General features: G+C 69.0%; 36 protein-coding genes and 6 pseudogenes. 23 read left to right on the top strand and 19 right to left on the bottom strand.

Going from position 1 to position 42,523, the window contains the following annotated elements:
• The 3 genes from ABZT06_RS46140 to ABZT06_RS46130 form a co-directional block, all read right to left on the bottom strand.
• Window positions 1–650 (bottom strand): sugar ABC transporter permease (locus ABZT06_RS46140; protein ID WP_355754926.1); only part of this gene is annotated, 650 nt, incomplete at its 3' end.
• Between the two features lie 25 nt (window positions 651–675).
• Window positions 676–1,920 (bottom strand): extracellular solute-binding protein, encoded by a 1,245-nt coding sequence (locus tag ABZT06_RS46135; protein WP_355754923.1) that lies wholly within the window; start codon window positions 1,918–1,920, stop codon window positions 676–678.
• A gap of 169 nt (window positions 1,921–2,089) precedes the next feature.
• On the bottom strand, window positions 2,090–3,145 hold the full coding sequence (locus ABZT06_RS46130) for a LacI family DNA-binding transcriptional regulator (protein ID WP_355754921.1): 1,056 nt from the start codon (window positions 3,143–3,145) through the stop codon (window positions 2,090–2,092).
• 591 nt (window positions 3,146–3,736) lie between these two features.
• Between ABZT06_RS46130 and ABZT06_RS46125 the strand changes: the two genes are divergently transcribed.
• Together ABZT06_RS46125 and ABZT06_RS46120 are read left to right on the top strand one after the other, a co-directional pair.
• A complete protein-coding gene (locus tag ABZT06_RS46125; protein ID WP_355754918.1) occupies window positions 3,737–4,339 on the top strand; it encodes an AbfB domain-containing protein in 603 nt (200 codons plus the stop codon).
• Between the two features lie 96 nt (window positions 4,340–4,435).
• A complete protein-coding gene (locus tag ABZT06_RS46120) occupies window positions 4,436–6,310 on the top strand; it encodes an RICIN domain-containing protein (RefSeq protein ID WP_355754916.1) in 1,875 nt (624 codons plus the stop codon).
• Window positions 6,311–6,451: 141 nt separating this feature from the next.
• Here ABZT06_RS46120 and ABZT06_RS46115 read toward each other — a convergent pair.
• A pseudogene (locus tag ABZT06_RS46115) lies at window positions 6,452–7,797 on the bottom strand (IS630 family transposase).
• A 42-nt stretch (window positions 7,798–7,839) separates the two neighbouring features.
• On the opposite strand from ABZT06_RS46115, the pseudogene ABZT06_RS46110 reads away from it, so the two are divergent.
• Window positions 7,840–8,745: pseudogene (locus ABZT06_RS46110) on the top strand (IS982 family transposase).
• Window positions 8,746–8,762: 17 nt separating this feature from the next.
• Here the strand turns inward: ABZT06_RS46110 and ABZT06_RS46105 are convergent.
• Both ABZT06_RS46105 and ABZT06_RS46100 read right to left on the bottom strand, forming a co-directional pair.
• A complete protein-coding gene (locus ABZT06_RS46105) occupies window positions 8,763–9,107 on the bottom strand; it encodes a DoxX family protein (protein ID WP_355754913.1) in 345 nt (114 codons plus the stop codon).
• A 323-nt stretch (window positions 9,108–9,430) separates the two neighbouring features.
• Window positions 9,431–10,378 carry a zinc-binding alcohol dehydrogenase family protein gene (locus tag ABZT06_RS46100; protein WP_355754911.1) on the bottom strand — a complete coding sequence of 316 codons (948 nt, stop codon included), beginning with the start codon at window positions 10,376–10,378 and terminating at the stop codon, window positions 9,431–9,433.
• Between the two features lie 637 nt (window positions 10,379–11,015).
• Between ABZT06_RS46100 and ABZT06_RS46095 the strand changes: the two genes are divergently transcribed.
• Window positions 11,016–11,678 (top strand): TetR/AcrR family transcriptional regulator, encoded by a 663-nt coding sequence (locus ABZT06_RS46095; protein ID WP_355754909.1) that lies wholly within the window; start codon window positions 11,016–11,018, stop codon window positions 11,676–11,678.
• A 578-nt stretch (window positions 11,679–12,256) separates the two neighbouring features.
• On the opposite strand, the gene ABZT06_RS46090 is transcribed toward ABZT06_RS46095, so the two are convergent.
• Both ABZT06_RS46090 and ABZT06_RS46085 read right to left on the bottom strand, forming a co-directional pair.
• The gene (locus tag ABZT06_RS46090) at window positions 12,257–12,898 is read right to left on the bottom strand and encodes a polysaccharide deacetylase family protein (RefSeq protein ID WP_355754906.1); all 642 of its coding nucleotides are present in this window, start codon (window positions 12,896–12,898) and stop codon (window positions 12,257–12,259) included.
• A complete protein-coding gene (locus tag ABZT06_RS46085; protein ID WP_355754904.1) occupies window positions 12,895–13,560 on the bottom strand; it encodes a TetR/AcrR family transcriptional regulator in 666 nt (221 codons plus the stop codon). The genes ABZT06_RS46090 and ABZT06_RS46085 overlap by 4 nt, the downstream gene beginning before the upstream one ends.
• A 41-nt stretch (window positions 13,561–13,601) precedes the next feature.
• On the opposite strand from ABZT06_RS46085, the gene ABZT06_RS46080 reads away from it, so the two are divergent.
• From ABZT06_RS46080 to ABZT06_RS46055, 6 genes are all read left to right on the top strand, one after another.
• Complete coding sequence (locus tag ABZT06_RS46080) at window positions 13,602–14,534, top strand: alpha/beta hydrolase (RefSeq protein WP_355754903.1); 933 nt, start codon at window positions 13,602–13,604, stop codon at window positions 14,532–14,534.
• Window positions 14,535–14,550: 16 nt separating this feature from the next.
• Window positions 14,551–15,237 (top strand): VOC family protein, encoded by a 687-nt coding sequence (locus ABZT06_RS46075; protein ID WP_355754900.1) that lies wholly within the window; start codon window positions 14,551–14,553, stop codon window positions 15,235–15,237.
• Window positions 15,238–15,306: 69 nt separating this feature from the next.
• The gene (locus ABZT06_RS46070; protein ID WP_355754898.1) at window positions 15,307–16,161 is read left to right on the top strand and encodes a fumarylacetoacetate hydrolase family protein; all 855 of its coding nucleotides are present in this window, start codon (window positions 15,307–15,309) and stop codon (window positions 16,159–16,161) included.
• A gap of 59 nt (window positions 16,162–16,220) precedes the next feature.
• On the top strand, window positions 16,221–16,574 hold the full coding sequence (locus ABZT06_RS46065; protein WP_355754895.1) for a DoxX family protein: 354 nt from the start codon (window positions 16,221–16,223) through the stop codon (window positions 16,572–16,574).
• Between the two features lie 339 nt (window positions 16,575–16,913).
• The gene (locus ABZT06_RS46060) at window positions 16,914–17,861 is read left to right on the top strand and encodes an alpha/beta hydrolase (RefSeq protein WP_355754892.1); all 948 of its coding nucleotides are present in this window, start codon (window positions 16,914–16,916) and stop codon (window positions 17,859–17,861) included.
• Window positions 17,862–18,033: 172 nt separating this feature from the next.
• A complete protein-coding gene (locus tag ABZT06_RS46055; RefSeq protein WP_355754889.1) occupies window positions 18,034–19,200 on the top strand; it encodes a lactate 2-monooxygenase in 1,167 nt (388 codons plus the stop codon).
• 177 nt (window positions 19,201–19,377) lie between these two features.
• Here ABZT06_RS46055 and ABZT06_RS46050 read toward each other — a convergent pair whose 3' ends face one another.
• Window positions 19,378–19,593, bottom strand: coding sequence for a hypothetical protein (locus ABZT06_RS46050; protein ID WP_355754887.1), 216 nt, complete (start codon window positions 19,591–19,593; stop codon window positions 19,378–19,380).
• A 205-nt stretch (window positions 19,594–19,798) separates the two neighbouring features.
• On the opposite strand from ABZT06_RS46050, the gene ABZT06_RS46045 reads away from it, so the two are divergent.
• Complete coding sequence (locus ABZT06_RS46045) at window positions 19,799–20,059, top strand: hypothetical protein (protein WP_355754885.1); 261 nt, start codon at window positions 19,799–19,801, stop codon at window positions 20,057–20,059.
• A gap of 112 nt (window positions 20,060–20,171) precedes the next feature.
• Here ABZT06_RS46045 and ABZT06_RS46040 read toward each other — a convergent pair.
• The 5 genes and pseudogenes from ABZT06_RS46040 to ABZT06_RS46020 all read right to left on the bottom strand — a co-directional run.
• Window positions 20,172–20,414: pseudogene (locus ABZT06_RS46040) on the bottom strand (winged helix-turn-helix domain-containing protein); the annotation flags it as partial.
• A 130-nt stretch (window positions 20,415–20,544) separates the two neighbouring features.
• On the bottom strand, window positions 20,545–22,539 hold the full coding sequence (locus ABZT06_RS46035) for an acetoacetate--CoA ligase (protein ID WP_355754883.1): 1,995 nt from the start codon (window positions 22,537–22,539) through the stop codon (window positions 20,545–20,547).
• Complete coding sequence (locus ABZT06_RS46030; protein ID WP_355754880.1) at window positions 22,536–24,119, bottom strand: bifunctional 3-(3-hydroxy-phenyl)propionate/3-hydroxycinnamic acid hydroxylase; 1,584 nt, start codon at window positions 24,117–24,119, stop codon at window positions 22,536–22,538. Before ABZT06_RS46030 ends, ABZT06_RS46035 begins: the two co-directional genes overlap by 4 nt.
• Before the next feature lie 19 nt (window positions 24,120–24,138).
• Entirely contained in the window at window positions 24,139–25,077 is a 939-nt protein-coding gene (locus tag ABZT06_RS46025; protein WP_355754877.1) for a fumarylacetoacetate hydrolase family protein, read from the bottom strand.
• Window positions 25,074–26,219: a VOC family protein gene (locus tag ABZT06_RS46020; RefSeq protein ID WP_355754875.1), complete on the bottom strand. Its 1,146-nt coding sequence runs from the start codon at window positions 26,217–26,219 to the stop codon at window positions 25,074–25,076. Before ABZT06_RS46020 ends, ABZT06_RS46025 begins: the two co-directional genes overlap by 4 nt.
• 138 nt (window positions 26,220–26,357) lie before the next feature.
• Between ABZT06_RS46020 and ABZT06_RS46015 the strand changes: the two genes are divergently transcribed.
• The 3 genes and pseudogenes from ABZT06_RS46015 to ABZT06_RS46005 form a co-directional block, all read left to right on the top strand.
• A complete protein-coding gene (locus ABZT06_RS46015) occupies window positions 26,358–26,993 on the top strand; it encodes a TetR/AcrR family transcriptional regulator (protein ID WP_355754873.1) in 636 nt (211 codons plus the stop codon).
• Window positions 26,994–27,116: 123 nt separating this feature from the next.
• On the top strand, window positions 27,117–27,266 hold the full coding sequence (locus ABZT06_RS46010; protein WP_355754871.1) for a helix-turn-helix domain-containing protein: 150 nt from the start codon (window positions 27,117–27,119) through the stop codon (window positions 27,264–27,266).
• 291 nt (window positions 27,267–27,557) lie between these two features.
• A pseudogene (locus tag ABZT06_RS46005) lies at window positions 27,558–27,806 on the top strand (ISAs1 family transposase); the annotation flags it as partial.
• A gap of 94 nt (window positions 27,807–27,900) precedes the next feature.
• On the opposite strand, the gene ABZT06_RS46000 reads toward ABZT06_RS46005, so the two are convergent.
• Together ABZT06_RS46000 and ABZT06_RS45995 are read right to left on the bottom strand one after the other, a co-directional pair.
• Window positions 27,901–28,674, bottom strand: coding sequence for a hypothetical protein (locus ABZT06_RS46000; protein ID WP_355754869.1), 774 nt, complete (start codon window positions 28,672–28,674; stop codon window positions 27,901–27,903).
• A gap of 750 nt (window positions 28,675–29,424) precedes the next feature.
• On the bottom strand, window positions 29,425–30,030 hold the full coding sequence (locus ABZT06_RS45995; protein ID WP_355754867.1) for a TetR/AcrR family transcriptional regulator: 606 nt from the start codon (window positions 30,028–30,030) through the stop codon (window positions 29,425–29,427).
• A gap of 343 nt (window positions 30,031–30,373) precedes the next feature.
• Between ABZT06_RS45995 and ABZT06_RS45990 the strand changes: the two genes are divergently transcribed.
• Entirely contained in the window at window positions 30,374–31,591 is a 1,218-nt protein-coding gene (locus ABZT06_RS45990; RefSeq protein ID WP_355754865.1) for an oxygenase MpaB family protein, read from the top strand.
• A gap of 131 nt (window positions 31,592–31,722) precedes the next feature.
• Complete coding sequence (locus tag ABZT06_RS45985; protein WP_355754862.1) at window positions 31,723–33,231, top strand: MFS transporter; 1,509 nt, start codon at window positions 31,723–31,725, stop codon at window positions 33,229–33,231.
• A gap of 359 nt (window positions 33,232–33,590) precedes the next feature.
• Here ABZT06_RS45985 and ABZT06_RS45980 read toward each other — a convergent pair whose 3' ends face one another.
• The 3 genes from ABZT06_RS45980 to ABZT06_RS45970 form a co-directional block, all read right to left on the bottom strand.
• Window positions 33,591–34,112, bottom strand: coding sequence for a hypothetical protein (locus tag ABZT06_RS45980; protein WP_355754860.1), 522 nt, complete (start codon window positions 34,110–34,112; stop codon window positions 33,591–33,593).
• A 95-nt stretch (window positions 34,113–34,207) separates the two neighbouring features.
• Entirely contained in the window at window positions 34,208–35,887 is a 1,680-nt protein-coding gene (locus ABZT06_RS45975) for a molybdopterin-dependent oxidoreductase (protein WP_355754858.1), read from the bottom strand.
• Between the two features lie 26 nt (window positions 35,888–35,913).
• Complete coding sequence (locus ABZT06_RS45970; RefSeq protein ID WP_355754855.1) at window positions 35,914–36,117, bottom strand: hypothetical protein; 204 nt, start codon at window positions 36,115–36,117, stop codon at window positions 35,914–35,916.
• 217 nt (window positions 36,118–36,334) lie between these two features.
• Here ABZT06_RS45970 and ABZT06_RS45965 point away from each other — a divergent pair, with 217 nt between their 5' ends.
• From ABZT06_RS45965 to ABZT06_RS45935, 7 genes and pseudogenes are all read left to right on the top strand, one after another.
• Window positions 36,335–37,582 carry a sensor histidine kinase gene (locus tag ABZT06_RS45965; RefSeq protein ID WP_355754852.1) on the top strand — a complete coding sequence of 416 codons (1,248 nt, stop codon included), beginning with the start codon at window positions 36,335–36,337 and terminating at the stop codon, window positions 37,580–37,582.
• An 18-nt stretch (window positions 37,583–37,600) separates the two neighbouring features.
• Window positions 37,601–38,236 (top strand): response regulator transcription factor, encoded by a 636-nt coding sequence (locus ABZT06_RS45960; protein ID WP_355754849.1) that lies wholly within the window; start codon window positions 37,601–37,603, stop codon window positions 38,234–38,236.
• 46 nt (window positions 38,237–38,282) lie between these two features.
• A pseudogene (locus ABZT06_RS45955) lies at window positions 38,283–38,929 on the top strand (IS5 family transposase); the annotation flags it as partial.
• Between the two features lie 346 nt (window positions 38,930–39,275).
• Window positions 39,276–39,881, top strand: a complete 606-nt coding sequence (locus ABZT06_RS45950) for a cadmium resistance transporter (RefSeq protein WP_355754846.1) — start codon at window positions 39,276–39,278, stop codon at window positions 39,879–39,881.
• An 88-nt stretch (window positions 39,882–39,969) separates the two neighbouring features.
• Entirely contained in the window at window positions 39,970–40,641 is a 672-nt protein-coding gene (locus ABZT06_RS45945) for a hypothetical protein (RefSeq protein WP_355754844.1), read from the top strand.
• Between the two features lie 32 nt (window positions 40,642–40,673).
• Window positions 40,674–40,905: pseudogene (locus tag ABZT06_RS45940) on the top strand (IS256 family transposase); the annotation flags it as partial.
• A gap of 61 nt (window positions 40,906–40,966) precedes the next feature.
• Window positions 40,967–41,950 (top strand): GNAT family N-acetyltransferase, encoded by a 984-nt coding sequence (locus ABZT06_RS45935; RefSeq protein WP_355754842.1) that lies wholly within the window; start codon window positions 40,967–40,969, stop codon window positions 41,948–41,950.
• Window positions 41,951–42,523: the final 573 nt, after the last annotated feature.

Raw genomic sequence — 42,523 nt, 5'->3', positions numbered from 1 at the left:
GGAATGGACTGCAGGCCGCTGTAGAGGACGACCAGGTTGAAGGGGACGCCGATCCAGATGTTCGCGATGATCACCGAGGCGAGCGACCAGGACGGTGAAGTCAGCCAGTTCACCGGGCCGATCCCCACCGCGTGCAGGACGGCGTTGACGATGCCCGAGTCACTGTTGAGCATCCACGACCAGGTCGAGGCCGACACGATCAGCGGCAGCAGCCACGGCACCAGGAACAGGGCGCGCAGGGTGGCGGAGAGCCGGAAGTTCTGGTGGAAGAAGACCGCCAGCGCCAGACCGATCGCATACTGGAAGACCAGGCACACGGCGGTGAAGACGGCGGTGTGCAGCAGCGCCGGCGCGAAGGTCGGGTCGTCGAAGACCTTCCGGTAGTTCGCCAGCCCCGTGAACGGCGCGTCGCCCCGCACGAAGGAGCGCACGGTGTAGTTGCGCAGGCTCAAGTCCAGGTTGCGGTACAGGGGATAGGCGTAGAACAGGACGAGGTAAAGGGTGACCGGGGCGAGGAATGCCCAGGCGGTCCACTGCGGGGAAACAGGCCGGCGCCGTCTGCGGCTGCCCCGCCGGGCCGGGGCGGCCGAGGCCGCCCCGTTCCGGGCGGGCGCGGACCGGAGGTCCGGCAGCTGTGTCGAGTGCGTCATCTGTACGATCCGGACAATCCTGGGGTTACTTGACAGCGGACTGGGCCGCCGACAGCGCGTCCTTGGCCGACTTCGAGCCACTCAAGGCCGACTGCACGGCCTTCCACATCTGCTCGGAGATCTTGGGGTACTTGGTGCCCAGGTCGTCACTGGTGCGTCCCTTGGCCGCCTTGACCGCCTCGATCCACGGCGTCAGCTCCGGGTTGGCCGCCTTCTCCTTGGCCTGGATGGTGCTGGTGGGCGCCACGTAGGACAGCGTTTTGTCGGTGAAGTTCAGGTTCTCGTCGCCGGTCAGGCAGGAGACCAGCTTCTGCGAGGTGGTGTAGCGGCCGGTGTCGTCCTGGACCGGCACGGTGACGAACTCGCCGCCGGTGGGGGCGGAGGCGTTGCCTCCTGCGGCGGCGGGTATGGGCAGGACGCCGTAGTCGAGGCCGCCCTTGTCGGCGGCTGCGAGCTGCCAGGTGCCGTTCTCCGCGAACGCGTAGTCGCCGCTCGCGAACTCCTGCCAGCTGGTGGTCTGGGTGTTGTTGATCACCGAGTTGGGCGCGTAGCCCTTGTCCAGCCAGTTCTTCCACAGCGACAGCGCCGAGACGCCCTGAGGCGAGTCGAGCTCGGTCAGCTTCGCACCCGAGCCCCAGAACCAGGGCAGGAACTGGAAGCTGCCCTCCTCCGTGCCGATCGCCGAGAACGTGATGCCCTTCTTCCCCGCCTGCTTGACCTTGGCGAGCGCCGCAGTCAGCGACTTCCAGTCCTTGACGGAGGCGATGTCCACGCCGGCGGCCTTCAGGACCTTCTTGTTGTAGTACAGCGCGAGGGTGTTGGCACCGATCGGCGTGCCGTACGTCTTGCCGCCCGACTGACCGGCCGCGAGCAGGTTGGGGTCCACCTTCGAGGTGTCGATCTTGTTGTCGTCGGTAGTGGTGAGCACTCCCGCCTCCGCCAGCGTCGACACCACGGGGTTGTCGACGATCAGCACGTCCGGGGAGTTGCCCTGCTGCGCCGCGAGCAGAGCCTTGTTCGTGAGGTCACTGGTGTCGAAAGCAGTCCGCTTGATCTTCACGCCGGCGCCCTTGCCGCAGGTGTCCAGCACCTGGGCCCAGGCCGAGGTCTTGTCGAACTGCGGGTAGGGGTCCCAGATGGTGTACGTCTTGCTGTCCGCACCCTTCGCCGAGGAACTGCCGGAACTCGACGAACAGGCAGTGGCGCCGGTGGTGACGGCGACCACGGTCAGGACTGCGGCGGTGAGATGCCGTCTGGCGGATCGGTTCATGGCGTCTTCCTCACGGGTTGTGGCACAGGTGTGCCCTGGGATCGGCACAGGTGTGCCCTGGGAGAGGTGTTCGGGAGCTGCCGGGCTCGCCGGACCCGGGCGGACAGCCCGGGCCGGGTTGAGGAGCCGGGCTGGTATTGGGTGCAGAGAGTGAGGGGGCGGGCGACGGTCAGGGATTTGTGGGGACGTCGAAGTCCGCAGCGGGGTCGTTGGGCCTTGCACCGACGGGTGCGGTGCTCGCTCGCAAGGAGATCGGCGGTGCGAGCAGGTGGTGCCGGGGCGGTGCGTCGGGGTCGTCGAGCCGCTCGACCAACAGATCGACTGCGAGGCGGCCCATCTGTTCCGCCGGCACGTCCGCGGCGGTGAGCTGCGGGGTCACCGTCTCCGCCCATCGGCCGGCCACCACCCCGGTGACGGAGAAGTCGCGCGGCACATGACGACCGGCCTGGGCCAGGCCGCGGTAGAGACCGCCGAGCGCGGCCTCGTTCAGGGTGACCAGGGCCGTGGTGGCCGGGTCGTCGTGCAGGATCCGCTCCAGACAGGCGAGGCCCGAGGCGGCGTCGTCCCCGCAGCAGTACGTCCGGACGGTGAGCCCGCGTTCTGCCGCGGCTTTGGTGAAGCCGTCCAGACCTCGGTGGGCCGACTCGTAGCCGGCCCGCAGGAGTTGTTCGGGCCGGTTGACGAAGGCGACTCGGCGGTGGCCGAGGTCCGCGAGGTGGTGCACGCAGGCCGCCGCCAGCGCCGTGTGATCCAGTCCCACCCACCAGCTGCCCTCCGGGTGGGCGGTGCGGCCGATGGCGACCGAGGGGAAGCCGACCGCGGTGAGGTGGTCGAGCCGGTCGTCCTCGAGCCGGATCTCCATCAGGATCGCGCCGTCGACCCGCCGCTCCCCCAGCAGCCGCTGGAACGAGCGGTCGCTGTCCACCCCGCTGGGAGAGAGCAGCACGTCGTAGTCGTATGCCGCGGCGGCCTCGGTAACGCTGCCGATGAAGTCCAGCTGCATGCCGGTGTAGTGGTTCCCGGCCGGCGGGAAGACCAGACCGATGGTGTTGGTCCGGCCATTGGCCAGGGCCCGCGCACTCGCATTGGGCTGGTAGCCCAACTCGTCGATGACCCGCTGGACCTTGTCGCGGGTCTCCTCGGACACGGGACGCTTCCCGCTCAGGGCGTACGACACGGTGCTCCGCGAGACACCGGCCCTCTTGGCGATCTCACCGATGTTCACGGGAACTCCTTCCTGAGAGATGTCGAACCGATTCGATGACACCAGAGAAAGGTATTGGCTGGATCCCGAGTATCGAACCGGTTCGCGTGAAGTGAAGGTAGGAGGGGGCCGGACGGGTGTCAATGCCCCATGCGAAACTTTTCGTAACGCCTCGGAAACCTCGCATGCGGGGACGCAAGGCGCAGTTCGCCCAGCTGGTGTCCTTCTCACCGACAGACCAGGTACCGGATTCGGCAGGGAGACAGCCTGCTCCCATCCGGGCGGCCAACCGTTCGGGAGCTGAGCAACCCTCGTCAAGTCTATTGATGGCCAGGTTTCTCGGTGCTAGCTTCCCTCGAACCGATTCGATGACCATCGAGGAGCCATGACCACGATCGCGGCGACAACACATCCCCCCTGGCGCAGTGCACGGATCTTGAGGGTCCTTCTCTGTGCCACGCAACCTCATCGGGCCTAGTGCGTCGAGCACGTCGTCACGGTGGGCGGCCCGTATCGAGCCACCTGACCCCGCACCGACCAGCCACCGAACTGCCCGCCTGCCGTACACCACCGTCCTGACGGCTCCTGGCGCGGCACGATCCGGCGCCCGCAATGATCCTGTTCGCGGACGGACCGCGGCCGCGACGGTCACCACCGTCTCGCGGACGAGCTCGGTATTCGATTCCGCCTGTTCCCGTCTTCCCCGCGTGCAGCAGTCTCATCGGAAGACTCCCCACGGCTTCGCGAAGCACTTCAACGCCGTCACGGCAAGGAGTCTGCGCGACCGCGCCCGCACCAAGACCACTGCCGACCACCTGCTCCTGGCCGAAGCGATGCCCCCCGACAGCACATCGCGCCCGGCCTCCCCTACCCGCACCGGCCGATGAGCCGCCCTCGGCACACCCCCAGACGGCCACACCCATCCGGGAATCCCGCCATGCACTCAGCCCCCGGCCTTCCCGACCGGACGCACGAGCAGACCCGCCCGCGCCAAATCCCGCCCGCGCACGACGCTGCACACCCCGCTTCAGTGTTTTCGCCAAGGACGCCACCTTCTGCACCCGCCCAGGATGGGGCTCGGTGAGGTTCGAGTTGTACGACTTCCCTGGCCGCTACATCCGTCACCGCAACTACGACCTCTGCCTGGACCCGTACGAAGCGACCGGTCTCTTCCACCAGGACAACTCCTCCCAGCCGGTCTCGCCCTGGGTCTGACCCCAGGCAGGCACCCGCGCCGCCGGTACGGCGGCTCCCCCCAGACCGCCCGAACCTCCCAGGGCTCGGGCCCCACCCACCCTCCCGGAGATCAACATGCCCATGCTCGCCACCCTCACCACCCACAGACGCCAGGGCCGGCCCGGCTTTGCAGGAGGCCGCCGCCTGCACCGGAGCACCACTCTTGCCGCGCTGTTCGCTTCGGTCGCGGCCGTCGTCGTGCTGCCCGGCACAACGGCCCACGCCGCCGACACCAGCGTCACCGTCGACTTCTCCACCGCCGGAAGTGCCCCCACCTACCGGGCCTCCGGCACCATCTACGGGATGACACCGGACGGTTCCCTGCCGCAGGACCACTTCTACAAGGACATCAAGTGGAAGTTCATGCGGGCCGGCGGCGCACAGCTCAACAGCGGCGGCTACGCCACAAGCCTCGCCGACTACCAGACCCGCTGGAACGCAACCCTGGCCCAGTACAAGCGGACCGCCGCCCTCGGCGGCACCTTCGTCCTCCTGCCCCATGACCTGTGGGGCGCCGACGGCACCACCAGCCAGGGCTGGCCCGGCGACAACGGCGACTGGACACAGTTCGACAACTTCATCACCCAGCTCATCAGCGACGTCAAAGCCAACAACATGACCGTCGACTGGGACCTGTGGAACGAACCCGACGGCAGCAACTTCTGGGGCCGGACGCAGACCCAGTACCTGCAGATGTGGTCGCGGTTCTACGCCCGCGTGCGGTCCGCCTTCCCCAACCAGCTGATCGTGGGCCCCAGCATCTCCAAGACACCGAGTTCCTCCAACACCTGGTGGACCGCCTACCTGGCCTACGTCAAGGCGAACAACGTCGCTCCCGACATCTACAGCTGGCACGACCTGCCCGGCGACCCGGTCGCCGACGCCTCCGCCGCAGACTCCACCCTCGCCGCCGCGGGCCTGACCAACACCCGCCCGTACCAGATCAACGAGTACGCCCTCCCCGGCGAACAGACCCCGGGCACCGGCGGCTGGTACATCTCACGTCTCGAGCGCGCGGGCATCGACGGGCTGCGCGCCAACTGGGCCGGCGGCACGAATCTGCACGACTACGAGGCCGCCCTCCTCACCAGGAACAGCGCCGGCCAGTACCTGCCGCTCGGCGAGTGGTTCACATACCGCTACTACGGCTCACAGACCGGCAGCGTCGTCAAGGTCACCCCTGGCACCAACACCGACGGCTTCGCCACGAAGGACAACACCGCAGGCAACGCCAAGATCCTGCTCGGCAGCAACGGCAACACCGGCACCGTCACCGTCAGCCTCACCGGCCTCAACACCACCTCGGTCGTGCAGAACGGACAGGTCCGCGCCGTCGTCCAGCGCAACCCCTACGACAACGGCAACGCCGTCAGCGGACCCACCACTGTCTCCGACACCACGCTGACGGTCAGCGGCAACGCCGCCTCCCTCACCGTCCCGTGGACGAACGCCAAGGACGCCTACACCGTCACCCTGCTCCCCCCGTCCAACACCACCATCTCCACGATCGCCATCAGCCCGAACAGCCGCCATTGCCTTGACGACACCAACCTGTCCACGGCCAACGGCACGCAGTACCAGCAGTACTACTGCGAGGGCGGCTACCAGCAGATGTTCGACTTCAAGCCGGTCGCCGGCCTGACGAACACCTACACCGTCGTCAACGAGCTGAGCGGCAAGTGCCTCGACGTCTCCGGCTTCTCCACCGCCGACGGCGCCGCCGTCCAGCAGTGGACCTGCACCGGCGGCACCAACCAGGAGTTCACCCTCAACCCCGTCGCCACCGGCAGCCATGACTACCAGCTGGTCGCCGTCCACAGCGGCAAGTGCGTCGACGTCTCCAACGTCTCCACCACAGCACGCGCCCTGATCCACCAATGGACCTGCGACCCCGCGAGCGCCCTCACCACCAAGCAGAACCAGATCTGGACCCTCCTCGGCAAGAGCTGACCTGCTCCCCTACCTCACAGGGCTCCCGGGCACAGGCCGGGAGCCCCCCATGATTTGCGGTCTCCCTGTCCCGGGGCGGCTCAGCAGCCGAACTCCCGGGCCCTCCGCAATCCCTAGTGTCCTGCGCCTGAAATCACGGGCTTAAATATGTCGCTGGTTATCGCTGGCTGGAGGAGTGACTTTGGCGAGGTAGTCGGCGAGCGAGTTGAGGATCTCGTCGGCGGTCTTGGTCCAGGTGAAGGGCCTGGGGTTCTCGTTCCACGAGTCGATCCAGGCTCTGATGTCGTCCTCCAGCGCCTTTACCGAGGTGTGGACGCCGCGGCGGATGAGCTTGTCGGTCAGCAGGCCGAACCATCGCTCGACCTGGTTGATCCAGGACGAGCCGGTCGGAGTGAAGTGGACATGGAAGCGGGGGTGCTTGCCGAGCCAGGTCTTGATCTCGGGGGTGTTGTGGGTGGCGTAGTTGTCACACACCAGGTGCACATCGAGCCCGGCGGGAACCCTCTTGTCTATCGTGACCAGGAACCCTTGAACTCGACGGCCCGGTGACGGCGGTGCAGTTCGCCGATGACCGTGCCGTCGGCGATGTTGAACGCGGCGAACAGACTGGTAATGCCGTGCCGCAGGTAGTCGTGGGTACGCCGCTCGGGCATGCCCGGCATCATCGGCAGCACCGGCTGCGAGCGGTCCAGCGCCTGGATCTGGCTCTTCTCGTCCACGCACAGCACCACCGCCTTCTCTGGCGGGTGGTGATACAGGCCGACGACGTCGACGACCTTCGCGACGAACTGCGGATCGGTGGAGAGTTTGAAGGCATCCTGCAGGTGTGGCTTGAGGTCGAACCGCTTCCAGATCCGCCCGATGGTCGACTTCGACAGCCCGGTGCGCTCGGCCATGGAAGCCCGCGACCAGTGCGTGTCCTTACCCGGGGTCGATTCCAGCGTCGCCACGACAACATCCTCGACCTGGTCGAGCAGGATCGAGGGCGGCCTGCCGGGCCGCGGCTCATCGGTCAGCCCGTCAAGCCGCCGCTCGACGAACCGGGCCCGCCAGCGGCTCACCGACTGCTCGCGCACCCCGAGTTCGGCCGCCACCTGCTTATTCGTCCTGCCTTCCGCGCACCGCAGCACGATCCTCGCCCGCAGAGCCAGGAACTGAGCGGTCTTGGCGCGCCTGGCCCAACGCGTCAGCTGAGCCCGCTCCTCATCACTGAGCACCAGCTCCGACTTGCGCCGGCCCGGCCGCGGCTCATCCGCCAGTCCGGCCATCCGCCGGGCAGCAAACCGCGACCGCCACTTCCTCACCGTGTCCGCGGTGACCTTCAACTCCGCTGCCACACGCGTATTCGGCTGCCCGTCCGCGCACGCCAAAACGATGCGGGCCCGCTCGACAAGACGGGGCGCCACCGCCCCGCTCGCCCAGCGCACCAACTCGGCGCGCTCCTCATCGGACAGCACAACTTCGACGGCACGCGGACCCCGAGACATGAAAACAGGCTACAGATTTAAGCCCGTGATTTCAGGCGCAGGATACTAGACATCCTCGCGGCCGCACTCTACGCGACGACGGATGACCTGCTGAAGGAGCATCCCGGCCTGGCGCCTCGGCGTCCGCAGGTCGGGATCGCTCCCCGCCTGAGCGATGCCGAACTGGTCACCCTTGCGATGATGCAGGCCGTGCTCGGCTTCACCTCCGAGGCCAGGTGGCTCCGCCACGCCCGCGCCCACCTGCGACACCTCTTTCCCTACCTGCCGCAGCAGCCTGGCTACAACAAGCGGCTACGCAAAGCCGCCGACCACATGCGCCGGATCACCCGCATCCTGGTCGTCAGCACCTCGATATGGAGCGACGACGCATGGGTCGTGGGCTCCACCCCCGTCGAGTGCGGACGGTCCCGGGAGACCGTCAAACGCTCCGACATGGCCGGATGGGCCCAACACGGCTACTGCGCCAGCCACAGCCGCTTCTTCTGGGGCCTGCGCCTGCACCTGGTGCGTACCCTCCACGGCCTACCCATCGCCTTCGCCCTGACCGGAGCGAAAGCCGCCGAACGCGAAACCCTCCTTGACCTCCTCGCCGCCGAACGCGACCTCCTCCACAGCCGCCCCGGACAGACGCTGATCGATGACAAGAACTACTTCGGCTGGGCCTTCGAACATGAACTCGCCGAGCACGGCGTCAAGTTGCTCAGGCCAGCCCGCAAAGGCGAACGCGAGCGGCCAGGAGCCCACCTGTTCTAACCCCTGCGACAGGTCATCGAGTCGATCAACGAAACGTTCAAGGGCCAGCTCGACCTCGAACTGCACCGCGGCCGCACACCCGGCGACGTCATCGCACGCATCATGCAACGCATACTCGCGCTGACCGCCGCAATCTGGCACAACGACGCCACCGGACAAACCGTCCTACGATCACTGATCGCCTACGATCACTGACTGCTTGGAATAGATCACTAGGCGAACAGAACCGCGAGATAGGCGGCGACCAGCGCCGCGCAGACCATCGCGGGCGCCAGTTTCGCCACCCCGTCGCCCTGGCGGAGGTGCACGACCACCGCTCCGGCGAGTAGCAGCAACAGACCGGTGCCGGCGAGGCCCCCGAGCAGCGGTACGGCCGGGCCGAGCGCCACGCCGACGGCGCCCGCCAGCTGCAGCACTCCGATGCGGCGGTAGGCCGTGACAGAGAACCCCGTCTCCGCGGCCTTCTCGCGCATCATCGGCAACGCCAGCGCTCCGGCCAGCCCCAGTACCGAGAAGACCAAGGCCAGGAGACAGGTGAGCACGATGGAACGGATCATGAGGCTGTCCCGGGGTCTTGGACTTCGGTGGCGGGCGGGCATGGCAGCGGCTGGTCCGGTTCCGGCCAGCGGTGGGCAGGTCGGATTCGTCGGGCGTGGTTGCGCGCGTCGCCCTGCGGGTCGCGGGGCAGCATCGGTCAGGTAGGTCCGGCACTCGCCACGAGGACCCCGGTGCGGTCGTTCATTCCGGCCAGGTCAGTGATGTCACAGACGCTCGACCAGCCACGTGCCGGGGCGGCGTCGCCCGCAGGTTCGACAAGTCCGGCGAGGTCGGCCGGTCGGAGAGTCAGGCCCCCGGGCGATGCCATGGTCGAGTGCCACCGTCAGCCGGCGATCAGAACCGGGCGGGGGCCTGCGGTGGCCGCCCACGCCTCGCTGATCCGGGAGAGCGGGTAGGCCTGGGCGTCGACCTCCACCTTGCCGTCGGTGATGAGTTGTACGTAGACGCCGACCTCGGCGAAGTACCGGCGCATGTCGACGGAGCCGATACCGCTGCCGCGGAGACGGAAGGGGCGGCTGCGCAGCAGCGAAGCCGGCACGGCGGCCTGTTCGCTGATGACGGAGCCGATCTCCACGTAACTGGTGGCACCGTTGCCGGGAACGTCCGCCAGTGCCTGGAACGCGGACTCGGCCGCGCCGCCCCACAGGAAGTCCAGGACGAGATCGGGCGACTTGCCGTCGAGGGCCGCACCGATGGCCGCCGCGTCCGCGTCCTTGTCGCCGGTGATCTCGACGGTCTCGGCACCGAGTCCGGCCACGCGCTTGAGGTCGTCGACACCGCGGCCCACGCCGATCACGCGCCGTACGCCGAGGGCTCGGGCGTTCTGGACCGCGAGACCGCCGGCCGCGCCGGTCACCCCGATGATCATCACGGTGTCCGGGGTGCCGTGCTCGTCCTTGTGGGTGATGAGCGGCATCCAGGACGACATGCCCGGGTTGATGCCCGCCGCGACGGCGACGGGGTCGGCGCCGTCCGGAAGCGGGAGGGTCAGGGCGACCGCCATCCGCTCGGCGTACGTGCCCCAGGGGGCCTCGATCTCTCCGGTGTACACCAGCGTGCCGTCGGCGGTGCGGGCCACCGCGTCCACGCCGGGCACGAGCGGGTACTGCCCGGTGCTGCTGTAGTGCTTGCCTGACGCCTTGTGGCGCACGATGGGGTGGATCGCCGAGGCGACCAGGTCGACGATCTGCAGGCCCGGACCGGCTTGGGGCTCGGGAAAGTCCAGGTACTCGGGGGCCGCGCCTGCCGTCGTCACCACTGCTGCTTTCATCACTGCTCTCCTTGGGCTGGGGGAATCCCACTGCGGTCCCACATCACTCCAGGCTGGAACCGGACGCCGAAGACCGGCGTCAGATGCCGAAGCAGTGCGACGACCACCTTACGGATACACTGTAGCCATAAAAACGGAAGCGTGGCTACTCGACCGATCCGCAGGAGGGAGAGTCCGCAACGGGACCGCCAGAGAGTTTGACGAGACCCGGGCCCCTGGCGTCAACAGCGCGTCCAGCACGGCAGCCCAGACGCCCTTGCCGTCACAGCCCGCCACCCACACCCCCTCGCGAGCACCGATCCACAGGACGCTCTCGTCGAAGTCGACCTCGGTCACGGGCAGCCCGGACAGAGCGATGACCCAGCTGCACCGAGGACACTCCCGCCGTGCTTCACCCCGCCCCAAAGCGATCACTCACCCGCCGATGCGACAAGGCCCAGGCGTCGGATCGGAGCCCCCAACGACAAAACGGATACACTGACACCGTAATTCTACTTTTCCTGACGCTTCGCATGTCAGGACGGCGACTGACAGGGGGTTCCGTTTCATGGCTTCCGAGGCACCGCCTGTTCCCGGCAGTCCTGCCTGGTGGGCGACGCGGGCACCCGCTCCCGCGTACCGTCGCGGACGTCCCCCGTTGGACATCGACCGGATCGTCGACACGGCCCTGCGGCTCATCGACGAAGTCGGGGTGCAGGCGCTGACCCTGCGGATGCTCGCCGAAGCCCTGGAGTCGGGCACGGCCACGCTTTACCGCCACCTCAGAAGCAAGGACGAACTCCTCGTCCTCGTGGCCGACAGAATCCTGGGCGATGTACGCGTCCCGTCCGAGCAGATGGATGGCCTGTCCTGGCGGGAAGCCGCGACCGTTGCCGCGCACTCACTTTACGAATCCCTCCACAGGCACCCCGATGCGCTGCCCCTGCTGGCGACCCAGGTGCACGTCGGCCCCAACGGCCTTCGCGTCAAGGAACGACTCATACGACTGCTCCTGAGCCACGGATTCACCGTCGGCCTCGCCGCCCGCACCTACACCGTATTGGGGCACTACGTGATCGGCCTGGCCATCCAGCAGCACGGACCCGGAACCCCACGCCCCGAAGACCAGGCGCACTTGCGCGATTTCTACCGTTCCCTGGACCCGGCCGCCTACCCGGCCACGTCGGCCGCGGCCGACGACCTGACCTCCGTACCCCTGCACGAGGAGTTCCGGTTCGGCCTGGACCTGCTCCTCCACGGCCTCGAGCAGGCCAGACGCACACGGTCCGAGGTACCCGCAGCAGAGTCAAGCCGCTGCTGACCCAAACTCGTCATCATGGATGCTGGATCGGACGGCCTGGCGGACGCCGAAAGAGAGCCAGGCCTTTACGGTCCCAGCGGGTTCACACAGGAGCCGGGCTCGCGGGCGGTCGGGCTTGCCATGGCGTTCAAACTCATCGAGTCAGCGGAAGCCCGCCGGTCTCTCGACGGATTCCGGTTGCCGGTGCACGAGACGACGCCCGCTCCCGCCGCACGGCGGCCTGTCGAAAGGAGCGCAACCGTGAGCCGTCGACCTCGTGGGCATACCGTCGCGCGACACTGGCGCGCACTGTCAACCCAATTCGACGCACGCCGCAGGAGCCACACCCGAAACTGCCGATGTCGTCCGTAGGTCCTCGGCCCACTCAAGGGCCCAGGCCACACCGGCTCGGTTCGGTTCGGCGGGCAGAGCATGACGAACAGCACTTCGGCGGCCAAGCCCAGGGAAGGTGCCCGAGACAGCGAGGTAAGCGCTCGAACCACGGGCCGTACTCGCCGGTGGTCGGCAGGTACAAGACCTACCGGTCCAGACCTCACCCCGAGGGCATGAGACACACTGATCACGACCCGATACGCGCGCTAGCAGGGCAGCAGGTGTCCGACCGAATGTTCCAGACGCCCCCGGTGCAGCGGGACGCAATCGGGCGGGAACTCCTGGACGATGTCGGCGTCGAGCGCCCGTAGTCCGGCGAGCAAGCGGGGCAGATGATCCATGGCCCCGGTGGGCAGGTCGTGGAGCACCACAAGGCTCCAGTCCCGGGTGGCGACGTCCGCCAGACAGCGCTCGGTCCAGCCGTCGGGGTCGTCCCAGTCGTGCGGGACGCTGTTCCACAACACGGTGGTGAACGCGTTCTGTTGGAGGTAGGCCACAGCCGCCGGGCTGAGGAGCCTGCGGTCCAGGACGCCGCCTCCACCATAGGGGCGGAACAGCCGGTCGGGGTGGGCGAGTTCGCCGATCAGGCGTTGAGCTTCGCCGATCTCCCGCTCCGGGACACGTGGGTCGTCCGCGTCGCCGAACTGCACTGTGTGGGTCAGTGTGTGGTTGCCGATCCAGTGCCCCTCCGCTGCAGCGCGCTCGGCGACGGCGCGGTTTTCGGGCTGCTTCAGGTTCTCGCCGACTACGAAGAAGGTGCTGCGTATCCGGTGCTGGGCGAGGACGTCCAGCACGTGGGCGGTGACGGGGGCGGTGGGGCCGTTGTCAAAGGTCAGGGTGACTTTCATGCGGGGTCCCCTGGCTGAGGGCGGTGCTGCAGTCCGGCCAGGATCAGGTCCGCGACGACGGTGGCGTGCTCGGCGATGGCCTGCGGGTCGAGGGGGTCGCCGGGGTCGATGCGGCGGGAGAGGCCGATGAGGCTGAAGGGGGCACTGGCGCCATGCGCGATGAGGAAGTGCAGGGTGCGCTTCGGCACCGGGGCGATGACGCCTTCGTCCATCAGTTTGAGTAGTGGCGTGCTGACAGCAGTGAGCGTCGGCTCGATGTGACGGTCGTAGAGGTAGTCGAGGCGGGGGGTGTCGGCGACGCCTTCGACGGTGAGCAGCCGCAGGATCTCGGGGCGGTTTGCATGGATGTGGATGAAGCGCCGGATGACACGACGGAACTGCTCCAGGGGCCCTCCGGTGGTGTCGTCAAGTTCCGGCAGGAGCCCGGCGGTGATGCTGCTGAAGGCATGGTCGACGGCGGCGTACCAGAGCTGTTCCTTTGAGCCGAACCGCTGGTGGATGAGGTTGTGGCTGACGCCGAGCTGTCGATTCAGAGCGGCAACGGACGCTCCGTCGTAGCCCTTGTCGGCGAACATCCGCAGGGCTGCGTCCAGGATCTGATCGAGGGTGGCGGGGGCCAGTTCCGCCGGGGGGCGTCCGGCTCGGGAAGTCGGGGTGCTCATGGGGGCAGCTTACCGCGATGTTGACACACATCAATTTAAAGTTGACACTCATCCATATCGACGTGAAGTTGACGCTCGTCAACATCGATGCGGTCGGCAATGGAGCCGCCGCAGAGGAGGCCGCGATGAAGCGCGAAGAACACGTGGTGGGCGAGACGTTCGTCTACCGGTTCGCTCAGCCAGGAGCCGAAGCGGATCATGTGCTGCTGGTGCAGCACGGAACCGGGGGCCACGGCGGCATCTACGACACCTTCGGCGCCCACTACGCGGGGCTCGGAGCCGAGGTGTGGTGCATGGATGCCCCCAGTCACGGCCGCTCCCGCACCACCCGGCCCGCCGGGCGCTTCACCCTGGAGGAATGGGTGACGGCGGCCGTCGAGGTCGGCGACCACATCGCCGCCGAGACCGGACTGCCGGTGTTCATCAAGGGCTCGTCCCTCGGGGCTGCGGCCGCCTACTGCGCCTACGCGGCCTCGGACACCTTCGCCGGCGCCGTGCTGATGGGGTACGCGATTCCCTCGTCACCGTTCGTCCCCGCCGACAATCCCTTCCGCAGCGCGGCGTTCGAGCAGCTGGTTGCCCGGTTCGGCGACGCGCTGCAGTTCGACATCGCCCGCTTCACGGACTTCGACACCGACTACGGCTACGCCGGCGCGGAGCGGCAGAAGCGTCAGGACGCGCTGAACACCTGGTCGTACGACTTGGCGTCGTTCGGCTCGATCATGCGCTACGACCCGGTCGTTCCGCTGGCGGCCAACGCCAAGCCGATCCTGTTCACCGTCGGGGAGAAGGACCCGCTCTTCCCGCCCGAGGTCGTCCGCATGGTCGTCGACGCCACCTCCGGCCCGGTGGAGCTGTACGTGCAGCCCGGCGGCGGGCACCAGCTGATGCTCTTCCACACCGCCGAATACGCCGGCGTGGTCAGCGACTGGTGCCGCAAGAAGCTGCCCGCCACGGCCGTCTCCGCGCCGTGATCACAAAGGAGTAATCATGACCGTCCACCCGCGCGGGGTGAATCACCTCGCCATAGCGACCCGCGACATCAAGGCTCAGATCGACTTCTTCACCGATGTCCTGGGCTGCCAGCTCAAGGCGCTGTACTGGATGCACGGCACCGAGGGCGCCTGGCACGGCTTCCTGGAGCTGAACCCCGCCTCCTACGTGGCCTTCGTCCACCACCCCGACAACCCCGAGAAGCCCGACTTCGGCGTCACCCATGCCGGCACCCCGACCGATGCCGTCACCGCGGGGGCCATGCAGCACGTCGCCCTCCACGTGGACGGCGTCGATGAACTGCTCACCCTGCGTGACCGGATCCGCAGCCGGGGCATCATGGTGATGGGCCCGGTCGACCACGGCTTCTGCCAGTCGATCTATTTCGGCGGCCCCGAGGGACTCGTCCTCGAACTCACGGCCGGTGAAGCGATCGACGACCGGGCCTGGATCGATCCTGAGGTCGTCGGTCTGGTCGGCATCGACGACGCCGAACTCGCCCGCTATCGCGATCCGGCCGACTACCAGCGCCCCGCCGAGGCAGTCCCGCAGCCCGCGCTGGATCGCGCCAAGCCGCACCTAAACTTCCCCGACGACATATACCAGATGCTCGCCACCGCCTCCGACGACGACATCCGGGCGTTGCTCAGCGACAGCGAGCCGCCGGTCAAGGTGAGCGACTGACCCGGCATCCACTATCAGTGGGGTCCGGGACCGCGCCGGTCGCGGGCCCCTCCCGAAGGGCCCCACCTCATGAAACTCGCCAACCTCGACGGCCGAGCCACCATCCTCACCCCGCAGGGCACCATCGACGTCGAGTCGGCGTCGGGCGGCCGTTTCCCGTCCCACCCGGATGCCGCCGTCACCCGCGTCGCCGAGATCCGGGACTGGCTCGCCACCGCTCGGCCTCCGGCCGACCCGAAGGCCACCCTCGCCGCGCTGGCGGCGGACCCCGCCCGGCTGGGTCCGCCGATCACCCGTCCCAGCCAGATCTTCGCGGTAGGCCTCAACTACCTCGACCACAGCGTCGAGACCGGCCTCATCGTGCCCGAGTCACCGCTGGTCTTCACCAAGTTCCCCTCCTCCCTGGCGGGCCCCGGCGCCGACATCCCGCTACCGGCCCCCACCTGCGACTGGGAGATCGAACTCGTCGTGGTCATCGGCGAAGGCGGCCGAGACATCCCCGAGTCCGCGGCCCTCGATCACATCGCCGGATTCTGCGTCGGCCAGGACATCTCCGAACGCGCCGCACAAATGGCGGGCGCCACCCCGCAGTTCAGCCTCGCCAAAAGCCACCGCGCGTTCACCCCGATCGGCCCCTGGCTGACCACACCCGACGAACTCGACGACCCGTACGACCTTCACCTCACCTGCACCCTCGACGGCGACACCGTCCAGTCCGGACGCACCCACGACATGATCTTCGACATCCCCACGCTGATCAGTCACCTGTCCGGCATCTGCGAACTGCGCCCTGCCGACCTCATCTTCACCGGCACCCCGGCAGGAGTCGGCTACTCCCGCACCCCACCTCGCTACCTCACCCCCGGCAGCGTGCTGAGCTCCACGATCGACGCTCTCGGCACGCTCACCAACACCTGCGTCTGACCACTGCTCCCCCGCTCCGCCGTCAACTGCGACGGCAGACACCACCCGAAGAGGCCGACATGTTCATCACCACCGTCGTACTGGCAGCACTGCTCGCCGTCGGGTTCGCCGCCGCCGCCATTCCCAAGATCCTCGCCAACGACGAAGCCGCCGCCAACGCGCAACACGTCGGCTTCTCCGTAGGGGCCTTCCGGATCATCGGCCTGCTCGAAATCGCGGGTGCGGCCGGTGTGCTCATCGGACTCCTCTGGGCGCCCCTCGGCGTGGCGGCCGCCGCGGGCCTGTTCCTCGTTTCCATCGGCGGGCTGGCCTCGCACCTGCGCGTCAAGGACCGGCCCAAGGCTGCCGCGCCGGTGGTCCTGTTCGGTGTGCTGGCCGTATCCGTCCTGCTACTCCGCCTGGCCACGGCCTGAGGAAGCACCGCCCGCAGTGACAAGGTCGGCGTACACGATGGCGCGGCGACTGTTCCTCCCCGCGCAACTGAGATTCATCCGTACGCCGACGGGCCAGGGTCCGCGGGGCGACCAGGGGCCGCAACACGGTGATGTCATCGGTCTTCGCGTCTGCCTCGCGCCGAGTCAGGACCAGGCCGACACGACGAGCAGGCGGACCTGCATGCGGTGCCGCGGTGTACGGGCCCCCGCCCACCCGTCCCGCGCGACCCGGCCGCTTGATGGTGACGGCGGCTTTGTTCCAGAAAGCGACGCGCCATAACGGGAGCCGGATGCCGGGCGCCGACAGAAGGATGCCCAATGAACCGCAGGATGCTGAACCCGCAGTTGCGCCGCCGGGCTGCGCTCATTCCCCCGTTGCCGCTCAAGGGAGACCGGGGGCGCCGCGTGGTCCGCGCGCTGATCCGCCGGTGGGGGCCAGGCAGACCGGTCGAGGGTGTCGCTCGCACGACGGTCGGCGACGGCCTGGGGCTGCACGTGTACACCCCCGACGGCGGCGGTTCGGGGGCCACGTTGCTCTGGATTCACGGCGGCGGGTTGATCATCGGCGACGCCTTGCAGGACAACGCCTTCTGTGCGCTGACGGCGCGCGAGCTGGGTATCGTCGTCGTCTCGGTGGACTACCGTCTCGCACCTGAGCACCCGTTCCCCGCGGCCCTCGATGACAATTTCGCCGCCTGGCAGTGGCTGCAGCGGTCGGCCGAGACCCTGGGTATCGACCCCGGTCGCATCGCCGTCGGCGGGGTGAGCGCGGGTGGCGGACTGGCCGCCTGCCTGGCGCAGCGGCTGCACGACTCCGGCGGTGTGCAGCCGGCCGCGCAATGGCTGTTCTGCCCCATGCTCGACGACCGCACCGCCGCGCGCCGCGAGCTCGACCGGCTGCGACACCGAGTGTGGAACAACTCAATGAACAGGATCGGATGGCATGCCTACCTCGGCGGTGAGTCCGGTGGCCCGCAGACCCCCAAGTACGCGGTCGCGGCCCGCCGCACTGACCTGCTCGATCTGCCGCCCGCCTGGATCGGGGTGGGCGACATCGACCTGTTCGCCGACGAGGACCGCGACTACGCCCGCCGTCTGCAGGACGCCGGCGTCCACTGCACCCTTGAGCTCGTCCCCGGTGCCCCCCACGGCTTCGAGACCTGGGCCGCCCACACACCACTCGCCCGTGGCTACCTTGAGCGCGCCCGCGCCTGGCTCGGCGAGCGGCTGACCGAGCCGACCTCGCCCATCCCGGGCGGGCCGTAGTCACCCGTAGGCAAACGCACGGTGGGGTTTTGGCGGTCGAAGCGTCATCCTGCATAAGCGTTCGCCCAGTGCGAGATTCCTGCGTTCCAAGGGCCACCACCTGCCAGTTTCGCACTCTGGCTGTCATCGACGCCGTACCTCTGCGGCGTACGTAACCGGAAAGGCACAAGGCATGAGCCAGCCGTTCGGCTCCTATCAGAACGAGATCTACTTCGACGGGCTGAGCGGCGTCGTGCCGCGTTTCCCGATGACCTTCGCGGAGTTGGAGTCCAGGGCGCAGTCCGCCCTGCCGCCCTCGGTGTGGTCGTACGTCGCGGGTGGCGCGGGCGATGAGCGCACCCAGCGGGCCAATTTGACGGCCTTCGACCGCTGGGGGCTGGTCCCCCGGATGTTCGTCGGAGCCACCGAGCGCGATCTGTCCGTCGAGCTGTTCGGCATGACACTGCCCTCACCGGTGTTCATGGCCCCGATCGGCGTCATCGGCCTGTGCTCCCAGGACGGCCACGGCGACCTGGCCACCGCGCGAGCTGCCGCCCGCACCAAGGTGCCGATGATCGCCTCCACGCTCTCCGTCGACCCGATGGAGAAGGTCGCAGCCGAACTCGGCGACACCGCGGGCTTCTTCCAGCTCTACACCCCCACCGACCGCGAACTCGCCGCCAGCCTCGTCCACCGCGCCGAACAGGCGGGCTACAAGGGCATTGTGGTCACCCTGGACACCTGGATCACCGGCTGGCGCCCCCACGACCTGGCCACCTCCAACTTCCCCCAACTACGGGGCCACTGCCTGGCCAACTACACCAGCGATCCCGTCTTCCGGGCCCGGCTGGCACGCACCCCTGAAGAGGACCCGCAGGCCGCGGTCCTTCTCTGGACCCAGCTCTTCGGCAACCCCCTCACCTGGAACGACCTGCCCTGGCTGCGCTCGCTGACCGACCTCCCGCTGATCATCAAGGGCGTCTGCCACCCCGAGGACGTCCGTCGCGCCAAAGACGCCGGCGTGGACGGCATCTACTGCTCCAACCACGGTGGCCGCCAGGCCAACGGCGGCCTTCCCGCCCTCGACACCCTCCCCGCCGTCGTGGACGCTGCCGACGGCCTCCCGGTCCTCTTCGACTCCGGAATCCGCAGCGGTGCCGACATCGTCAAGGCCCTCGCCCTGGGCGCCTCCGCCGTCGGCATCGGCCGCCCCTACACCTACGGCCTGGCCCTCGGCGGCCCCGACGGCATCGTCCACGTCCTGCGCTCGCTCCTCGCCGAAGCGGACCTCATCATGGCCGTCGACGGCTACCCCACCCTCGCCGACCTCACCCCCGACACCCTCCGCCGCGTCACCTGAGCGACACCGGCGTTCGGCGCCAAACCGGTCGGTGCCCGCCTTCAAGCTGCCTGCGGCGGAGCCTCGTCGAGGCGACGAGGCTCGGTGACTGGTTAAGCCGTTGTTCCGTGTGAAGCACGAGGGCCGCACCCGGAGTGGGTACGGCCCTTGCGATGACGGGAATTCCCGGTCGCTACGTCACTGGTGGTGCGGTGACGTCAGGTAGTGCTGCCGAAGGAGTTCCTTCCCGTAGTCGTTGCCGTTGGGCGTCCGGATGACGGAGTGCACGTGCATCTGGGTCGCGGCGCTGCCCTGGGTGGCGCCGTACGCGCCCGCGAGCGGGCCGGGGCCTGGCAGTCGACCTCGACCCAGAGTCACGAAGGTGTCGTCGAGGTGCTTGCGGATCTCCGCCATCCGCGCCGTCGCGCCTGCCCGTGCTCGTCGGCCTGCCCATGGCAGGTCCAGGCGTACACGGGCCTGCCCGGCACCGAACTGACTGCCGTCCAGAAGAAGAAACTGCTCGGCATCGTCGAGGCGTTCGCCGGCCGCGCCAAGGCCGACGTCCCTCGCCGTCGATGGCGGTCACACGGTAGGTGCCCGAGCCGGGGACAGTCCGGGTGTGGAGGGATCCGTCCGTGGGGATGCCGTCCAGCGCGGCGACCTGGGCGGCAGTGAGAGGTTGTGGCACGGCGTCCTGGTCGACGAACTCGGCGGCGACGACATCGTCCTTGGCATCGAGGCGGGCGGCGATGGTGCCGGCCGGCTGCCCCCGCTCGTTGAGGAAGCCCAGATCCGTGTCGTCCCCCGTCCGGCGCTGGAGACCGCCCTGGCTGCGCTCGGCGGCGTCGCTGACCCGCTGGCCCAGGTTGCCCAGCAATAGGCGCGTTGGGCGTAGATGGTCGTGAGCGCCATCGCGGCACACACAACGGCGCGCGTGAGGCCGATGGACAGCAGCAGACGTGTGCGCAGGGAGCGCCCCGGCATCCGGGGTCTCATCTGTCCTCCCCGGCCGGCCTGATGGTGTAGCCCATCCTGCGCAGCGTACGGATCATCGGAGGACGGCCCTTGTCGATCTTCCTGCGCAGGTTGGAGTGGTACGCCTCCACGAGGTTTCCACTGGCATCGAAGGAACTGCTCCACACGAGGTCGAGGATCTGGGCCTTGCTCAGCACCTGGCGCGGGGGGCTCATCAGCAGCCGCAGCAGGTCGAGCTCCTTGGCGGTCAGTTCGATGGACGTCGATTTGATGCTATGCAGGTCAAGGCGGCAAGCCGCGTGCCCTGCGGAAGCGAGGGCCGGTACCGGCACGTTGCCTCCGCGACGCAGGGCTGAAACGCGGCCTGCTCCCGCGCGCTACGCCGGGCAGTCAGCCGCGCCGCCGCTCAAGACGCTCGGCCCCGAGGCGGGCGTAGAGATCGATCAGTTCGGGGCTGTCCACGGTGGCCGGATTGACGACCCGCTCGACGGCAGCACCTTGGAGCAGGCGCTTGACCGGCACCTCCAGCTTCTTGCCGGTGCGGGTGTGCGGGATCCCCGGCACCTCGATGACCTCGTCGGGGACATGGCGGGGTGAGGCGCCGGTACGGATCGCCTCGCGGATGCGGTCGCGCAGGGCGTCGTCCAGTTCCGTGCCGGCCGCGAGGACCACGAACAGGGGCATCCAGTAGCCGCCGTCAGGTTCCTCCGCACCGATGACGAGGGCCTCGGTGATCTCGGGGAGGCGTTCGACGACGTCGTGGATGTCTGCGCTGCCCAGGCGTACGCCGTTGCGGTTGAGGGTGGAGTCGGAACGGCCGTGGACGATCACCGAGCCGTGGGAGGTGAGGGTGATCCAGTCGCCGTGCCGCCAGACCCCGTCGTACGTGGAGAAGTAGGCGTCCCGGTAGCGGGCACCGTCGGGGTCGTTCCAGAAGTACAACGGCATGGACGGCATGGGCCGGGTGACGACCAGCTCGCCGACCTGGTCCACCACCGGAAAGCCCTCCTCGTCGTAAGCGGCGAGCGCGACACCCAGCAAGGGGGCGGACAGCTCGCCCGCCCACACCGGGAGCGTGGGTGCTCCGCCGGCGAAGCCGGAGACGACGTCCGTGCCGCCGCTGATGGACACGAGCTGGACCCGCTCGCCGACGTGCCGGCGGACCCAGGGGTGGGCGGAGGCCGGCAGTGCGGAGCCGGTGCAGCCGACGGCCCGGATCGCCGACAGGTCGTGGACGGAGGGGTCGATGCCGAATTTGGCCATGCCCAGCAGGTACTGGGGGCTGGTGCCGAAGAGGGTGACGCGGTGGCGGGCCGCCAGTTCCCAGAGAATGTCCGGCTGGGTGAGCAGGGCCGGGCTGCCGTCGTAGGTGCAGGTCGTGGCGCCGGTCAGGAGGGTGGAGACGACGAGGTTCCACATCATCCAGTGGGTGGTGGTGTACCACAGGAGGCGGTCGCCGGGGCCGAGGTCGGACTGGAGGGCGAGGGTCTTGAGGTGTTCGACGACGACGCCGCCGTGGCCGTGGACGATGCCCTTGGGCAGGCCGGTGGTGCCGGAGGAGAAGACGACCCACAGTGGGTGGTCGAACGGCACCGGCTTACAGGCGAGTTCTTCGGTACGCGTGGCGGCTTCCTCCCAAGGGAGGACCAGCGAAGGGTAGTTCGCCCTGAGGCCGGGCAGGCCGACGTGTTCGATCAGCACGGTCGCCTTCAACGTCGGCAGCGCGCGGGCGAGTTCGAGGGCGGCCTCGCGGCGGTCGTGGGTCGCGCCGCTGAAGAGGTAGCCGTCGGCGGCGATCAGGACGGTGGGCTCCAGCTGGCCGAACCGGTCGGCGGCCGCCTTGGGCGCGTAGTCCTGCCCGCACACCGACCACACGGCACCCAGGCTCGCGGCGGCCAGGAACGCGACGATGGCATGCGGGGTGTTGGGCAGGTACCCGACCACGCGATCGCCCTGTCCCACTCCGAGGTCGCGCAGGGTGGCGGCGACGGACGCGACCTGGGAACGCAACCGCCTGCCCGTCACCGCGTATCCGGAGCCGGTCTCGTCGAGGGCGACGATCGCCCGCTCGTCGTCGACGAGGTTGCGCAGGGCGTGGTGGGCGTAGTTGAGGGTGGCGCCGGGGAACCAGCGGGCGCCCGGCATGGTCTCCTCGGCCAGGACCCGCTCGTACGGGGTGTCGGCGTCGATACCGAAGTACTCCCACACCGCGCCCCAGAAGCCCTCCAGGTCGGTGACCGACCAGCGGTGCAGGGCCGCGTAGTCGCTGAGGTCGGCCTCGACGCCCCACTGCTCGGCGGCCCAGCGCCCGAAGTCCGCGATCCGGCTGCGCTCGGCGGACTCCGGGTCCGGGGTCCAGAACGGGTTGGCGTACGGGGTGGTCATGGAGCGGCTCTCCTCAACAGGGGTGCGGACGCGGGCTGTTCGACGGATCCGCGGCTGGTGCAGAGCAGGGGCGCCCAGGCCGCGGTCGCCGTGAAGGTGGCAGCACCGGACGGGATCACGTCCAGGACGACGCGGTCGGGGCGCAGCAGGACGGCGTCGGTACGGCCCTCGCGCAACCAGGCGGCGAGGGTTCCGTCGTCGCCGACGTCATGCACGTCGACGACCTGCGCGCCCAGGGCGTCGGTGAGTGCGCGCACGCCGAGCGACAGGGGTGTCGCGGTCAGTACGGCGAAGGAGTCGCCGAGGAGGTCGTCGAAGCGGACCCGTGGTCCGTCCCCGGTCGTCACCCGGGGCTGCGGGCAGTGGGTGCCCCCGAGCCGACCGCGCCGTACGAGCGGGCCGACGGGCAGCGGGCGGCCGAGATCCTGACTGACCCTGGCCGTCACGCCCGGTATGCGGCAGACCATGGCGACGGCGGCGCGGCGCAGTGCGGCGGCGCGGTCCTGGCCGCCGGTCATGGCCCAGCCGGTGGCGACCGCGAGGCGGATCACGCGCCGGGCGTGCGGCTTGCGTTCCCGCTCGTAGGTGTCCAGCAGTCGCTCGTCGCCGCCCTGCCGCAGGACTCGGGCAAGCTTCCAGCTCAGGTTGTAGGCGTCCCGCAGCCCCGAGCACAGGCCCTGACCGACGAACGGCGGGGTCAGATGCGCGGCGTCGCCGAGCAGGAAGACACGGCCGCGGCGCCAGCGGTCCGCGATGCGGGCCCGGAAGGTGTACTGGGCCTGCCGGATGACGTGGAAGTCGGCGACGCGGGAGATGTCCACCCACGGCAGGACCAGTTCGCGCAGCAGCGCGTCGTCGAGGACTTCCCCTTCTGCCAGCCGGAACTCCCAGCGGTAGCGGTCCTCGCCGATCCGCATGAAGGTGGCCGGACGGTGCGGGTCGCAGACCTGGTCGACGCCCTCCCAGCAGCGGACGGCGGCCTTCGTCGTCACGTCGATGACGGTCCAGGGCTCCTCGAAGCGCAGGTCCTCCCAGGCGGCGCCGATGGCGTCGCGGGTGAGACCGTTCGCGCCGTCACAGCCGAGGACGGCCGCGGCCCACACGTCGTGCTCACCCTCGTCGTCGCGGTAGGTGACCCGGACCGGACCGTTGACGGACTGCTCGACGCCCGTCACCTCCACGCCGCCGCGCAGCTCGCACTCGGGGCGGCGGGCCAGCGCCTCGCGCAGCAGCCGCTCCAGCTCGGGCTGGTCGAACATGCTGGTCTGCGGGAAGCCGTGGTGCCCCCGCACGGACCGCTGGAACTCGGCGATGACGCGGTGCCGGGCGTCCAGCAGCCTGAGACCGCGTGCCGGACGGGCGATGGCGGTGAACTCGTCGGCGACACCGGCGGCCTGGAGGATGCGGCGCACCTCGTCGTCGGTGGCCACGGCACGGGGCAGCGGATAGACGTCGTGGTGGCGTTCGAGGAGTACGGTCCTCACCCCGTGGCGGGCCAGCAGGAGGGCGGCGGTCACGCCCACCGGTCCGGCGCCGACGATCACCACGGGTACGTCTGCCGAGTCGGACTCGACGGTCATGTGCGGCTCGCTTCGGGTCTCAGTGCGGGTCGGCCACGGGTGTGCGCTGCTCACCCAGGTCGATCCGGGCGTCCGGGGTGGCGATGGTCGCGGTGACGACGTCACCGGCGTGCAGGTAGTGCGGGTTCTTCGCCTGGGTCTTGAAGAACGCCTTCCACTTCACCGCGGGCGGCAGCAGCGCACCGATCTTCTCGACCGGCTTCGGCGGGGCCTTGAGCGCGGTGCCGCCGGGGGTGCCCGTCAGCAGCAGGTCGCCGGGATCGAGGGACTGGAAGCGGGCCAGCAGGGTCAGCGCCTGTGCCGGGCGAACGATCATGTCCCCCAGGGTGCGCTCCTGACGCAGCTCGCCGTTGACGCTCAACTGCAGCCGCAGGTCGAGGAGATGGGCGAACTCCTCCGGCTCCAGCAGGGTCAGGTGGGGCCCGGTCGGCGTGAAGGTGGGGTACGACTTGCTCTCGTAGAACTGCGTCTTGGTCAGCTGTACGTCCCGGGCGCTGACATCGTTGGTGATCACGAGTCCGGCCACGTACGAGGGAAGGTCCCGCTCCTCGACGACGGTGCCCAGCGGCAGCGGCGCCCCCATGACGAGGCCCAGCTCGATCTCGTAGTCGAGGAACTTCACGTGCTCCGGCCGGACGATCGCCTCGCCCGGCCCGCTCACCGAGCTGGACGCCTTACGGAAGAAGGCGGGCGGGATGTCGCCGGTGAAGCCCGAATCGCGGGCGTGGCTGCGGTAGTTGACCATCTGGCAGACCACGCGGCAGGGGGTGGTGACCGGGGAGAGGGCGACCAGGTCGGCGACGGGGGTGCCCGTCTCGCCGGAAGCGGCGGCCTCTCGTACGGCGGCGCGTTCGGCGAGCAGTTCGGCGGTGGTCGTCGCCTTGGTGTCGACGGGGACGGCGCGCTCGCCGCGCACCACCCACCAACGGTCGGCGGTGCGCAGGACGTTGGTGCTCATGAGTCCACTGCTTTCAGCAGGCCCAGCAGGCGGGCGGGATCGAGTTCGTTGTCGCCGCGCAGGGCATGCAGCACCTCGCGCAGCTTGGCGGGCGACGGTGTGACGCCGAGGAAGTCGCGGGTGGCCGGCGGTCCCCACTGGGCGAGACCACTCGTGGACATGGGCGCCCACCCGGGTTCGACGTCGCAGGAGAACAGGTCGCCGTCCGCGAAGTGCTCCAGCATGAAGTGGTCGGGGTCGCGCCAGTAGTCGAAGAGCTGGCTGCCGTGGATGTGCCGGCCGATGCCCCAGCTGCGCTTGTAGCCGCGCTCGGCGAGGTACTCCCCGCCGGCGGCGATCGAGTCGAGGTCGGTGATCTGGTAGGCGGAGTGCACATAGCCGGTGCCGGGCCCGAGATGCAGGGCGAGGGTGTGGTGGTCGGCCGGCTCGCTGCCGAGGTCGCAGCGGATGAATGCCATCGTCGGACCGCGCCCGCGCTGCCCGTCCAGGAACAGGAAATCGGACACGATCATGCCGAGGGTGTCCAGGTACCAGTCCAGGGCGCGGGCGAACACCTGTGTCTCCAGCACCACATGACCCAGCCGCTGAATCCGGGAAGGCTCGCGGGGCGGGCGCTGAGTGGCGTTCGTACGACGGTGCTCGGTGCCGAAGTTCAGCAGCAGTGGCTGCCGGCCCGGCAGTTCGGGCAGGTATTCGGCGCAGTGCACCACACGGACAGGGAAACCCGACGGGTCGAGCAGATCGACCACCCTGCCGCCGCCCGGCACGTCGGAGTCCCGCACGGACGTGCCCGTCGCCCGGGCCAGCCGCTCCAGGTCGGCCCGCTCGGCCGCACGGAACACGGGGCCGATGAAGCGCGAGGTCCGCCCGCGCCGGATCACCATGCACGGCGAGCCGGCGAAGGTGCCCCGCAGCCACAGCTCCCGCTCCGTGCGGGCGGCGACCTGGAAGCCGAAGTCGCGGGCGAAGACCTCCGCCCGGTCCAGATCCGGCTTCTCGAACTCCAGCCAGGCCAGGTCGGCGACCTTGATCACGGGGTTCCGGGACCGGCCGGGGTGCTCGCCCCGCAGGGCGCCCTGCTCACTGTGCAGATCCTGGTGGGGTGTCGCGAGGGCGGCTGTGGCCACGCGTGTTTCCGACATGGTGTCCTCCGAGCAACATTGCCGTAATGATGAAATCATCAACTTTGAAGAAAGGATCGTCAAGAGGGGTCCGGGAAGAAAAATGATGGAATCATCAGAACTGCGGAGGTCATGGATTCCGCGGCTAGACTTCGACGCATGCCCACGTCAGCTCCGCCCAGCAACCGGTTCGAACGGCGCCGCGCCGAGACCCGCAAGGCGCTCATCCGCGCCGCGCGCCAGATCCTCGCCGAGACCGGGGACACCAGCGCCAGCATCCAGGTGATCGCCGAGCGCGCGGATGTCGGCTTCGGCTCGTTCTACAACCACTTCGACTCCAAGACCGACCTGTTCGAAGCAGCGGTCGTGGACGCCCTGGAGGAGTTCGGCCAAGCCTTCGACGAGCACCTGGCGGGAATCGACGACCCGGCGGAACTCGTCGCCGCCGGCTTCCGGCTCAGCGCCCGCATGGCCGACTCCCATCCGGAGCTCATGAAAGTGCTGCGCCACCGCGGCCTCGGCCATCTCCACTCCGACAACGGTCTGTCCAGGCGCGCCCTGCGCGACCTCCAGGTCGGCATCGCCTCCCAGCGCTTCACCGCCGTCGAGCCGGTCGTCGCCCTGTCCGCGCTGGGCGGGACCCTGCTGTCCCTCCTGGAACTGAGATTCACCCGCCCGGAAATCGACGGCGACGAGGCCGCCTCGAACCTTGCCGAGATGGTCCTGCGCATGCTGGGCGTCCCGCCGGACGACGCCCACGAGGTCGCCCGGCGCCCGCTGCCCGAACTGGACTGAGGCGCCGACACCTCGGATCCCGAAAAGTACTTCCCACGGTCAGATCCCACGGTCAGGTCACAGGCTCCGCGCAGGAGACCCGCGGACGGGCGGGGGTCACGCCGGCGGATCCTCGACGCCGCCATGATGCTCGCGGGCGAACGCGGGTACGAGGGCACGTCCCACGCGGCGATCGGCGCCAGGTGCGGGCTGCCCGCCGGCTCGCTCCACTGGCCCTTCAAGGACAAGGACGACCTGATCGCCGCGGTCGTCGAGCGCGGTTTCGAGACCTGACTCGCGGCCTTCGAACTGCCGCCGAGCAGACCGGCACACGTCCGGGGTGGGTCACCGCGAGGGCGGCGAACGTCGTGGGACGCCTGTCCGAGGCGCCGGACTTCTGCGCCTGAGCGTCATGCCGGCCCTGGAGCAGCGCCCGCCGAGCTACGGGGCAGGACACTGTGCGATGGCCCTCACTGACGGACTGTCCATGCCACGTCGGGTCTACGGCGACGCCGTTGACCCGACGTGGCATGTCCGAGCTGTGCGCACGACTGTCTCCAGCCTTCCAGCGTCCCGGCGACCGGCCCCCAGCTCGCGGCCTGGATCAGAGGACACTGGCACATCGAAAATCTCCTGCACCACGTTCGCGACCGCACTTTCCGCGAGGACGACTCCAAGATCCACGTCGGCCGCCTCCCGCGCATCATGGCCGGCCTGCGCAACCTCGCCATCGGCGTCCACCGTCAGGACGGTCGCACCAACATCGCCGCCGCCCTCCGCTACACCGCCCGCGACTGCCGCAGATCCCTGACCGCCCTCGGCCTCACCGGATGAATTCGAACAGACCTCGATCATGCAAGGGCCCCTGCCTCCAGACCGGCTGATCTCCGTCACCGAACGTGTTGGGGTACCGAGATGCGAAATCTGACTACGGGCCGACGTGGTGCAGCAGTGAATGCAGGAGCCCCTTCATCCCTTCCTGGGAGACGAACCGCAAGGTCGGGTCCTGGCCGTCCGGGTCTTGCGCCCACCATCGGGGCAACTCGACGTCGAGCAGGTTGTCGGCGTACCAACGCCCATAATCCTCGCCGTCGAGCAGAAGAGTGGCCCAGGGCAGCAGACGATAGCCGAGCGAGCTTTCCGCCTCTGTAGCGGGCCGGCTCGGACGTCGGAGACTGTCTTGCAGCGCGAGGAGACGTCGTTGCTCGGCGGCACCGGCCTTGCTGATATGCGTCTTCCGGAGCGACCACGTGCCCAGCAAGGCCGCTGCCATGCACAGCAGGAGAGCCGTGGAAGTGTTCCCCCTCCACATCAGGAACCCACCGGACAGTACGACAATCGTCATGCTGAACAGCACGTAATACGGTCGGGCCAAGTAGCCGCGCTCACGGGCAGCCTTGGTAACGCTCTCCTGAATCTGCGCGAGGCTGATCCTGGTACCGCGGAGGGAGGCCGGCGGACCGGGTTCGCGCCGGAGCCGCAGCTCACCTTCCCTGCCAAGGATCGCGTTCAGCAGGGCGGCCCGGTCCGGGGGAAGCCCGGCCCCGGACCGTGTGCCGGGAAGTATCACGTAGCCGTCTTCGTACGCCGTCACTCGCAGATAGCCGTCCTCGGCGAGTGCCACAGTTTCGCTCATCACGATCTGCATCGGATTCTTGCGCCCGACCAGCCAGCTGCCGACCAGACAGCTCGACTCAGGCATCCCCGCCTCCGTGCCTGCACCTTTCACCCATCCCCCTCATGATCGCACCGACGTTGGGACGGTACCGAAACCCCGCGGAGCGCCGGAACGGAATGCTGGAAGACGGGTCGGCTGTCCGGGCAGCGGCGCCCTGCGGTGGTGGTGGAAGGGATACGGCGGCGCCACGGCGCCGAATGCCCTGATGACCCACCGCATCACCCGCAGCACCAGCAGCGTCGACCGGCGTCGTCCACCGTCAGGACGGTCGCACCAACATCGCCCCGCCCTCCGCTACACCGCCCGCGACTGCCGCAGATCCCTGGCCACCCTCGGCCTTACCGGATGAATCCGGACAGACCTCGATCATGCAAGGGACCCTGATGCCGGGTACCCGCCACTACTCCCACGAGACCGCCGATCCACACCCCACCAGCAGAAGCGCAGTCCTCAAGTCCGAAAAGACAACGGCTTCTTACTTTTCCGTGGCCCCGCAATGGGACTCCGGCAGCCTGGCCTCATCACCTAGGGCCGCCCAAGCGCCGAGGGCGATCTCCGGAACGCTCACCGGCTTGAGACAGGCTTCCGCCACACCGTCGGGGGACACAGGACATCGATCCATGCCATCGCCTGTCGCTCTTTTCGTTCCCTGGCTCAGGCGGTACGGCCGTCCCTCCTCGTCGTTCGCCAGACCATCCCGTCCCACAGCCGGCAAGCCCCTGGAGCCCCACGCGAGCAGGTCACGAACCTGCCGGGACAGGCCCCGAGCCGAGCTCAGCGACATCCTGGCGCACCTGTCGCGAGCAGTCCGTTCACCACGAGCGTCGCCAGCGCGTCCGCCGTGGCCGTGAGCTGCTCCGACGAGCCGGGCCCGGGCCTGCCCAGGCGCCGCGCCAAAGGACCCTCCACCATTCCGGCGACCGGTGGAATGACGGCGAAGAACAGCACGTCCATCGGGATGGGCGCCATGCGTCCGGAGGCGACGAGCCGCTCGATGCTGGACGTCATGAGCTGCAGGGTGGGTACCAGGTAGCGGTCGTACAGGTAGTCCAACCGCTCGGTGTCCCGGGATGACTCGTCGACGAAGACGCGTCCGATGAGCGGTGTGTCCGTGGCGGCCCGGTAGAAGCCGGTGATGATCTGCCGCAGCCGCTCGGCGTCGTCGCCCCCGGAATCCACCTGCGGCAGGCGCGCCAGCTGCGCACCCAGCGCATGGTCCATCACCGCACGCCAGAACGCCGCCTTCGATCCGTACCGGTCATTGATGAAGTTGTGGCTGACGCCCAGACGGCGGGCCAGTTCACGTGCGGAGGCACGGTCGTAGCCCAGTTCCGCGAAGGCCTCGAGGCCCCGCCGCAGGATGCTCTCCTCCGCGGGCACCGAAGGAGTAGCGGCTCCAGGGCGTCCCGGCCGTCGAACGGACTCGGCTCCCAGTCCCATCACTGCCTCCATTACTGCTTGCTCGTGCCTGCGCGGCATGTGCCTCACAGGTGTTCTCGACGGCGACCTCTTGCGCTCTTCCCGCAAAACGCCTGCCCCGGCTGCGGAGCGGCTGCCCGCAGCCCGGCTCGGGGTTCACGAAGCAGCTTACTTGACACCTGTCAGATTCCCTCTAATCTGACAGGTGTCAGAGGCTGTTTCCGACTCCCCCGCCTTCCCTGACCGGCTCGGGGACTCCGAGTGCCCACGCCCCCGGTCACGCCCTCTCGGAAGTGAGAGCCACATGACTGCCAACCGCACACCCCGCACAGCCCCCGAACGAGTGATCGACCTGGACCCCATACGCCGCCGGCACGGCGTGACGGCCGACCGCATGATTCCGCTGCTCACAGCAGGGGATCCGCTCGCCGACGCCGTCGTGGCCGAGTTCGATCTCTACGGCGCCAGGGCACGGCAGGCCCTCGGCGTCGGCCTGCGGAAAGGCCTCGCATGCCTCGATGAGCAGCCCCCCGAAGCCGTCGCCGCGCTGCTGCAGCAGGTGGAGACGACACCCAGCTGGGTCGACCCCCTGATGCTCCACCGCGGCGATGTGGTGAGCCTGTCCGTCCCGCCCACATGGTTCGGGCTCTGCGCGATCACCAGCGGGCTTGCCCACACCTACGCGTCCCCGGCCACCGCACGACTGCTGGTCCGAACCGGCAGGCCGACGCCGCCGGTTTCACGCCGGCTCGTCGAGACCGGGGTGTGGGCGCGGCAGACCATCCGGCCAGGGGGGCTGCCGCGCGGAGGGCCGGGGTACGTGACCACCGTCGAGGCCCGGCTGCGCCACGCCCGGCTGCGGGCCACAGCCCTCACGGACTGGGACAGGGGTGCCCCGGGCCTGCCGGTCGGTCAGCTGGACATGGCGCGCACCTGGCTGGGCTTCACCCTCATCGCTTTCCAGGCCCTGGCGGTCGTCGGCATCGACATCACTGGCGAGGACGAGCGCCGCCTCTATCAGTACTGGTCGTACGTCGCCCATCTCCTGGGGCTCGACGAGAGCCTGTACGAGGATGTCGTCGACCGAGCCGGGGCCCGTCGCCTGCAGGACATGCTGGACGCCACGACGTCCGCACCCGACGACACGTCACGCGCTGCGATCGCTGCCGTGATCGTCGCGCAGGCCCACGCGACGGCTCACGCGCCAGGCGCGGTCCTGTCCGAGGACCAGCTGAAAGACCTCATCCGCAGCGTGCTCCGGCGGTCCCTCGGGAACCCGGCAGCGGACCGCCTCGGCATCCCCGACGTCCCGGCCGCGAACGACCTCATGCCGCTGATCAGCACCTTGAACCGTCAGGCCCGGCACTGGCAGACCTTCTCCCCCGCCTCGGCCCAGGCAGCCGGCAGACAGGCCGTCGACGAACCGGGCCCCGGGCCGGAATCGATCACGGCCGTACTTCCCCTCGGTGTCGCCTTCCAGAGCAGCGCAGGAGTCGGTCGCTCGAATACGCCCGCGGCCTGACCTTCCCGCCCTCAGTGCCGCCGGCGCCCTGACCACCCACTTCACCACGTGACGAGCTCCGACGAAGCAGCCGTCCGTACCGCACCACCGCGCTTTCCTGCCCCTTGACCACTTCGTCTGGAGAATTCGTCATGTCCGAAACCGCCGCCGACGGACTGGGCACGGCCACCGTGCCCCCGCTCCCGACCACCGACTCACCACCTCGTCACCGCTGGTGGATCCTCGCCGTCATCGGCGTGGCCCAGCTCATGGTCGTGCTCGACGCGACGATCGTGAATATCGCCCTGCCCTCAGCCCAGAAGGACCTGGGCTTCTCCGACGGTGACCGGCAGTGGGTCGTCACCGCCTACGCCCTCGCCTTCGGCAGCCTGCTGCTGCTCGGCGGACGCATAGCCGACCTCTTCGGCCGCAAGATCACCTTCCTGCTCGGCGTGGTCGGATTCGCCGGCACCTCCGCCCTCGGCGGCGCCGCGGGGAGCTTCGAGATCCTGGTCACCGCGCGCGCCGGCCAGGGTTTGTTCGGCGCCCTGCTCGCACCGGCCGCGCTGTCGCTGCTGACCACGACGTTCACCGATCCCAAGGAACGCGCAAAGGCCTTCGGTGTCTACGGCGCCATCGCCGGCGCCGGAGGGGCCATCGGCCTGCTGCTCGGGGGTGTGCTCACCGAACACCTCGACTGGCGCTGGACCCTCTACGTCAACCTCGTCTTCGCCGGCGCAGCGTTCATCGGCGGGGCCCTCCTGCTGCGGCGTACCGCCCGCGACAAGACCGCCGGCCTCGACATCCCCGGCGCCGTCCTCGTCGGCGGCGGCCTGTTCGGCCTGGTCTACGGCTTCGCCAACGCCGAGAGTCACGACTGGAGCTCCCCGCAGACCTGGGGCTGGCTGGTCGCCGGAGCCGTCCTGCTCGCCGCTTTCACTGTGTGGCAGACCAGGTCCCCCCACCCTCTGTTGCCGCTGCGCATCCTGCTCGACCGCAACCGGGGCGCCTCCTTCATCGCCGTGCTGATCAGCGGCGCCGGCATGTTCGGCGTGTTCCTCTTCCTCACCTACTACCTGCAGCAGAGCCTCGGATACACGCCCATCGAGACCGGGCTGGCCTTCCTGCCCATGGTCGGCGCGCTCATGATCACTTCCACCCTCGCCTCCAGCGTGCTGCTTCCCCGCATAGGCCCCAAGCCGGTGGTACCGCTCGGCATGGGCCTGGCCGCCGCCGGCCTGGTCTGGATGACCGCCCTCGACCTGAACAGCTCGTACGTCGCGGACATCCTGCCCACGCTGGTCGTGACGGGCCTCGGCCTCGGCCTCGTGCTGCCCCCGGCCATGAGCCTGGCCGTCGCCGGCGTGGACGCCAAGGACTCCGGGGTCGCCTCCGCCACCGTCAACGCCATGCAGCAGGTCGGCGGCTCGATCGGCACGGCCCTCCTCAACACCCTCGCCACCAGTGCTGCCACCGACTACCTGGCCGGCAAGAACCCCAGGGACCCCGCCGTGCAGGCCCAGGCAGGCCTGGATGCCTACTCCACCTCCTACTGGTGGTCGGCCGTCTTCTTCGCCGTCGGCCTGGCCGTCAGCGTCATCCTCTACCGCCGCGGCGTGCCCCAGCAGGACCCCAACGCGGCACCCGTCGTGCACATGTGACGCCCGAGCAGGAGCGCGCCGCGCATGAGCTCCTGCCAGTCAGTCGGACAGCCGGCCTCCGACTTCACCGGCCACCCAGGGGCCGCACCGACCCGGTACACCGGACTCGGCGCGGCCCCTTCGGCGACCCGGCGTCGCCAGTCCCCGTATGTCACGCCGAAACTGATCACCGGACGGCACGCGGTCTCCCTGCCCTCGGCGGGCCCGGCACTCGCGTGGCGTGCAGTACCGCGCGACAGGGGTCGCCGGTGGTCCTACGACTGCGGCCGTGAGGAGACACCGACTGGAAGCGTGTGTTCACTCACCCCGGGAGGGCGAAGCGATTGCTGATCTCCAGGGCGAGCCTCAGTGGGAGTTCGTCATCGCCGAGGGTGGGGCCCAGCAGTTCCTCGCCGCGGCTGACGCGGTGGGCGACAGTGGTCGTCGGGGCGATGTGAAGGCGTTCGGCTGCGGCGATCCGGGGCAGTCCGGCGGGCGAAGTGGCGCACCGTGCTTGCCACGTAGTCCAGTTGCGCTTCGAGGACCATGTACGCGGAGGAGTGCCAGGGGCCGAGGTAGGCGTCCGGGCTCCCCTTCCAGCGGTCGTCGAGGCTGGCACCGACCGCGTCGAACATGCGCTGGGCGACGGGCATGTCGAGGAGGTGGAAGCCAGTGCCCAGGATGATGGTGTCGACGTCGGCGCTGCTGCCGTCCGCACCGATGACGTGGCCGGCGTGGACGGCCGTGACTACTGTGACGTGGACGTCGAAATTGGGCCGGGTCACGGCCGGACAGTAGGTGTTGGCGAGCAGAAGCCGTTTGCAGCCCAGGGTGTAGCCGGGGGTCAGCGCCCGTCGCAGCTGTGCGGCCTTGGCGGTCACTCGAAGGTGCAATGCGCCCACTGCTGTACGGTGCGCAGGAGGGCCGAGGAGCGGAAACCGATGCCGATGCCGAGGGTCTCCAGAGCCGCGTACTCCGCCCCGCCCGACGGAACCGCTCAGGTGACCGTGACGTTGATGGTGTGCCAGCCGGTTGCCCCGTCGGGAAGCGGCTTGTGCGCCTGTCCTGTCTGCACCTGGCCGGTGCTGTCGGTGGCGCGTACCTGCAGCCGATGCCTGCCGGACGTCGCTTGCCACTGCCAGCTCCACTGCCGCCATGTGTCCACCGAGGGCACCGCCGCGAGCTGTGCCTGCTGCCATGGTCCGTCATCCACGCGGACCTCCACCGCGGACACCCCGCGATGCTGCGCCCACGCCACCCCGGCCACCATCACCGGACCCTGCTCCAGCCGCATGCCCGCGGTCGGTGTGTCGATCCGGGACTGCGTCTTCACCGGGGCCAGCGCCGAGTAGTCCCGCCGTACCCAGTAGGCGCTGAAGTCCGAGAAGCTGGTCAGCTCCAGCTCCGTCAGCCACTTCGTCGCCGATACGTACCCGAACAGCCCGGGCACCACCATCCGGACCGGGAACCCGTGCTCGACCGGCAGCGGCTCCCCGTTCATCCCGACCGCCAGCAACGCGTCCCGTCCGTCACGCAACGCAGCCGTCGGCGTGCCGGCCGTGTACCCGTCCTGGGAACGGCTCACCACCTGGTCCGCCCCGTCCTCCGGTTCGACCTCGTCCAGCAGATCCTTGATCGACACCCCCAACCACCGGGCGTTTCCGACCAGTTCGCCGCCGACCTCATTGGACACACACGTCAGGGTGATGTAGCGCTCCACCATCGGCCGGGCCAGCAACTGCTCGTATGTCAACGTCAGCGGCCGTTTCACCCGGCCATGAATCCTCAGCTGCCAGTCCTTGGGTTCCATCTGCGGCACCGTCAGTGCGGTGTCGATCCGGTAGAAGTCCCCATTCGTGGTCACGAACTTCGTCACCCCGGGCACGCCGGCGGAGACCTGGGGCAAGGGCGCTGCCGGACTCGACGGGGACGGAAGCACCACTGCGGCGCGAGCCGCGGCCACACGCTGTGCCCAGAGCAGGCGTCCGCCCGGCACCCCCACCACGGCCGCACCGATCGCCGCGCCCGCCAGGGTGAGAAACCGTCGCCGGCCCGGCGGCTGTCCCTCGCCGTCCACCAGCGGGATGCCGGCATCCGACGACGGCGGACGGGCGCCCTCCACCGGGGCGGGGGCTTCCTGCGCCGCCCCGTCCGTCTTCGTTCCGGTGCTGTCCTCCAGGTCCTCCAGGTCCTGCGCCGATACCACCGCAGGTCGCGGCAGGGTGTGACGCAGCAGCACCAGCAGCCCGGCGGCGGCCAGTACACCGGCCACCGTCGGCAGCGGGTACGCCCAAGTGGCGCTGGGCCGGGTGGCTGCCGCAAGCACGCCGATCACCCCGAACACGGCGACACCGGCCAGCCCGTACCCGAGCCGGCGCATGGCCAGCACACCGATGAACGCGGCGAAGGCGGCCAGCACCAGCACGATTCCCGCCTGCAGGACCAACTTGTCATAGGTGTAGAACGCCGTGACCGCGAACTCCTTGACAGGAGTCGGCGTGGCGTCCACGGCGACGCCACCCACCGCGACGAGGGGCGCGGAAGGTCCGCCCGTCGCGGCTGCCACCAGTTCGCCGACCCCCAGGGCGAGCGCGGTGGCCGCGACCCCGGCAAGCTCGCCGTACCACTGCTTGGGCGGTCGCGCCGGTGTCGGTCGACCTGTCTTCTGAACTTCCATGTCGATGTCAGACAGCCGGCGGGCGCTTATCGGCCGGCTCGACGCAGCCGGGTGAAGCCGACTCCCAGCAGGACCAGACCGCCGATCGCCACGATCGGTCCGACGATCGCCCACAGTGTCACGCCGCTCATCGTCGAGCCCCCCATGACGTCGGTTCCCTGGAGGAACCAGGTCACGCCCACAAAGATCAGCAGTGCGCCCAGGACGAGGACGATCCAGTTCTTCTTCATGCGGTGTCTCCAGGTGTCGAGCGGAGGTTGTCGAAAACGAGCCTGACGGTTGTGCGGCCGCGGCGCGACAACGCTTGGTTGGACCCCGTCGTCAACCGGTCGACGTACGCACGGCTCCACCGGTGAGTGGATGTTCCCCGATTCCGAGCCGGGCACCCTGGACATGGACGCTCGTAGACTGGCGGCTGGATCTCGGCGGCGAAGGTGGGGCAGGGAAGTGGCAGCGCGCGACACCGTCGACTTCGGATCCCGCTACAGCGTCGGATGGCACGTCCTCGTCGGCGCCGTCGCCGTACCTCTTGCCGTCGCCATCGGAGCCAACGTCTCCGTGGCGCTCGGACAACGCCTGCTTGCCCTCGCAACGCTCGCCGTCATTGTCGTCTGGTACGCCCTGGTCGCGCCGCTGGCGATGGAGAACCGCGACGAGCGTTGGGGTGCGACCTATTTCGCCGTGCTGGCGGTCGCTTTCCCCTTCCTGCTCGCCATCGCGCCGCTTAGTGGCGCACTGCTGTTCGCGCTGTGCCCACAGCTGTTCGTGATGGTCGCGAGGTGGCGGATACGCCTCCCGCTCCTGCTGCTCCTGTACGGCGAACTCGCCTGGGCCATGTTGGCGCGGGCAGGGCTCGGCCGCTACGCGGTGGCGATGACCGGCGTGACCGTTCTGGTGCCCATGACCGTGACGATCCTCGCGGGCGCCTATCTGACCGGCATCCGCGATCAGAACCGCAAACGGGCCGAGCTGATCGAGGAGTTGACCCGGACCCGGGCCGCACTGGAACGCGCGGGCCACGAGGCCGGCGTCCATGCCGAACGTGAACGCCTGGCCGCCGAGATCCACGACACCCTGGCCCAGGGCTTCACCAGCATCCTCATGCTCGCCCAGGCCGCACGGACAACCCTCTCGCGTGATACGGCAGCCGCCGACGGCCAGCTCGACATCCTGGAAAAGACCGCCCGCGAGAACCTCGCGGAGGCACGCTCGCTGATCGCCGCGCTGGCCCCGGTCGACCTGACCGGCCGCAGCCTCGCGGACGCGCTGGACCGGCTCGCCGCCCGGCACACCCGCGACACGGGTACGCGCGTCGAGGTGTCGATCGTCGGCGAGCGGTCCAACGCGCCCACCGGCACCGACATCGCCCTGCTGCGTACCGCGCAGGAGGCCCTGGCCAACGTCGGCAAGCATGCCGACGCCACGACCGTAAAGATCGAACTGCGTCACGAAGACGGCCACCTGACCCTGGCCGTGACCGATGACGGCCAGGGCTTCGACCCGGCCACCATCTGCGGTGGATACGGCCTGCTCGGCATTCGCACCCGCGCCGTCGGCCTCGGCGGGACCTGTGAGGTGCGATCATCTCCTGGCCAGGGCACCACGGTTCGGGTCGAACTACCGCTGGCCCCGGCCGAGCAGGCGGCGCGCAGCCTGCAACCAGTGCCTGATCTCAGCCCCACACTCGACCACTGAGCAGGCGGAACCAGCTCGATGACTGTCCACATCCTGATCGTCGACGACCACCCGGTCGTACGCTTCGGCCTTCGCGGCATGCTCGAGGCCTACGACGACCTGCGGGTCGTGGGCGAGGCCGGCTCCGGCGACGAGGCGATCGTCCTCGCCGCCGCGACGCGCCCGGACGTCGTCCTGATGGACCTGCGGATGCCGGGTACCGACGGCGCCACCGCGACGGCGCGCATCCGCCAGGACCACCCCGGCATTCGCGTGCTCGTGCTGACCACCTACGAAGGTGACGCCGACATCCTGCCCGCGATCGAGGCCGGAGCCACCGGGTACCTGCTCAAGGACACCCCGATCGGTACCCTGACCGACGCCATCCGGGCGGCCGCCCGCGGCGAAACCGTCCTCGCCCCGCCGGTGGCCGCCCGGCTGGTGACCCACGTGCAAGCGCCGACCGGGGAACAGTTGACCCCCCGCGAGGTACAGGTACTCGGCCTCGTCGCGCGCGGTCTGTCCAACGGCGAGATCGGCCGAGAGCTGTACATCGGCGAAGCGACGGTGAAGACGCACCTGCTGCGAGCATTCGTCAAGCTGGGCGTCAACGACCGCACGGCAGCCGTCACCGTCGCCCTCTCCCGCGGCATCCTCACCTCACCGCACCATTGAATAACAGACCCGGTTTGATCAAGTGACCTCGCTCGTTGGTGAGGGCATGGGGAAGCGTCGGTCGCGGCCGTGGATCGTCGCTGACGAACTGTGGTCGCTGATCGAGCCGTTGCTGCCGAAGCAGGTCGAAGGCCGGCCGAGAGTGCCGGACCGGCCGGCTCTGTGCGGGATCCTGTTCGTGCTGCACACCGGTGTCCAGCGGAAGTATCTACACCAGGAACTGGGCTTCGGTTCCGGCATGACCCGCTGGCGACGCCTGGCCGCTTGGAACGAAGGCGGCGTATGCGCTTCTGCTGAAGAAGCTGCGGTCGAAGAGCCAGCTCGACTGGTCGAGGGCGGTGATCGGCTCCTCCCACGTCCGGGCCGCCCGCCGAGGCCCAAAAGCGGTCCCAGCCCGGTCGACCGCGCACGCCCGGGCAGCAAGCACCACCTCATCACGGACGAGCGGGGCAGCCCGCTCGCGGTGTCGTTGACCGGCGGAAACCGCAACGACGTCGCCCAACTCCTGCCGCTCTTCGCCGGCCGCCGCTACGAGCACGACAAGTACCGCCAGCTCCTGTGGCAGCGCGCCATCCAGCCCGCGATCGCCGAACGCGGCCAGGCCCCACGGCGCCTGGCCTGGCCAGCTTCCGCTGGGTGGTCGAGCGGACCACCTCCTGGCTCCACGGCTTCCGCCGCCTGCGCATCCGCTGGAACGACGCGACGACATCCCTCGAGGCAGGGACCGGTGACGGGGACGTGGCGCGGCGGTTCAGGGTGACGCGAATGTCGGCCGATGGTCCTCCCGTGGGGTTTGGTGACCAGGCTCCAGTTGTTCCAGCGCAGGATGGCCTGGGTGAGGCGTCCCTTGCAGCCGAACTCCTCGGCGCCGTGGGTGATGGCATCGGTGACACAGGCCTCGTCTGCGATGGGCAGGGTGCAGTAGCCATCGACGGTGCACTCCCCTCCCGGATGCAGAGAGGATGTCAGCGGTGATCGCTGAGGTACGGGCTCCCGGTAGCGTCACCGGGACACCCCCATCGAAGGAGAGCATCTACTCGTGGACCTGGGCATCATTGGACAGGCAGCCGGACTGTTCGCCGTCACCAACATCGACGACATCCTGATCCTGGCGCTGTTCTTCGCCCAGGGTGCCGGCCATCCCGGCTCCACCCGCCGGATCGTGCTCGGCCAGTACCTGGGCTTCGCCGCGATCCTGGCCGTGGCCGTGGCCGCCGCCTTCGGCGCCACCTTCCTGCCCGAGTCCGCCATCCCCTACCTCGGCCTGCTGCCGCTGGCGTTGGGCCTCAAGGCTGCCTGGCAGGCATGGAAGGACCACCGCGATGGGGACGGTGACGAGGAGGCGGAACAGGCCAGGGCAGGTGGGCCGGGCCCGTTGGAGGTCGCGGCAGTCACCTTCGCCAACGGCGGTGACAACATCGGCGTCTACGTGCCCGTGTTCGCCACCGCCGGCGTCGGCGGTATGACGGCGTACGCCGTGGTGTTCCTCGTGCTGGTGGCCGTGTGGTGCTCCGCGGGCAAGTTCTTCGCCACCCGGCCCGTCATCGCCAAGGCACTTGGCCGTTGGGGCCACGTCCTGTTGCCCTTGGTCCTGATCGCCATCGGCCTGCTCATCCTCATCGAGGGCGGCGCCTTCGGCCTGTAGCGCCTGGCGCCACACCCCCGGCGCAGTTCGACTTCCGCACGGGACCAAGCGCCTCCCGAACCGGTGATGTGCCACTACAACCGATGGTGTGCCGGCGGCGCAGTCGATAATGCAGGTCATGGCAGATCTCAGTCCCGTGCTCCGGATCATCACCTCAGCGGCGCGGGAGTCCCTGGAGCCGCTCGGCTTGGCGCAGCGCGGGCGGTCGCGGGTGTGGATCGATGATCACGGGTGGTGGCTTCGGGTTGTGGAATTCACCTCGCCCCGCATTGCTGGCAGCGGTCTGTACGTCGGCGCGATGTGGCTGTGGCACGACGTGGACCACCTGGCCTTCCATGTGGACGCAGTCCGGGTCGGCTCCGAGCTGTTTCGCACCGAGGACCAGTTCACCCCGCTGGCACTCGAACTCAGTCGGCAGGCGGCTGCGAACGCGACGGCGCTGAGGGAGAAGTTCTCGGCTCTGCCGGACGTCGCCAGGTACCTGACGACCAGACCGGTGCGGCGGAGATTCTTGTGGGACAGCTTCGACTCTGGGATCGCAGCCGCTCTGGCCGCAGACGGGGACACGGCCCGCGATCACTTCGAGCGGCTCCTTCGAGAGGACGCGCTGGCCCCGTGGATGGTCGAAGCCCAGGAGAAGGCACGTGAGCTTCACGCGATCGCGGCAGACCACGATGCCGTAACCGCCTGGGCCACGCGGGCCGTCAACTCATGCCGGAGCAAGCTGGGCCTGGACCCCGGGCCGTTCGGGATCAACTGAACCAGAGCAGTGCTCATGACCTGTGGATCGGCCTCCGGTTGGACTTCTACGACTTCTCCGCCGAGCACTGGATCCACCTGCGGACAACCGACCCCGTCGAGTCGACCTTCGCGGCCGTCCGTCTGCGGAGCAAGGTCACCAAGGCCGCAGGATCCCGGGCCGCCGCCCTGGCGATGGTCTTCAAGCTCGTCGAGTCCGCCCAGGCCCGCTGTCGAGCCGTGAACGCACCCCCTCCTCGTTGCCCTCGTCCGCGCTGGGCCCGTCACAGACGACCGCGGCGTGAATAGGGTGGCGGACATGCCTCGAAGTTCGAGAACATCCGGGCATGTCGGATGGCACGGCAGGACAGGACCTTCCGGTCGGCTTCGGGTTCCGGCCGTATCGCGGCGACGGAGACCACGGCGCCATGGCCGCGGTGCGGCTGGGGTGCGTCGAACGGGACCGGGTCGATGTCCATTCGGTAGTGGAAGGGCTCCCGACAGCGGCCGAGATCGCCGAAGCTTCTGCCAAGTTGGAGGAGCCGAGCAAGAACCAGATCCTGGTGATGCTCGACGGGAGCGTCGTCGGCTACTCGACGATCCGGTGGTGGCAGGAGCGGGACGACACGTGGCTGTACCTGCACCGCGGCTACCTCTTGCCCGAGCATCGCGGCCAGGGCATCGGCTCAGCCATGTTGAGCTGGGCCGAAGAGCGGATCCGCCGGCTCGTCACACAGCATGGAACGGCGCGGACGGCGGTGATCGGCGCGAACGCCATGGCCTCCGAGCAGGACGCCACGGCACTTCTGCGCGCAGCCGACTACCGACGTGTCTTCAGCCTGGTCGAGATGCAGTTGGCCGATCTGCAGCAGGTGCCCGAGCCGGGCAGCGGGCTGCCGGCCGGGATACGGACAGGGCCGATCGGGGCAAGCCACTACCGTGCAGCCTGGAGGACGGTCGTCGATTCGTACGCGGACCGCGGTTCCGCTCGGAGATGGCATTTCCAGGACTTCGTCGACACCGCCGAACCGGCATGCTGGAGGGCTGCCTGGAACGGGCAGGACATGGTCGGTGTCGCCCTCTGCTCCATCCGCCGTCACGACCACACCGTGGGCGAGGTGGAAGAGCTGAGTGTCCGGACGGACCAGCGACGCCTCGGAATCGGCCGGGCCCTGCTGCTGGACGGGCTGCGGAGCCTTCGCGAGCAGGGTGCAACGACCGCTCGGCTGTTCACGGGCACGGCAAATCCGCACCGGTCCTACGACCTTTACGAGAGTGTGGGGTTCCAGCGGCGGAACGAGTACGTCCGTTACCGCAAGCCGCTTTCTTGATCGACCGGCCATTGGGCTGCCGGGTCAGTCCACAGAATTTGACATTGCCTCACTGAACGGCCAGCTCATCGAGCGACATAGCTGTGGTCACGCGAGGAGGATTCGCTCCCGCACAGGCCGAAACCGACCCGGCCCTACATCTGGCGATTGATCGTTTCAATCCGGTCGACGCGATCTTCTACGACGCCGGCCCCACCGCAGCAGCGGCAGCCTGATCGAAAGCGCTCACACAGCGCTCGCCACAAAAGGCGTCACCGATCGCAGCAACCAGGAAGGATCGAGGGCCGCGCTGCACAGGGGACATCCTTGCGTACCGATGACCCGGAACTTGAGGACCTCGTCGTACTGCGCCCACAGTTGGTTACCGATTACGTCAGCAAAGTGCGAGAACTCGGTCCGGGCCTGCTCAGCACTTCATCGCGATGATGGCCCCCGGTCTCCTCGTCGACGCGGCGCTCATTCACCCGCGGGGCCCTAACCTCGATCTTTCGTGATGGGCCGCCGACGGAGTCGGGGGCCCATTTCGTTGTCGGTGGCTGAGGCGGGGCAGGTTGAGGGCCCGGGTGTCGTCTC

This window comes from Streptomyces sp. NPDC005483 (assembly GCF_040606035.1).
Classification (GTDB): Bacteria; Actinomycetota; Actinomycetes; order Streptomycetales; family Streptomycetaceae; genus Streptomyces.
The sequence above is the reverse complement of the archived record's forward strand: the minus strand, read 5'-3'. Positions and strand labels throughout refer to the sequence as shown.

Coding starts and splice junctions, on each gene's coding strand:
- ABZT06_RS45960 (WP_355754849.1), top strand. CDS start 37,601: ATGACTGTCCACATCCTGATCGTCGACGACCACCCGGTCGTACGCTTC.
- ABZT06_RS46050 (WP_355754887.1), bottom strand. CDS start 19,593: ATGGCGGAGATCCGCAAGCACCTCGACGACACCTTCGTGACTCTGGGT.
- ABZT06_RS46015 (WP_355754873.1), top strand. CDS start 26,358: ATGCCCACGTCAGCTCCGCCCAGCAACCGGTTCGAACGGCGCCGCGCC.
- ABZT06_RS45975 (WP_355754858.1), bottom strand. CDS start 35,887: ATGGAAGTTCAGAAGACAGGTCGACCGACACCGGCGCGACCGCCCAAG.
- ABZT06_RS46100 (WP_355754911.1), bottom strand. CDS start 10,378: ATGAAAGCAGCAGTGGTGACGACGGCAGGCGCGGCCCCCGAGTACCTG.
- ABZT06_RS46020 (WP_355754875.1), bottom strand. CDS start 26,219: ATGTCGGAAACACGCGTGGCCACAGCCGCCCTCGCGACACCCCACCAG.
- ABZT06_RS46075 (WP_355754900.1), top strand. CDS start 14,551: ATGACCGTCCACCCGCGCGGGGTGAATCACCTCGCCATAGCGACCCGC.
- ABZT06_RS46035 (WP_355754883.1), bottom strand. CDS start 22,539: ATGACCACCCCGTACGCCAACCCGTTCTGGACCCCGGACCCGGAGTCC.
- ABZT06_RS46025 (WP_355754877.1), bottom strand. CDS start 25,077: ATGAGCACCAACGTCCTGCGCACCGCCGACCGTTGGTGGGTGGTGCGC.
- ABZT06_RS45990 (WP_355754865.1), top strand. CDS start 30,374: ATGACTGCCAACCGCACACCCCGCACAGCCCCCGAACGAGTGATCGAC.
- ABZT06_RS46105 (WP_355754913.1), bottom strand. CDS start 9,107: ATGATCCGTTCCATCGTGCTCACCTGTCTCCTGGCCTTGGTCTTCTCG.
- ABZT06_RS46010 (WP_355754871.1), top strand. CDS start 27,117: ATGATGCTCGCGGGCGAACGCGGGTACGAGGGCACGTCCCACGCGGCG.
- ABZT06_RS45935 (WP_355754842.1), top strand. CDS start 40,967: ATGTCGGATGGCACGGCAGGACAGGACCTTCCGGTCGGCTTCGGGTTC.
- ABZT06_RS46000 (WP_355754869.1), bottom strand. CDS start 28,674: ATGCCTGAGTCGAGCTGTCTGGTCGGCAGCTGGCTGGTCGGGCGCAAG.
- ABZT06_RS46135 (WP_355754923.1), bottom strand. CDS start 1,920: ATGAACCGATCCGCCAGACGGCATCTCACCGCCGCAGTCCTGACCGTG.
- ABZT06_RS46070 (WP_355754898.1), top strand. CDS start 15,307: ATGAAACTCGCCAACCTCGACGGCCGAGCCACCATCCTCACCCCGCAG.
- ABZT06_RS46120 (WP_355754916.1), top strand. CDS start 4,436: ATGCCCATGCTCGCCACCCTCACCACCCACAGACGCCAGGGCCGGCCC.
- ABZT06_RS46055 (WP_355754889.1), top strand. CDS start 18,034: ATGAGCCAGCCGTTCGGCTCCTATCAGAACGAGATCTACTTCGACGGG.
- ABZT06_RS46065 (WP_355754895.1), top strand. CDS start 16,221: ATGTTCATCACCACCGTCGTACTGGCAGCACTGCTCGCCGTCGGGTTC.
- ABZT06_RS45970 (WP_355754855.1), bottom strand. CDS start 36,117: ATGAAGAAGAACTGGATCGTCCTCGTCCTGGGCGCACTGCTGATCTTT.
- ABZT06_RS46125 (WP_355754918.1), top strand. CDS start 3,737: ATGATCCTGTTCGCGGACGGACCGCGGCCGCGACGGTCACCACCGTCT.
- ABZT06_RS46030 (WP_355754880.1), bottom strand. CDS start 24,119: ATGACCGTCGAGTCCGACTCGGCAGACGTACCCGTGGTGATCGTCGGC.
- ABZT06_RS46060 (WP_355754892.1), top strand. CDS start 16,914: ATGAACCGCAGGATGCTGAACCCGCAGTTGCGCCGCCGGGCTGCGCTC.
- ABZT06_RS45985 (WP_355754862.1), top strand. CDS start 31,723: ATGTCCGAAACCGCCGCCGACGGACTGGGCACGGCCACCGTGCCCCCG.
- ABZT06_RS46085 (WP_355754904.1), bottom strand. CDS start 13,560: ATGAGCACCCCGACTTCCCGAGCCGGACGCCCCCCGGCGGAACTGGCC.
- ABZT06_RS46090 (WP_355754906.1), bottom strand. CDS start 12,898: ATGAAAGTCACCCTGACCTTTGACAACGGCCCCACCGCCCCCGTCACC.